This window comes from Acinetobacter sp. YH12099, from assembly GCF_013419195.1.
Classification (GTDB): Bacteria; Pseudomonadota; Gammaproteobacteria; order Pseudomonadales; family Moraxellaceae; genus Acinetobacter; species Acinetobacter towneri.
Window position 1 is genome coordinate 1 of sequence record NZ_VPAP01000018.1, and the last position, 49,093, is coordinate 49,093.

Annotated in this window: 27 protein-coding genes, 1 tRNA gene and 7 pseudogenes; 22 read left to right on the top strand and 13 right to left on the bottom strand. The window is 40.9% G+C overall.

The window, feature by feature from the left end:
- Window positions 1-123 precede the first annotated feature (123 nt).
- Window positions 124-1,323 (bottom strand): annotated as a pseudogene (gmtY, locus tag FTU39_RS10540) (gamma-mobile-trio recombinase GmtY); the annotation flags it as partial.
- Between the two features lie 108 nt (window positions 1,324-1,431).
- Between gmtY and FTU39_RS10545 the strand changes: the two are divergent.
- The 9 genes and pseudogenes from FTU39_RS10545 to FTU39_RS10585 form a co-directional block, all read left to right on the top strand.
- A pseudogene (locus FTU39_RS10545) lies at window positions 1,432-1,788 on the top strand (GreA/GreB family elongation factor); the annotation flags it as partial.
- Window positions 1,789-1,874: 86 nt separating this feature from the next.
- A tRNA-Ser gene (locus FTU39_RS10550) sits at window positions 1,875-1,964 on the top strand.
- A 791-nt stretch (window positions 1,965-2,755) separates the two neighbouring features.
- The gene (locus FTU39_RS10555; protein ID WP_002058491.1) at window positions 2,756-3,016 is read left to right on the top strand and encodes a hypothetical protein; all 261 of its coding nucleotides are present in this window, start codon (window positions 2,756-2,758) and stop codon (window positions 3,014-3,016) included.
- 17 nt (window positions 3,017-3,033) lie between these two features.
- Window positions 3,034-3,615, top strand: coding sequence for a hypothetical protein (locus tag FTU39_RS10560; protein WP_180052149.1), 582 nt, complete (start codon window positions 3,034-3,036; stop codon window positions 3,613-3,615).
- A gap of 11 nt (window positions 3,616-3,626) precedes the next feature.
- Window positions 3,627-4,007, top strand: a complete 381-nt coding sequence (locus FTU39_RS10565) for a hypothetical protein (protein WP_002058070.1) — start codon at window positions 3,627-3,629, stop codon at window positions 4,005-4,007.
- Between the two features lie 139 nt (window positions 4,008-4,146).
- Entirely contained in the window at window positions 4,147-4,446 is a 300-nt protein-coding gene (locus tag FTU39_RS10570; RefSeq protein WP_002126054.1) for a hypothetical protein, read from the top strand.
- 111 nt (window positions 4,447-4,557) lie between these two features.
- The gene (locus FTU39_RS10575) at window positions 4,558-5,595 is read left to right on the top strand and encodes a DUF932 domain-containing protein (protein WP_180052150.1); all 1,038 of its coding nucleotides are present in this window, start codon (window positions 4,558-4,560) and stop codon (window positions 5,593-5,595) included.
- A gap of 85 nt (window positions 5,596-5,680) precedes the next feature.
- Window positions 5,681-6,754: a YqaJ viral recombinase family protein gene (locus FTU39_RS10580; RefSeq protein ID WP_180052151.1), complete on the top strand. Its 1,074-nt coding sequence runs from the start codon at window positions 5,681-5,683 to the stop codon at window positions 6,752-6,754.
- Window positions 6,755-6,892: 138 nt separating this feature from the next.
- Window positions 6,893-7,789: a hydrolase or metal-binding protein gene (locus FTU39_RS10585; RefSeq protein ID WP_180052152.1), complete on the top strand. Its 897-nt coding sequence runs from the start codon at window positions 6,893-6,895 to the stop codon at window positions 7,787-7,789.
- A gap of 103 nt (window positions 7,790-7,892) precedes the next feature.
- On the opposite strand, the gene FTU39_RS10590 is transcribed toward FTU39_RS10585, so the two are convergent.
- Together FTU39_RS10590 and FTU39_RS10595 are read right to left on the bottom strand one after the other, a co-directional pair.
- Window positions 7,893-8,489: a putative adenosine monophosphate-protein transferase Fic gene (locus FTU39_RS10590; protein ID WP_180052153.1), complete on the bottom strand. Its 597-nt coding sequence runs from the start codon at window positions 8,487-8,489 to the stop codon at window positions 7,893-7,895.
- A gap of 12 nt (window positions 8,490-8,501) precedes the next feature.
- Window positions 8,502-8,672, bottom strand: coding sequence for a YhfG family protein (locus tag FTU39_RS10595; protein ID WP_000935322.1), 171 nt, complete (start codon window positions 8,670-8,672; stop codon window positions 8,502-8,504).
- A gap of 300 nt (window positions 8,673-8,972) precedes the next feature.
- Here FTU39_RS10595 and FTU39_RS10600 point away from each other — a divergent pair, with 300 nt between their 5' ends.
- The 5 genes and pseudogenes from FTU39_RS10600 to FTU39_RS10615 form a co-directional block, all read left to right on the top strand.
- Window positions 8,973-11,258, top strand: a complete 2,286-nt coding sequence (locus tag FTU39_RS10600; RefSeq protein WP_180052154.1) for a class I SAM-dependent DNA methyltransferase — start codon at window positions 8,973-8,975, stop codon at window positions 11,256-11,258.
- Entirely contained in the window at window positions 11,258-12,634 is a 1,377-nt protein-coding gene (locus tag FTU39_RS10605) for a restriction endonuclease subunit S (protein WP_180052155.1), read from the top strand. Before FTU39_RS10600 ends, FTU39_RS10605 begins: the two co-directional genes overlap by 1 nt.
- Window positions 12,631-15,882, top strand: a complete 3,252-nt coding sequence (locus FTU39_RS10610; protein WP_180052156.1) for a type I restriction endonuclease subunit R — start codon at window positions 12,631-12,633, stop codon at window positions 15,880-15,882. Before FTU39_RS10605 ends, FTU39_RS10610 begins: the two co-directional genes overlap by 4 nt.
- Window positions 15,883-15,927: 45 nt before the next feature.
- Window positions 15,928-16,032, top strand: a pseudogene (locus FTU39_RS13965) (reverse transcriptase); the annotation flags it as partial.
- A 75-nt stretch (window positions 16,033-16,107) separates the two neighbouring features.
- Window positions 16,108-16,587 (top strand): annotated as a pseudogene (locus FTU39_RS10615) (IS3 family transposase); the annotation flags it as partial.
- A 1,024-nt stretch (window positions 16,588-17,611) separates the two neighbouring features.
- On the opposite strand, the gene FTU39_RS10620 reads toward FTU39_RS10615, so the two are convergent.
- From FTU39_RS10620 to istA, 6 genes and pseudogenes are all read right to left on the bottom strand, one after another.
- A complete protein-coding gene (locus FTU39_RS10620) occupies window positions 17,612-18,196 on the bottom strand; it encodes a hypothetical protein (protein ID WP_180052157.1) in 585 nt (194 codons plus the stop codon).
- Window positions 18,193-18,426, bottom strand: a complete 234-nt coding sequence (locus FTU39_RS10625; protein WP_180052158.1) for a hypothetical protein — start codon at window positions 18,424-18,426, stop codon at window positions 18,193-18,195. The genes FTU39_RS10620 and FTU39_RS10625 overlap by 4 nt, the downstream gene beginning before the upstream one ends.
- 481 nt (window positions 18,427-18,907) lie before the next feature.
- Window positions 18,908-19,141 (bottom strand): hypothetical protein, encoded by a 234-nt coding sequence (locus FTU39_RS10630; RefSeq protein ID WP_004677522.1) that lies wholly within the window; start codon window positions 19,139-19,141, stop codon window positions 18,908-18,910.
- A 16-nt stretch (window positions 19,142-19,157) separates the two neighbouring features.
- Window positions 19,158-20,453 carry a glycohydrolase toxin TNT-related protein gene (locus FTU39_RS13860; protein WP_306670398.1) on the bottom strand — a complete coding sequence of 432 codons (1,296 nt, stop codon included), beginning with the start codon at window positions 20,451-20,453 and terminating at the stop codon, window positions 19,158-19,160.
- 759 nt (window positions 20,454-21,212) lie between these two features.
- Window positions 21,213-21,521 (bottom strand): annotated as a pseudogene (gene istB, locus FTU39_RS10640) (IS21-like element ISAba8 family helper ATPase IstB); the annotation flags it as partial.
- A complete protein-coding gene (istA, locus tag FTU39_RS10645) occupies window positions 21,521-22,540 on the bottom strand; it encodes an IS21 family transposase (protein WP_180052159.1) in 1,020 nt (339 codons plus the stop codon). The gene istA and the pseudogene istB, both read right to left, overlap by 1 nt.
- A gap of 64 nt (window positions 22,541-22,604) precedes the next feature.
- Between istA and FTU39_RS10650 the strand changes: the two are divergent.
- A pseudogene (locus FTU39_RS10650) lies at window positions 22,605-22,732 on the top strand (type I restriction enzyme endonuclease domain-containing protein); the annotation flags it as partial.
- A gap of 116 nt (window positions 22,733-22,848) precedes the next feature.
- On the opposite strand, the gene FTU39_RS10655 reads toward FTU39_RS10650, so the two are convergent.
- The 4 genes from FTU39_RS10655 to FTU39_RS10670 all read right to left on the bottom strand — a co-directional run bounded on the left by FTU39_RS10655 (window position 22,849) and on the right by FTU39_RS10670 (window position 26,776).
- Window positions 22,849-23,928, bottom strand: a complete 1,080-nt coding sequence (locus FTU39_RS10655) for a hypothetical protein (protein WP_049590874.1) — start codon at window positions 23,926-23,928, stop codon at window positions 22,849-22,851.
- Between the two features lie 27 nt (window positions 23,929-23,955).
- Window positions 23,956-25,134 (bottom strand): inovirus-type Gp2 protein, encoded by a 1,179-nt coding sequence (locus FTU39_RS10660; protein ID WP_180052161.1) that lies wholly within the window; start codon window positions 25,132-25,134, stop codon window positions 23,956-23,958.
- A gap of 303 nt (window positions 25,135-25,437) precedes the next feature.
- On the bottom strand, window positions 25,438-25,671 hold the full coding sequence (locus FTU39_RS10665; protein WP_180052162.1) for an AlpA family transcriptional regulator: 234 nt from the start codon (window positions 25,669-25,671) through the stop codon (window positions 25,438-25,440).
- Between the two features lie 61 nt (window positions 25,672-25,732).
- The gene (locus FTU39_RS10670; protein WP_180052163.1) at window positions 25,733-26,776 is read right to left on the bottom strand and encodes a hypothetical protein; all 1,044 of its coding nucleotides are present in this window, start codon (window positions 26,774-26,776) and stop codon (window positions 25,733-25,735) included.
- Between the two features lie 433 nt (window positions 26,777-27,209).
- Here FTU39_RS10670 and FTU39_RS10675 point away from each other — a divergent pair.
- From FTU39_RS10675 to FTU39_RS10705, 7 genes and pseudogenes are all read left to right on the top strand, one after another.
- A pseudogene (locus FTU39_RS10675) lies at window positions 27,210-28,113 on the top strand (DUF932 domain-containing protein); the annotation flags it as partial.
- A 552-nt stretch (window positions 28,114-28,665) separates the two neighbouring features.
- The gene (locus FTU39_RS10680; RefSeq protein WP_180052164.1) at window positions 28,666-31,341 is read left to right on the top strand and encodes a DUF11 domain-containing protein; all 2,676 of its coding nucleotides are present in this window, start codon (window positions 28,666-28,668) and stop codon (window positions 31,339-31,341) included.
- Window positions 31,342-31,360: 19 nt separating this feature from the next.
- Window positions 31,361-34,006: an isopeptide-forming domain-containing fimbrial protein gene (locus FTU39_RS10685; RefSeq protein ID WP_180052165.1), complete on the top strand. Its 2,646-nt coding sequence runs from the start codon at window positions 31,361-31,363 to the stop codon at window positions 34,004-34,006.
- Window positions 33,993-38,927 (top strand): SdrD B-like domain-containing protein, encoded by a 4,935-nt coding sequence (locus FTU39_RS13865; RefSeq protein ID WP_257224479.1) that lies wholly within the window; start codon window positions 33,993-33,995, stop codon window positions 38,925-38,927. The genes FTU39_RS10685 and FTU39_RS13865 overlap by 14 nt, the downstream gene beginning before the upstream one ends.
- 228 nt (window positions 38,928-39,155) lie before the next feature.
- Window positions 39,156-39,650 (top strand): hypothetical protein, encoded by a 495-nt coding sequence (locus FTU39_RS10695; RefSeq protein WP_004842529.1) that lies wholly within the window; start codon window positions 39,156-39,158, stop codon window positions 39,648-39,650.
- Between the two features lie 29 nt (window positions 39,651-39,679).
- Window positions 39,680-42,412: a DUF11 domain-containing protein gene (locus FTU39_RS10700; protein WP_180052166.1), complete on the top strand. Its 2,733-nt coding sequence runs from the start codon at window positions 39,680-39,682 to the stop codon at window positions 42,410-42,412.
- A gap of 119 nt (window positions 42,413-42,531) precedes the next feature.
- The gene (locus tag FTU39_RS10705; RefSeq protein WP_180052167.1) at window positions 42,532-48,624 is read left to right on the top strand and encodes an SdrD B-like domain-containing protein; all 6,093 of its coding nucleotides are present in this window, start codon (window positions 42,532-42,534) and stop codon (window positions 48,622-48,624) included.
- The last annotated feature ends 469 nt before the right edge of the window (window positions 48,625-49,093 follow it).

A 49,093-nucleotide genomic window follows, 5' to 3' on the forward strand; every position in this document is an offset into this window, starting at 1 on the left:
TGGCAGTACTTTTATAATCATGAACGACCTCATATGTCAGTAAATGGTTGTCCACCTATTTTTAAACAATAACAAGGCTTTAGATTTTCTACCCATTAATTCAATTAAAAATGGGGGTATTACCAAACCAGCTTGGCGTGCGCGAAATCCATAGGCATGTCGATGACCATGTTCAGTTGTACCAAGACTTTTTTTACAGGTGAGACCTATTCGCTCAACTGCCTTTTTATGTAGTCGTTGGAAATTTTTTATGGTTTCAGGTTCACCCAACGTATTTGTGAATGCAAAAGGGTGTGGGTTGCTTTTTGATGGTTCTACGCGTTGATATTTGAGATAGTTTGCCCAGATTAATAAAAACTCTTTAGCTTTTTCTGGAGGATTAAAAACGACTTCAAAGTAGCCTAATTTTGAAGTCAGTAGTGGTGTTTTCCATCCAGCATACAATCTTTCAGAAAACAGATAATTATTCCGAGGTTTATAAGAGGTTTTGGCTAATAAATATTCTCGTCGGTTTTTGAAATAAGGATCTGGAGAGGTACCTAATTCAGGATGATACACACGAACTAGGGCTTCTTTAGGCTTGTTAGGGTTTAAGGTAATATCTGAAGTGTAAATATGAAAAATTTCACTTTTTCTTAGACCACCATAATTCATTAACATAGTGATAGCTTGGGATTTGTAATCAATTACCCCGTTCTTTTCAAAACCTAGATATAAAAGTCTTTCAATTTGATCTTCTGGGAAACGTACAGCATATTCAAAATCAATTAAATCTTCTCTATAACTTCCAACTAACCGCACTTTTTGTAGAGAAAGATCTTTCTTGGTTAAGTGATTCAGAAAAACATTTGCTTGCTTATGGTAATAAGCACACCAATTCAGACGTTCTTCATAATTTGTTGCTTTACGAAATGGATTTACTCTATTCGTTGCATGTTCATCTTGAAGAGCTAAAAAATCTGTGTAATGCGTGATATGGAATAGTAAATTATTTGTATCTCGAACTGTTCTTGGTCTCCAATAAAGTTCAAGTGGGTCAGTATTATTGGGAGAATGTATAGTGCCTGTGATTAACGCCTCAGTGAAGGCTTTTAGGACTTTTGTGGCACTATCAAGGTTTGGAGTAGCATTAATATATTCCAATAAAAGTTTAAGCGCGTAACAAGATCTTTCTTTCCATGCTTCACTTTTTGAATTGAACCATGCCAAATAACGTAAATGAGAAATAATGATTCCTTTCTCAGTCAAGATACATGGTAAGACCAAAGTAGTTTGTGTGGAGCAATCTTTGTAATTTACATAAATTTTCTTAACATAAGCCATATACTATTTAGTATGAAGTTTAGGATGTTTAACATTCAAAGTATCAGTAATTGATCAATTGTCAAACTAATTTATTAGGTAATAGTATTTTATATGGTGGGGTTATAATACCAATATAACAAACAGCTTTTGCGTAAAATTGACCGTCGGGTACGTTATTTGGGCAAGCGTTTAGAAGAGCTGCGTATTGTCGATTTTGCACCAGAACAAGAGGGTAAAGTATATTTTGGCGCATGGGTCGAAATTGAAAATGAACAAGGCGAGCAAAAGACCTTGAGAATTGTGGGCGTGGATGAAATTTATGATCATCATCCACAACATATTTCGATTGATTCACCTATGGCTAGAGCTTTGTTGTCTAAACAGGTAGATGATGAGGTGGAAGTGCAGACGCCGTTAGGCAAAAAGAGCTGGTTTATTAATTCGATACGCTATGAAAAGCCTGAAATTGCAGAAAATGACTGATTTTTGATTTTATTTTGAACATTTGGATCATAATTTTTAGAAAATATTTGCCAAGCTGAATTTTTCTTTATATGATAGCCGCCATTGGAAGCGTGGCAGAGCGGTTTAATGCACCGGTCTTGAAAACCGACGAGGGTGTGAGTCCTCCGTGAGTTCGAATCTCACCGCTTCCGCCAAATATCTAAATAAGCCCTTGTTTTTACAAGGGCTTATTTTTTGTCTGTGATTTTACCCCACAACCTACCCCTCATCAAATTTCGGATTGGATTGATTTCTTTTGGTAGTATTTGGAAGATTAAGGAATATAGTTTAATAAGGTGTATTTAAATCTAACTATATTCTTATTCAAGCATTTTTTAATTATAAATATTTTCACTCCCCATTTACTTAGCTTGCTTGACGCTCTACAGCGTGCAGATTATCCTTAACCTGCTGACCTACATCGTCAGCGGGTTTTGACAGACTCTTACCTAAGAACATCAAAAAAGTAATTTTTTGGTGGCGAACTCGTTCGTCCCTCCTGCGTTGCGGTAGGACGGGGGAGGGACGCCTTCGGGCGTGCTGATTCTTAGGTTCAGTCTGTCAACCCTTTCTCGTTCTGCCACCATCAATTGACAGTGGTTGTGGTAGAGCTCTAATACCTAAGGAGTACGCCATGCGCTTACATCAAGACCGTCTTTTATATTTCTCTTTTTTCATGTTTGTGCTGTTGGGTGATTAGACCTGATGCCGTGCAGTCAATGCATAGCTGTGTCCATGACTTTCTAAGAATAAAACTTTTTTAAGTACATATTACCGATATGAAGATGAATCTCTCATGCTGTTTTGAGGGGCATAGATTTGTGTGCTTTATCGTCTATAACACTTCAAAAAAACATAGATATTCATTCCAACATTTATGACATGGGGAACACTGCGTCTGATTAAGACTAAGACCAGTGATGCCTATAAAAAAGAGAAAATGATGATGTTTAAAACTTTCCTAAAAACGACCCTGATTTCATCACTACTTGCAGGCGCATCATTGGCGCAGGCAGGCTGGTTTGCACAAGCCAGTGAATCCTACCTTGTTCAAGCACGTCATACAGGCGGTGGGGTTTATCAATGTCTTTATAAAACCAATCCTGGCAACCGTGGTTGGCGTAATTTCACGGTGAACTTTCAAGGTGGTTGTCCACGCTTTGTTCACTTTAATGCGCAGAATGGTCAAGTCACTGTGCCCAACTAAAAATGGGGAGCATTCAAATGACCCAAAAAACCATATTGGGCTTGGCGGCAATCTTAGCCCTGACCTTGATCAGCATCGCAGGCTTATACTTCTTTAGCCCTAAACACCCAACTGAAAAAACGGTTCAAGCCAACACTTCTGAGGTCAGCTCTGCACAACCTTTAGAATCTGCCAATTCAGAAGCAGTATCCACTGAGATTGCAGCAGCAGAAGTGGATGGGATTGATGTCAAAGAATTGACCACGGGAAGAAAAAGTCTAAGTCTATCAGATCATGAACCTGAATTGCTGAGTTTTGAGTTTGATCAAAACCTTAAGGCTGTGGATACCTTACTGTCGATGCTGCCTTATGATGAACTGCCTGAATTTGAGCAGGACAATATAGACAAGTATCAACGCTATATCTTTGCCAAAGCCGCAAAAGATACAGGCAAATCAGTGCAAGACTTTAGCTTGCAAGAACATGGCGCACTGGAGTCGGAGCAAGCGGGTAATCGCTACTACGTTTATAAATTTGATAACGGCACAGACTGTGAAATCCATTTGGCTAGCATTGATTTAAATACAGGCGATTATGGCGTGAGCTATAACTACTGCTAAGGATGAACTAGATGAAGCAACTTTTAAAACCCTTACTCTTCGCAGTGACTACAACGACAGGCATCATGTTGAGTGGCTGTAATGCAGGTCTTGATCCAAACACGTTTACGGTCGAACTCGATGTAATTGATACCAGTAACTGGTATGCCCAAAATCAATCCGCTACGGTATTGACCATCCGTTCCAATATTGCAGAGCCTATCGATGTCAGCCATGTTTCTGTCAATCATGGACAATGTCGTTATGAAGGCTATCGTCGATCATTGGAATATCCGCAGCATTTTAAGATGGGGCAACGTTTAAGACTAAAATTAACAGACTGTAGCTACAGTAATGTGGTGCAGGTTGATGTCGAAACAGATAAAGGCACTGCAAGCTATAGCTTTCAATAACCGTCTTGCATTCTAAATGTTAAAACACAGCATTTAAATTTAGATGAAACACCAAATCAAACCGTGTCCTCAATGGGCACGGTTTTTTTTATGTCCTCAATTCGCTCTTCGCACTGAATTCATTTCGCAAGGAATACCCATGTCTTTTATTCGATGTCCCTACTGTCAGTCTACCCAGGTCAGACAAACCGATTCAGGCAATGCGCATGCCAATTATTTTGAGCAACTACAACGTTGTATCTCACCAACACAGATGGCGATGTTTGGCATGCAGGTCGCTCGCAAGTCAGGCTTTTCACCGCTCTTCGGTGCAGCTGTTGGGGTAGTGGTGGGTGGCGTACTGGTGGTGGTGAGTCAGTATGCCTTTGAAAAATACTACAGCAATGCCGAGCAGTATCTCTGTTTGGATTGTCAACAAGCGTTTGCATGGGTGCCGTAATCGCATCTCTGACTTTACATGGTTACATCTTTGAATAGATGGATTGTTTAAACCCTTACAGCACATTTCTGCATCTTTACATCTTTCACTTTTATTTGAGGAATAATCAAAATGGCACATCAACTTGAACAAATGGCGTATGTCGGTCAAACCCCATGGCATGGTCTAGGCAATCAACTTAGCCAAAACCAACCGATTGAAGTCTGGGCCAAGCAAGCAGGTATGGATTGGCGTATTGAATCATCCAATGTCAGCTACATGGCTAAAAATGATCGTGGACAAAGCATCATTATGCCCTATGAGGAACAGCGGGTATTGTACCGTTCAGATACTCATGCGCCTTTATCGGTGGTGAGTCAGCGTTATCAAGAAGTCCAACCGATGGAAATTCTGGAGTTCTACCGTGACCTGACCGAACAATCGGGGTTTGAGTTGGAAACTGCGGGTGTCTTAAAAGGTGGGAAAAAGTTCTGGGCCTTGGCACGTACAGGCCAAACAGCAGAATTGAAAGGTGGGGATGTCAGCAATGGCTATATTCTGCTAGCAACCGCATGTGACGGCACTTTAGCCACCACAGCACAATTCACCAATATCCGTGTGGTGTGTAACAACACTTTAGCCATTGCCTTGCGTGGACAGAGTTCCAATGCAGGCGTGGTCAAAGTACCGCACAGTACCAAGTTTGATGCCGACAAGGTTAAAGATCAACTCGGTATTTCAGTGAAAACATGGTACGACCACATGTATGAAATGAAACAACTTACCCAACGTAAAGTCACTCAGAAAGAAGCAGCAGCTTATTTTGATGCGGTATTTAACAACAATAGCCTAAGTGCGATGGAACAGGAGGATAACATCATTCAGTACTACCGTAATGTCGCGTCCCAAGCCAATCCACAGCCCAATAAAACTGAACCGAATGGACGTGCCATGACCAAAGTCATGAATATGTTTAACGGTCAGGGACGTGGGGCAGACTTATCTTCAGCCAAAGACACCGCCTATGGACTGCTTTGTGCGATCACAGAATTTGTCGACCATGAACGTCGAGCGATGAGTACCGATCACCGCCTTGATTCTGCATGGTTTGGTGCAGGCGCAGCATTGAAACAACGTGGATTGGAGCAAGCTTTATATCTTGCAGCCTAAATTTTATCTCGTATCCCTCTTTGCCACATCTTCGGATGTGGCTTTTTTTATGCCGTTTTAAAATCAATGATAGAAGGATAAACCCATGAATCAGATTATAAACCCAACAGTAACGTCTCAATCTCAGTATTTACCAACTGTAGCCAATGACAAGCTTAAACAAAGTCAATCAGGTTCAAAACGTAGCTTAAATGCCAAACGTCTGATCAACACCAAACAACTGGACTATCAGGCATGGCTTGAAGTGCGTAAACAGGGAATAGGCAGCAGTGATGCCGCAGCTGCCTGTGGCTTGAATCCCTATATATCGATGCTGGAACTGTGGATGATTAAAACTGGTCGAACTCAGCAGAACGTTGATGATGACAGCTCAGGCGTTGCACCATTGTATTGGGGCAAACAGTTAGAGCCACTGGTTGCTGAGTATTACAGCTTGCATACCAATAATAAAGTGAGACGAGTCAATGCCGTGCTTCAGCATCCTGATCCTGATAAACACTTTATGTTAGCCAATCTGGATTACACGGTGGTCGGTAGTGAGGACGTTCAGATCCTGGAATGCAAAACCGCAGGTGAGCATGGAGCAAAATTGTGGCGAGATGGTGTGCCTTTATACGTGCTGTGTCAGGTGCAACACCAACTTGCGGTAACAGGCAAACAGGCTGCACATGTCTGTGTTCTGATCTGTGGGCATGAAACCAAAATCTTCAAAGTGACACGGTCTGAATCAGTGATTCAACACATCATTCAGGCAGAGCGTTATTTCTGGGAATGTGTGGAAACGGATACTCCGCCATCAGTCGATGCCAGTGAATCCGCAGCCAAAGCTTTACAGCAGCTCTATCCTGAACATACCCCACTGAGCTGTGTTGATCTAACGGAGGTGAAACTTGCTAATGAACTGTTTGATCAGCTGATAAAGGAAAAACAGCAGATTGAACAACACCAAAGCCAGTTTGATCTACTCAAACACCGAGTTCAGGCACTGATGCAGGAACATGAACGTGCCGTATTTCAGCAAGGTTCAGTGACATGGAAGAAGAGCAAGGACAGTGTCAGCTTAGACATCAAGTCCTTACTTCAGCACCAACCTGAACTCATTCAACAGTACCCATTGCAGAAAGCAGGCAGTCGTCGTTTCAACATTTATCAAGATTAGCTCAAAGCTTAGAGCCAATCACTCAGTAAGAAGAAACCTGAAATCCCGTGCAGCCCCGCATGGGATTTTTTATGCCGATTTTATTTTAAGCACACAGGGCAACACATCTAAACATATCAACGACAGAGGAATTTCAACATGATTAAAGGTCTAGCCATTACACCGCCAATTCTTGGGCGGATCAGTATTGGCCGTGTAATAGAAAAGAATGGCAAGCGTCTGCCAGAGAAAGACGATCAGTTCACCATTACAAGTCAAATACAGGGTAAGGACGGTTGGATTAAACACCCCTTGGATGAGCAATTGCGTAGTCAAGCACCGAATCAAAAGTTACGTAGCATCCCTGTACGTATGATCTTCAATGACCCTGAATTGAACTTACGTGCCGAGTACAGCTTGTTTGACCGACAGACAGGTCGCCCGATTTGTGTGGGGAATGGTCAAACCTGCCAACGTATGACATCACAAGGTGTAGAGCAACATCCTTGTCCATCCCCCGATTTATGCCCACTTGGACAAGGCGGACATTGCAAGCCTTATGCACGCCTGCATGTCAATTTAGGCGAAGCCGATGAGTTTGGGACTTTTATTTTCAGAACCACTGGTTTTAACAGCATTTGCACTTTGGCAGCACGTTTGAATTACTACCATGCAGCATCAGGTGGTTTGTTGTCGTGTTTACCATTGCAACTCACGTTAAGGGGAAAAAGTACCACCCAAAGCTATCGTCAGCCCGTGTATTACGTAGATTTAACGTTACGGGAAGGCGTGGATTTACAAACCGCGATTCAGACAGCCAAGGAGATTGACCAACAGGGGAAGCAGGCAGGGTTTGATCAGGCGGCATTAGATCAGATTGCACGGCAGGGTTTTGCCAATGCCAAGTTTGAGGTGCATGCAGAGGAGGGGGTGGAATTGCTGGAGGAATTTTATCCACACAGTGACAGTGCTGTAGATACAGAGCATTCAGCGCAATTGAGCTATGTGCAGGAGATTCAGCAGGGGTTGCAGCAGAGTGTTAGAGCTGTGAATTGAGCACAGTTGAATTATCTAGTCAGCTTGGTAAGTCAATTAATGGATTCTGAACAAGTTGGCTAGTCACTAATTGAAGGGAGCTTCGGCTCCCTTAATTTTTTTGTTATTCAGGAGTGATAATGCAGGCTTCAAAAATAGCGATCAGTCCATCTAGCCGGCAGTTGAATCCATCAATATTGGCCTGAATCCAAACTTCTTTATTGTCAATTTTATCCCATTGTACGCCATAGCCGCAGTGGGCGAGTAAATGCTCAAAGAAAATACGCTGAGTGCGTCCATTGCCTTCACGAAATGGGTGAATCACGTTGACTTCACAATAAAAATCGGCGATTTTTTGGATAAGTACTGGTTTGGCTAAACCTTGAAAATAGTGCTGCTGCTCAAGTTGCTTGAAGAGCTTATTGGCTTCAATTTCAATACGCGGGAAGGTACAAAAGCGGGTATCGCCTTTGGCAATATCCACTTGTCTTAGTTCACCTGCCCAGACATACAGGTCTGAAAAGAGCTGAAAGTGAATGGATTGCAGGTATTTGAGATCGTAAGGTGGCTCCGCATACTCAATTCGTGTGCTGGCATACTCAGTCAACTCCAGTTCTGCCTGTTGCAGAATTTTAGCATCCTGAATGTTCAGTTTGTTTTTGAGGACGTCCGAGTCGGGGTAACAGTAAATGCTGTCACCCATTTCACCATATTTATCCATAAGGAAGCCTGATCACGATTCCGAGGTCTGTGAGAATTTCTTATATTTCTGTAGAATCTGAGCTTTACTTAATGCCGGTGCGGTTGAGGACGGGTTAATGCCTTCCAGCTTTAAACTGGCTTGATAATTCTGCAAGCGCGTAGCTTGGATATATTTTTTTTTCTGTTCGAGAGTGTTTAGCATTTCGGAATTTCCTTGAACAAAGGTAATGTAAGCCTAGTTTAGCAGATGGGCTTATAAATAGGCACGGCTTTCAAAAGCAGGGTTGTAGCGTTATGGTGGATGAACCTTCTATGAGAAAAATCTGAAACCAGACGACAAAATTTGTCGCTTAACTGTCATGTAATAAATGAATAATCAACAATCTGCTTTTAAATAATATAATATTATCCAACAGTTAAAAAATTATCAGTATTATCTCTAGCAACCGAAGTGTCGCCAGATACTGATCACTGATAAGAATTCAGGAATTGATTCACCACTATGACCAACAATAACTTTTCTCAAATCGCTTCTTTCATCTGGTCGGTTGCTGACCTGCTGCGTGGTGACTTCAAACAATCGCAATATGGCCGCATCATTCTGCCATTTACCTTGTTGCGTCGTCTGGAGTGTGTACTGGAAGAAAGCAAGGCAGCGGTACTGGTGGAACATGAAAAAGTCTCCAAGCTGAATCTGCCAGAAGAAGCTCAAGAAAAGTTATTGCTGCGTGCCACCAACGGTCTAGCCTTCTTTAACACCTCCCCAATGGATCTCAGCAAAATGGGGCAGAGTGACATCAAGGCCAACTTAAGCACTTATGTGCAAAGTTTCTCTAAAGATGCCCGTGAGATTTTTGAATACTTTAACTTCATCGAATTTGCAGGCTTACTCGATGATGCCAACCTTTTGTATAAAGTCGTGCAAAAGTTTGCCACCACGGATCTGAGTCCAAAGAGCGTATCCAACCATGACATGGGCTTGGTGTTTGAAGAACTGATCCGTCGTTTTGCTGAAGGTTCTAATGAAACCGCAGGGGAACACTTTACCCCGCGTGACATCGTGCGTCTGACCACGGCACTGGTGTTTATGGAAGATGATGACGTCCTGACTAAAGACGGCATTATCCGTACCATTTACGACCCGACTGCGGGAACAGGCGGCTTCCTGTCTTCAGGCATGGAATATCTGCATGAGCTGAACCCGAATGCGGTGATGCGTGCCTTTGGTCAGGAACTCAATCCAGAATCCTACGCCATCTGTAAAGCCGACATGCTGATCAAAGGCCAGGATGTCAGCCGGATTAAACTGGGTAACACCCTATCCAATGACCAGCTTGCTGTGGATCAGTTTGACTACATGCTGTCGAATCCACCCTTTGGCGTGGACTGGAAAAAGATCGAACAGGACATCAAGGACGAGCATGAACACAAGGGCTTTGATGGCCGTTTCGGTGCAGGCTTGCCACGGGTATCGGATGGTTCACTATTATTCCTGATGCACCTGATCAGCAAGATGCGTGATGCCAGTAGTAGCGAGAGTGGCAGCCGCATCGGGATTATCCTGAATGGTTCACCTTTATTTACCGGTAGTGCAGGCAGTGGTGAAAGCGAGATCCGTCGCTACATTTTAGAAGCTGACTTGCTGGAAGCAATCATTGCTTTACCGAATGACATGTTCTACAACACCGGGATTGCCACCTATATCTGGGTACTCAGCAATAAAAAAGCCGCTGAACGTAAAGGCAAGGTACAGCTGATTAATGCCTCAAACCTCAGTACCAAAATGCGTAAGTCGCTGGGTTCAAAACGTAACTATCTGACTGAAGCTGAAATTGCCACCATTACCCAAAATTACGGTGACTTTGTGGCGGTGGACACCTTGGCGCAGGATGGCGAAACCGAACAGCAAAAACCATTCGCCAGCAAGATTTTTGATAGTCATGAATTTGGCTACCGTCGCGTAACCATTGAACGTCCATTACGTTTATCGACACAGATCACGGATAGCGCGATTGCTGCATTACGTTTTGCGCCAAAACCGTTTAATGCCGTGATGCAAAGTATCGATGCGCAATTGGGCACAGCCTTTGGTACAGTGTGGACAGCAGAAACTTATGGTCAGTTGCAGGACGTTGCGCTTGAAGTTCGTGCCCTGATTAAAGCCGAGTTCCCTGAGCTAAAAGAAAAAGACATTAAAGAGGTACTGGACAGCAAAATCTGGCTATTCCAGAAAGCCTTGATGGAAAAAGCCCAAGTGTTACAGAACGTGATTGGCACTGAGCAGTTTGATGACTTTAACCAGTTTGATGAAGTCTTGAAGAAAGCCCTCAAGCAAACCGACATCAAGCTGGATGCCAAAGAGAAGAAACAACTGTTAGACGCCATTACCTGGAAGAATCCTGAAGCGGAACCGGTGATTAATAAAGTCGTGAAACAGGCAGAAAACCCACTGTATGGCCAGTTCAGCTATCAGGGTAAAGTTGTTGAGTTTGTGCAGGATGGTGACTTGCGTGATGCGGAGAACATTGCACTGAATCCAAAAGTCAGCACTACAGAGCTGATAGAAGATTACTTTAAACGTGAAGTCCAACCGCATGTACCTGATGCCTGGATCAATGCCGACAAGCGTGATGAAAAGGATTGCGAGATTGGCATTGTCGGTTATGAAATTCCGTTTAACCGTCATTTCTACGTATACCAACCACCACGTGATTTAGCTGAGATTGATGCGGATTTAGATGCGGTGAGCCGTGAAATTATGGAACTTCTACAAGAGGTGCATTCTTAATGGCGAAGTATCAGAAATATGTTGAATATAAAGATTCAGGTGTTAGATGGCTTGGAGCTGTGCCTAGTCATTGGATTATTGCAGGTTTCAAAAAGTATTTAGAATCTACGGTAGATTATCGTGGAAAGACCCCTGAAAAGATGGATGAAGGGGTTTTTCTCGTCACTGCAAGAAATATCAAAAATGGAATTATTGACTATTCTTTATCTCAAGAATACGTAGCTTTTAAAGATTATGATGAAATTATGAGTAGAGGGATACCTGTACTCGGTGATGTTCTTTTTACGACTGAAGCTCCGTTAGGCGAAGTGGCTCAAATTGATAATGTGAACATTGCTTTAGCTCAAAGAATTATTAAGTTTAGAGGTAAGAAAGATATTTTAGATAATACTTACCTAAAATATTTTATTTTGTCTCAAGAGTTTCAAGATAGCTTAATGACTTTTGCCACAGGCTCGACAGCCCTAGGTATTAAAGCAGAGCGTATAGGATATTTACAGCAGTGTATTCCACCTATTCACGAACAAACTCAAATCGCTAATTTCCTCCACCACGAAACCACCAAAATCGATCACCTGATTGAAAAACAACAACAACTGATTGAACTGCTCAAAGAAAAACGCCAGGCGGTGATTAGCCATGCCGTGACTAAAGGTTTAAACCCCAATGTCCCGATGAAAGATTCGGGTGTGGAATGGTTAGGGGAAGTGCCGGAGCATTGGAAGATTATGAAATTAGGAATAGCTGTCTTTATGCAAGAAGGTCCAGGGTTACGGACATGGCAATTCACTGATAGTGGTACCAGAGTTATATGTGTAACAAATATTACAGAAGATGGTATTAATTTTTCGAAGCTAGAGAAATTTATTTCTACTTCTGAATATATACAAAGTTACCAGCATTTTACTGTGAAAAAAGGAGATGTCTTATTATCTAGTTCAGGTAACTCATGGGGGAAAATAGCTACGTATGATGATGATGAATTGGTCATTTTAAATACAAGTACTATTAGACTTAATGAACTGCCGATCAAAATCATTGATCAAAATTACATAAGACATATCTTATCTTCAATTTCTACAAGAGAGCAATTAGGCTTAATGATGACAGGCTCTTGTCAACCGAATTTTGGACCAAGTCATTTGAAAGAAGTAAAAGTGATGGTTCCTCCAATTCATGAACAAACTAAAATTATAAATGCAATACAAGAAATCATTGTTAAGTTTGACAATTTGATCAATAAAGCTGACAAACAAATATCTTTAATGCAAGAACGCCGAACTGCTCTCATCTCCGCCGCTGTCACGGGTAAAATAGACGTGCGCAATTGGCAAGCCCCAACAGTTGCTGAGGCAGACACGGAGTTCAGCGCATGAGTCTAGACGCTACCCGTGAAAGCATTTTCCAGAACGACATCATTCAACAGATGCTGGCACAAGGTTGGCAACTCGGTACGCCACAAGGCTACAACCGTGAAACCGCCTTGTATGAGCGGGACGTTTTGGACTTTGTACAGCAGACGCAAAGCCAGGATTGGCAAAAGTTTCAGCGCATCTTTCCGCAAGATACCGAACGGCTTTTTCTAGAAGCCGTGGTTGCCCAGCTGAAAAAAGCCGACATCAATGCCACTGATGAACAGTCACGTAGCTTTGGCACTTTAGGTGTGCTGCGTCACGGAGTGAAAACCCGCAGCGCACGATTTTTCCTCTGTCAATTTAAACCAGAACATGCGCTGAATCCCGATACCTTAGCCAATTACAAAAAGAACATCTGCCGCATTGTGCCAGAGTTGGTCTATAGCCCCTATGCCACCGCTGCCGAGTTACAGGACATGGGCAAACAGGCCAAGAAATGGCGTATTGACTTGGTATTGTTTATCAACGGCTTTCCGGTGGCAACACTGGAACTCAAGTCCGAGTTTAAACAGGCGGTGCAGAATGCCATGTTGCAGTACAAACGCACCCGCTTGCCGAAAGATCCAGAAACCAACAAGCCTGAACCCTTGCTGATGTTTAAGCGTGGCGCATTGGTACACTTTGCCGTGAGTCAATACGAAGTCTATATGGCGACCCAGCTGGCCGGAGAAGATACTTTCTTCCTGCCATTCAATAAAGGCACGCATGACGGTGGCGCAGGCAATGATGTGCCAGAAGACCAGAATCAGTACGCCACCGCCTATCTGTGGAATGAAGTTCTCACACCGGACAATTTGCTGAATATCATTGGACGTTTTGTCCATCTGCAAATTGAAGAAAAAGAAGACTGGGAAGGCCGCAAGTACAAAAAAGAACTGCTGATCTTCCCACGTTACCACCAGTGGAATGTGGTCACCAAACTGATCAATGCCGCCTTAGAGGAGGGCACTGGACAGAAATATCTGATTCAGCACAGTGCAGGTTCAGGTAAGTCCAACTCGATTGCCTGGACAGCGCATCAGCTGTCGACCCTGTACGATCAACACAATCAGAAACTATTTGATTCGGTGATTGTGGTCACTGACCGTACTATTCTGGATGCCCAGTTACAGGACACCATCTACCAGTTTGAACATGCCGATGGCGTGGTCGGACGCATCAATAATAAAGAAGGCGATGGCTCCAAATCGGAAAAACTGGCCAAGGCACTGGAAACCTCACAGCCGATTATCATTGTGACCATCCAGACTTTCCCCTTTGTGCTGCGTGCGATTGAAAACAGTACCAATCTGAAACAGCGACGTTATGCGGTGATTGCCGATGAAGCGCATTCTTCACAAAGCGGCTCTACGGCACGACAACTCAAAGAAGTGTTGATGCTGGAAGAGCGCGAAGAGGATGCTGAACTGTCTTCGGAAGATATTCTGGATGCGGTGGTGGCTGCACGTAAGGGCAGTAATAACCTCAGTTACTATGCCTTTACCGCGACACCGAAAGACAAGACCCTGCAACTGTTTGGCCGTGTGCCCAATCCTGAGCTACCACCCTCCAAGCAGAACAAGCCAGAAGCTTTCCATGTCTACTCCATGCGTCAAGCCATTGAAGAAGGCTTTATTCTGGATGTGCTAAAAAACTACACCAACTATAAAGTGGTGTATAAGCTCAAACAGAAAATTGAAGAAGCCGACAAACAGGTCGATGCCAAAAAAGCCAAGATCAGACTGAATCAGTGGGTACGCCTGCATGACCACAACATTTCCCAGAAAGTGAAAGTCATTGTCGAACATTTTAAAAATAACGTGATGGGCTTATTGGGTGGGCAGGCCAAAGCCATGGTGGTGACCAGTTCACGTAAAGAAGCGGTGCGTTACAAGCTGGCCTTTGACAAATACGTGACGGATCAGGGCTATAAGTCCATTCAGGCTATGGTCGCTTTCTCGGGTGAGGTTGAGTTTAATGACAAGGATACCGACAGCAGTGGTTTAGTCGGGCAGACCTTTAATGAACGCAACATGAACCCGGGGCTAAAAGGACGGGAAATGCGCAAGGCCTTTGATAGTGATGACTATCAGGTGATGCTGGTGGCCAACAAGTTCCAGACTGGCTTTGACCAACCGAAACTGTGTGCCATGTACGTGGACAAGAAACTTGGCGGTGTGGAATGCGTACAGACCTTATCACGCCTGAACCGCACCTATCCAGGCAAAGCGGAATCTGGCACCTTTGTATTGGATTTCTTTAACGATCCTGAAGACATTCTTGGGGCCTTCCAGCCTTACTACCAAACCGCAGAATTAGCCGATGTTTCCAATCCGGATCAGATCTTTGACTTGTTTGAAAAGCTGAAAGCCAGCAAGATTTTCTTGTGGACGGAAGTCGAGCAGTTTGTCGAAGCCTTCTTTACCAAGAACAAATCCAATGCTGCGATCAGTAATATCTGCAAACCCGCGGTTGAACGCTGGCAGAAACGTTATAGTCAGGCCATCGAAGCCTATAACACCACCAGAGACATGCTGGAACGCTGCAAGAAAACCAATGATGCGGTGCTGATTGCCAATGCCGACAATGCCTTTAAAGAGGCCAAGCTTGAAAAAGACAAGCTGGAAATCTTTAAAAAAGACTTGGGAAGCTTTACCCGTTTTTACGAGTTTATGTCACAGATCGTGGACTACGATGACAAAGAACTGGAGAAGCTCAGTCTGTATGCGCGTAACCTGCGTCCATTGCTGCGTGAAACCGCAACGAAAGACGATGAGGTAGATCTAAGTAATGTCAGTATGAGCCATTACCGCTTGTCCAAGATTCGTCAGCAAGACATCAAGCTGAAAGAAGATGCCGAAGATTTTAAGCTAGAACCGGGCAATGACCTCGGTGCAGCCAAGCCACGTGACAAGAAAGAAGAGTTCCTGTCACAGATTATAGAGCGTCTGAATGATGTCTTTATCACTGATAACCTAACCGATAAAGACATGCTCAACTATGCCTATACGGTACGTGACAAGCTGGCGGAAAATGAGATTGTGATGAAGCAGATCGCCAACAATACCCGTGAACAGGCCATGCTGGGTGATTTCCCGAAAGCGATGGATGATGCCATTCTTGGTAGCAGTGCGGCACATCAGGAACAGATGATGCAGTTGCTGTCTGATCCGGCGAAGGCCAGCATATTTGCGAGAGTGATCTTTGATATGTTGAGCAGTCCAAGATGACCGCTAAATTAACAAAGGGGGGGCAGTTTTTAAATGCCGTTAGGGGCCCGTCATAAAAGACGGGCTAGATATGCCTTAGGGCGACTTGCGCGTGATTTTCCAAATGCCTTTGTGCACTGGAAAATGGGATGTTTACCATCGGTTGGATAATGGGAGCCGGATGAGCTGAGAGGTTCATGTCCGGTTCTGCGAGGGGCTAAGGGTGAATTCCCTTGGTCTACTCACCCGTATATTCAAACTCATTCAGGCTGGGTCTATACCGCCTTTATTATTGATGTGTTCTCACGAGCAATTGTTGGCTGGAAAGTATCTACACGAATGAATACAGATATGGTGCTCGATGCATTAGAGCAAGCATTGCACGATCGAGGCATGCCAAAGAATGTGATTCATCATTCCGACAGAGGTGTGCAATATCTTTCCATTCGTTATACCCATCGTTTAGAAGCAGCAAATTTACGAGCATCAGTCGGTACGACTGGTGATTCATACGATAATGCTTTGGCTGAAACGGTGAATGGCTTATACAAAACAGAGGTGATTGAATATTTAAAAGCAGATTGGCAAGGTTTAGCGGATGTAAAACTTGCGACATTAAATTGGGTGGATTAGTTTAATAAAAAGCGTGTAGACAGTGCATTAGCTTATGTATCGCTTTTTGAGTTTGAAGCAATATACCATAATAAGATTAACCCGTTAGGTTAGGTGGCCTAACTTAAATAAAAAAGTCTCCGATAAACTTGGTACGGTTCAGTTTATCACCACCTACTTATATAGTTTCTGATAATTCTCCCCCATAACTTTTTGGCTGGATCATATTCTATTATATACACGTAGTCATATTTACAACTAACTTTGATTAATGTTATTCCTGTGTCTGGACTAATAAATGCATCAGACAGCCCTATAACTTTATGTTCTTCAATATTTGGAGGGGTAACTAAGTGGTTGAGTGTAGCATTCGGGTTATAGACAGCATAGGTTTCGAATTCAGAACTCCTTATTTCTTTTAGTGTGTTACTTGGAATTAAAAGTAAATCATAGTTAATATCTATTAAAAATAATGGCTTATAATTATAAATATCGATACTAAGATATTTTTTTTCATATTCCCAAGATATTTTACAATTTCCAAGATCACCACCAAAATTTTAAAAATCTATATATTGAGATGTTTCTTGATTAAACTGAAAGAAGTAATATCCATATTTATCTTTTTGTGGATTGGAGACATAGTTAACAATATTGCCATTTGGATCAATACCTTTAAGATTTTTAAATCTAGTCATTTTAAATTTTTCCTTGAACCTGGAACTAATTGAAGAAAGTTTTCCATGTTTGTATCGTACTTACTTATTAAAAATTCCCATTGTTTTGCCCCACCATTAAAAGATTGTCCTGTCTGCTGAGACCTTAAAGGACCGACCCAACCTTCACGAACAGGAATGGGGCTCTTTACTTCAAAAGTAACAATATCACAGCATTTATCATTTGATTTAAATTCAGGAAGTAAACTAAGTTTTTGTCTCGCTTCTTCTACACTATTGAATTGGCTAGGTGTAGCCCATCCTCACTTAAACAAACTGTCTCCGATATAGTCGGTACGGTTCACTCCTTACTTTTCAAGTAGTCCTGTTATTTTCTCAAGCTATCCTTTGGATAGTAACTCATTTATACATAACTTGTTATATTTCAATAATTTATATATGATTTGAAAGTATAAAATACTTCAACCAGCATGACCACTGTGCCCAACAATATCTCCCCATTCTTGACGAAGTGCATCGTATTTTCGGTATAGTACCCAATCATAAATATAATAATATTGACCAACTAAACTATTCAGTTCTTCATCAAAATCCATAGTTGCTGGAATATCTTCTACAGGAAAAGATCCTATTTGTGTCATGTCATCAGTTGTAGAAGGAACTAAAGGTTTATAGGGGATTTTCAATTCATTCTCAAGTCGGCAATATACAACTTCTGGGTTCTTCAATTTGTGATTAATCGTTCCATCTAGGTTAAAGAAATAAGTAGTATGGGTGAGTTTTTCATCTAATATAAACCAGCTACACACAATTAGATTGCTAATTGGATCAACAAAAAAATACATACTACTAGTTGGGAAAAGGATTTGATGCTCTTTCCCTTTATAACTCCATGTTAAGATGTAACATGATGAATATGACCAATCATTTTGATCATAAAGTTCTGATATATAATCATACTTTTTATTTTCATATGTAAAACTATTATTTACATTATAAAAATTCCGATCAGAACTATCTTGAATATTAAAAATTATTGATCTCATTTAAATTTACTCACTATCACTTTGTTTTTATCAAAATATTTTAACCAATTGTTATCGCTCATACTCATTAAAAATTCAAATTGTTTTGCACCACCATTATAGTTTTCACCAGTTTGTTTAGACGTTAATGGTCCTGCCCAACCGCTACGAACAGGTATAGGATTTGTGACTGTAAGTTCGAGTACATCACAACATTTAGCAGTTTCTTTAAACTCAGGTAACAATGCCAATGATTTTCTTGCTTCATCTAAAGAACCAAATTGTTGAGGTGTAGCCCAGCCGCCTATTGATTGGGGACTATTGGATGCACCTTTATTCTACTAACATATAAACTTTTTCTCCTGGATTTAACCATGTATCTAAAACAGATTTATTGGCTGCCCATGGTGGGAAGAACGGACGCCCACTTTTTTGTATTGGCTGTTTTAGAAAGATTAAGATAAATTAAATAAATCATTTATTCATCATCGGGGACAAAAAAACCATATACTCCATTTGATAGTTCTCCAGCTAAAAAAACTATTTTGGCCTTATTAGGTAAAACAGCATCGTACACATTTAAAGAATATTTTTGACTTGCTGAATCAAGCCATACTTCTTCACATTGATTAATACCATCTTTATTTTTTCCATTCTAATTTCCATCAATCATAACCTTTATAATAGGTTGGTTAATTTTCAAACGAACTTTGTAGGAATTTAAATTTCATATTATTCATCAATAAAAAAAACATAAACATTATTTGTGACCTCCTGAAATGCGAATTTAACTTTCTTTTTATTAATGTTTGTATAGTAAATATCGAATAAATATTTTTCTCCTAGTCTTGGTTCTAATAGGATTTGTGGTTCATTAGATTCTACCCAGTCAACTTTCCATAAATCTATATCTTGATAAATTACTGGTTGTGAACCATAACATGCTTGCAAAAACTTAAAAGTCATATGTTTTATTCCAAAACTATTTAATAGGCCCAGCTACGATTTCTAGATAACCTTGTTTGATAAGTGTTTCGACATTGGTCTTGCTAAAATATTGAATACCTCCACCTTTCATACCAAACCATGGTGCAATTTTACCAGACTCTACTGGTAATGGTTTAAGAACTCTATATACATAATAGATATCATCTAATGATGTTGGAGGTAATGATCTCATTTCATAGGGGGTGCCATACACTCCTAAAAACCTACCTCTAGGACTACCAAATCTATCTAATACGGTTCCAACAGGTAAAGTTATATCTTTGGCTGAACCCTTAACAGCTCCATTTGGATATAGTGACTGTGGAGGCCAAACTACTTTACTTGGATCAGACATATTTTTTATAACGCTATCAGGATACTTAACATTATTTGTATCTGGTCTCTTGACTGTAAGTTTAAGTATGCTAGTTGGTACTTTTGATATTTGCCTCTTTCCGTAATTGAAAACAGTCTTAAGACCTGTTGCTATACGTTCAATCCCTCCAGTAGCTCTGATACCCCATGTACCTGTTAATCCACCTACAATTTCGCCTGTACTGGTGACTAAAGAGCGGGCTAATCTATCTGCTGCTTTATTAAGGGCATTAACATTTTTTGCACATTTAGCATCATTATTCAAATTAACGAACATTTTATAAAGATCTATAATTCCAGATCCTAATGTATAGATTGAATAACCAATCAATGCGAGATCTGCAAGCCATCCTGCAGGAGTTGCTTGGGCTACTGCCCAAACTCCCAATATGATTCCCATTGTTGCTAAATTTGCTGGTTGGACCATTTCCAGTAATGCATTACCTATGATACTAGGTAATTGAGGAACTGCTCTTAGAATAATGTCCTGTACTTTCTGATTAAATGAGGCATTTTTAACTTGATTATCTGTAACTAAATTAGGAGCCAACCCCAACGGATCATTCATTGAATGAGGCTGTCCCAAAGCAAAAGCATACAGATCAGGGCCAACGGCTAAACCTAATGGGTCGGGTGTAATGTACTTTTCATTCTTGGCATCAAAATAACGATTGGTGTTGTAATGTAAATTGGTTTCAGCATCAAAGTACTGATTAGAACCTCGTAAATTAAACTTAATAAAACCAAGTCGACCATGATTATAGGCAAGGGGAGAAGCATATAAGTTGTCACTGAGTTCAGCTTGCCAAACCACTTTACGTTGGGCGTTGGTGAGAGAAATAGGCGCCTGACGATGGTCGACATGGATATAATACAGCTCATTATTGGCAATCATGCCAACAGGCGTTTGATTCATCCAGATATAGGATTTTTCAATATCACCCTGATCATCAGCTTCAGCTAGTAGTTGGCTGCCATCATAAAAATAATAAGTGGTCTTTGTGCCTTTCCCTGTGGTTGATGCTACCGTCTTCTGAATACGCTGACCAAACAGGTTATATTTATACTCAGCTAGGGTGTGTTTATTTAACTGAATATCGTTGATAAAATAATCGCTGACAGTTTGATGTTCATTGAGTTTGAGATATTGCACTTTAACTAGGCGATCAATACTGTCATAACTAAAAAATAGAACTTTATCGTCCTCAATTGCCCAACGCTTACGACCAAGCTGATCATATTGACTACCATATTTAGCAGTCACTTTAAAACTATGGTTGAAATTTTGGGAAGAAGATGCAGTGACAGGTAAAAGTTGGGTTTCTGATTGTTTTCTAAATAGATCGAGTTGAAGCAAACGATCTGAAAATCCTGGACTAAATTGTTGTCGTGCTTGAGAACCCACTTCAGTTTTGTAACGATAATTGACTTTATTTGGGGAAGATTCCTGATTGAGATAATCTAGAGAAGTTTCACCTGTATAGACGTTACCCGAACTGATAATACGCCCTTGCTTATCTAATATTTCATGATGTTCTAGACCATTACCAAACTGATAGCCATAATTCACCGATGTATCGGTTGTACTATTTAGATTCTCAATAACAGACTGAGAAACAATGCCTAACGGACCACGTTTAAGTTGAATCGACTCCAATAGACCAGCACGAGCCTCGTTTTCTGCTCTAGCAATAAAGCTCAGATTGAACAGTTCAATCACCTGTGATTTAGGGGCCCCTAGGGCATAATTAAAATCATAGTCTTCCAGGGTTTTGACTTGAGGCAGGCCTGAGAGTTTCATCAGGACCTGCTGGCTGCGCTGTTGCCTGGCAGCATATTCATGCGTCAAGATAGCTTCAACAAAGTCGGCATAACTTCCATCTTGACCTAATGTTTGTTGTGCATGATGTGACCATTGTGATGCGATGGCAGGCAGATTGAGCTTTTGGCAAAGTTGCTCTATACGGTCGTATTGCAGATTCATCAGGAAACTCCCAGCAACTGGTCATATACTGATAAGGGATGCTGCAAACTCTCGTAGGGCATGACATGCTGTGCTGCTGCAACAGGTACAGTGCTGAAACCTGTATCTGATAGCGGTAATGGCGTAAATTTTTGCTGCTCCTGTTGCAGTCGAACAGCCGGTTTTTCTTGCGTGGTGGCATGAATCCGCTGATTGGCGGTTTCATGCAGCCACCGGCCAATGTGGGCATTGGCGACATCAACATCTAACAGTAAACCCGAAGTCTTCAGGCTTGCTTTCAATGGCACAATAAAGCTTGATTTGAGGTATCCATTAAAGCGTTCAACTTTGCCTTTGGTCTGTGCACGGTAGGGCTTACATACGCGAGGACGAAAGCTGTATTTCTTGGCGCAGTCGAGCAGTTTGGGATTCCATTTATGCTGCCCCTCCTGATAGGCATCCCGTTCAATCATGATCGTTTTAGCGTTATCAAACAGGATTTCCTGAGGTACTCCTGCAAAGAACTGAAATGCATTTTCTAGACCATCGATCCATGCATCGGTACGTTCATGATCATAAAATTTCACGAAAGTCGCTCTGGAATACCCTAATGTTGCGACAAAGGCTTTTAAAGTCGTGTTGTTGCGTCGAATTGTCGTGAAATCCACCTGCATTTGTTGGCCAGGTTGGGTTTCAAAACGAATGATCGGTTCTGGTTTAGCAACTGGTTTTAATGTTGCAAGATATTCCCTCAAGATCCTGATCTTTCCTGGATATCCCAACCTTAAAATTTCCTGGTAGAGCACAACAGCAGGAATCCATTCAGGATGAGCTGCGTTTACACGTTGGAGTAAATAGGGTTTGTATGGATCAAGAATACTTGTTCTAGGTTGTGTACGCCGATACTGAGGTGTTTCCTTCTGCCGTAAATATTTACGTACGGTATTTCGGGACACCCCCAGTTCACGACTAATGGCTTTAATAGATTTACCTTGCTGATGAAGTATTTGGATTGTCACTGCTTGCTCCAAAGTTAACATGTTGAGCAGTCCAAAATGACCGCTATATTAACCAAGGGGGTCAGTTTTTAAATGCCGCTAACATGCTCAGCTGAAGATATTAGTCGTCCTACTTTGCAGCGCTGGAAGTATCCACCTGATAAATCAGCCGAAGCAATTGAGTTGGTGATGAAGCAGGCTGAGACCTTGTCAAATGCTTGGACAAGTGCTTAACTAATAATTCGATATTAAAACCACTTAGTAATAAATTATATTGAATAATATTAATTGGTTAGTTAGAGAGCATAAATCCAACGAGCTGTCTGCTCGTTGGATTTATTTAGCTTATATCAACCGTATAGGTGTTCAATTCGCACAGTAGCTCTATCCCCATCTACACGCATCCAATAGTCAGTGCCGTAAAGATGTGCCTTTAAACGATTTAACCTTGGAGCAATGCCAGACTGATTGATGTCGTAAAAGTTTAAATGCTGCCCTTGGAACATTGGAGCTATACCAGCATTCATTGATGGCACGTCACCATAAGAAATACTGTGAGTAATCGTATTTTCAAAAAATGGACTGAGAGATTGAAATAATTGAGAATCTGCCCAATCATCTATATCTGTAAATTCTTTTTTCACAAAGAAAATCAGTCTTTTACTTATATCACCAACAATATCGATCTCATTTTTAGACAGAATGCCAATCACATCGTTTGAATCTTTGTTCAGCCAGACCGCTTTTATGATTGGCTTTACAAGATCAGCCAACATTTCATTCTCTGTTTGATCCTTGAATTGTTCATCGCCGAATTGAGGCATTCTCCCTGAAGCTGTTTTTAATTGAACAACAATAGAGTGAACTTCGAATCTTGGAGATTCGTCGATTATTGTATCGATAAAGCGATTGATATCCCCTTGAGATTTTACATACATGGCTCGCCAAGAGTTAAATATGGTGGTGCTGTTTCGCGTACCACATCGAACCTTAAAGTCTGAAAAACAGGTATCTACAGCTTTTTCATAGTATTCACGATTTATAAACTGACCACTGGAAAGTTGGTGTGCAGTCAAGGTTTCAGCCATGAGTTTGATCAAAGGATTGACCGTCATATTCCTAAAGCGTCCATTCACAAAGGGATTAAAGGTGTAATCGTGTATAACTGGTATCACTAATTGCCCCAACTTGGTGAGGTATAAATCAGGAAACCCAGTTGGCATCCCAGTGGGTTGATGCGTAAATATTTTTAGGTTCTTTGCTGAACGTATTTTTTTTGCCATGGTGTTATACATTGAAAGTGCAACTGGCTGTATATGCGGTGGATAATTTGTAAATCCTCGATTTCCAGCTTTGGTCACATGATTCAGCATTTCCAGAGAATCAAATTGTTCTTGGGCAGTTAAAATATCACGGGCATGGATTGGCATGAATGTCTCCCATATCATAAACATGATTTAAAAATTTAAATTGAGTTGTTGAGCGTATTTACGTGGACGACCAGCATTTGATGTTTTTTTGGGCGCTTCACCGAGTTGGAATCCTCGTGCGCCTTTCATGTTGGTAAAGTCAAACAGTTGTGAGGTTTTGCAGATGTAATCAAAGGTTTTATAAAGATATCCGAGCTTTGTAGTATCTGCATAATGAACCATGCCAATTGCACATTGACGATAAGAATCCTTCTTCATGTTGCAGATATAGCTTGTACCTTGGCCCTGTGTAACTTTGTTCCATAATTTCCCAATACTTTGGGCGAGGGTAATATCCTCTAAATTTTTATCTCCGTTGAACAGGAAATAACAGTGAACATGAAACCCCGTGCGGACGGTATATTCGAAGCGTAAGATATAACCCACCACCATTTTCATGACTGGATTATTCCGTTTGTTATTCAGTAGTTTTTTTACACATGCCTTGATGTGGACTAGATCATGCTTGGAATGAATTTCTTTCAGGCTATAAGCATTTTTCAGTAAAGTCTGTTGATCTCGCATAAGGGATAAATCCATTCGCACGACCAACAACCTAGAGTAGACTTTCAGTAATTGTCGAATGTATCCAACGCAAACCATTTTCATCTTTTTACAATGATTATTTTGATCGCTGACTTTTTTTTTGACTTTGGGATCATTCATATACGACTTAATCAATTCTACAAAGTGTAGTAAGTCATCAACAAACGGCTGAATAACTTCAAGATGATGTGATGACCCAATGCCTTGAGTTGCCAGTTCATTGAATTCATCTTGAGTAAGTTGAGATCGAGCATGATCAAACGCAAGACAGGCCATACCAGGCTCTATCTCTGGAGGTGTATATGCATGAAGCAGTTCAAAGAAACTTTGCATTAAAGGTTCAATGGGTTTTGCAAATTTACGAAAAAAACGATCAGTTAAACCGTGCTGTTTTACAGTTAATATCTTAACAATAGGGGTTTTACACTTCAGAACAGCTTGCACAAACTCAATTTTCTGCAATATCGGCATAACGATATTGTCTAGATGATGGATGACAACTCTCTGGTTTTCACCGTGATTCAGTACTGTGTGTTGATGATCAAACTTCGCTTGCTCTAGAAGCTCATGATCAAACATCGTAAACAGTCCAGCTGTATTGGATAATTTGGGTTTAGTCATGTCTAAGCCTTGAATTAAATGGAATTGACTTAAAAACACAACGATTAAGTAAAGCTTTCCCTTGGACACTGTGCTAAGGCAGTGTCCATGCGGGAATATCATTCGGCTAAGTGATAGATGTTTTCAGTACTTGTATTTATATGAACATTGATCCAATCATTCAAACTGTATTAAATACATTTAAATAATTGAATAGTATATAAATGATATAAATACCGTAATCCAAACCTATAGCGAATCCGAAGAGCTAAACTCAAAAGTTGCGCGAATCGTGCATGTTTTCGAGAAACTGCTTGTACAAAATTAGCTCACCGAAGCAGCTCGATTTCGGCTGGACATTTTGTTTCTAATCCATTCCTCAACTTCGCTGAGTAACCAACGTGAAGCTCTATTTAGCTTGATTGGTTTTGGAAAATCAGGGTCGTAACGTTTCGAGCGCGGGTTTAGCCGGTCATAAATGGATGACCGAGATAAACCAATCAGTTTGATAAGCTCATGAAGTCTAAGCATTCGGATAGTAGCGATTGATGTGTTCATTTTTACTCCTTGTAGATTAGTTTTGGACTAATCAAGGAAAAAAATAAAACATTAGAGATCATCAAAAGTTCGTCAACGGGGGAAATGATAAAGATATGCTAGGATTTTTTTGAACTATGCATTTTTCCTTGAGTTTTACTTTCAGGTCGGGCCTTTCATTTAGGTAAGCCTTGCTTCTTTCAAAAGGGCCATCTGGATTATTAAAAGTTTCTAGTTCATTTTTTAAAGTTTTAATTCTACTTTCAATATTCTCTTTCCTCTCATTAAATGATTCAAACTGTGCTTGAAAATCAGTAAGATTCTGCGATGAATAGAATGACGTAGATGAAATAGGTTTGCCTTGCTTAAGTAACGATATTTGTTCAGCAACAGATAAAGGTATAATGGCTTTGCGATGTTTGAATATTGAGCATTCTTTATGTTTGTTTACCATAATTTTTAATAAATCTTCTAAATGATTGATCTCATCTTGGATAGATTGAGAAATTATTGCAGTCACTTTCAAATCTAAGTCTTTGTATACTTCCTTTAAACTACTAAATTTTCGGCCTCTATAATTCTGAATATAACTTTCCACAAAGTTGTAAAAGGGTTGTTTGCGTATGCGCTGAAAATTATATTTTTTGAAGGAATTAGAGACCCCTTGTTCTAAAAAGTCCCTTAAAATAGGGGGGAGATTTTTCTGATTCATGCAATCTGCATGTGATGAATAAGCAGTTCGAATGGCTTTAAGCTCAGTTTGAATATTTTCTAAAGCATTAGCTTGTAGTGAAGCTCTAAATTTACGAATAGCTTGAAGTACTTCGTGATAATGTTTGGGGCGATATTCGAAATCAAGCTTTGCAACTTGATCATTCCCATCCTGATCTGGAAAAAATGCCTTAACAGGTTTGTTACAAAGTCTTTTTATTTTATCTTCTTCCAACTCTTGGAAATAACCTTCATCAATCAAGGTATATATTGCCTTCCTTAAATCTTCTTCATTAGATGCCATGAGGATAGATTTATGGAAACTCAAAAATGGAGACGAGCGGATTTTGTCAAAAATAAATTTTTCTAGTGCATTCACTATCAGTATTTGTTCTTGTAGTTGAGAACTTGGCATAAATACTCCTTAAGTAACCCCTTAACTTCTGTACAGACTTAGCCATTTTTATGTACAGACTTAATAATTAATACATTTCTTATCAGCATCTTACAAGATGATTCAGGAAATAATGAATTCATGTAAAAAGGTATTAAATTTGATTGCTTCAGTAGTTGAAATTAAGCGACACTAAGTCTTTGAAATAAATATATCTTTACTTGTCTAAAAATATTGAATTTAATTTTTTAGGAAGACATTGGATGCGTTTGGATAAAATAACATGCATCAGTACTTTAGAGAGGGCTTCAATGAATTAGGTGAGTAATTTTTGTTGAATAGCAATAAGCTGGCGGGTCAAACCTATGCAGGTTGATAGACGTTATTTTTGCTATAAATAAAAATTGAGGTTCTTAAAATATTGAATTGTGTAACAAATCCTCCAATGCAGCTATATGATGCCCAGAATGAATGCTGGCAAAGCATTATTATGCCTTATGAAAAATATATGTTTTATATCGCTCCGATACCCATGCGCTTTTATTTATGTTCAGCCGGAGCTATCAGGAAGTCTACCGATGGGAATACTTAACTTCTTATTCTGATTTAACAAAGCAGTCTTGCTTTCAACTGGAAATAGCCAGTGTGCTTAAAGGATACATGAAATTCTGGGCTTTAGCACGTATTGAACAGGCTTCTGCTTTAAAAGAAAAAAGTCAGCAATGGCTATATCTTGCTGGCAGCGGGCTGTGATGGAACCCTTGCGACTACGGCGCAATTCATCTCCATCCGTGTGGTGTGTAATAACACCTTGGCGATTGCCCTAAATGGACAGGACAGTAGTGCCGGTGTAGTTAAAGTCCCGCAACACCCACTTTGATACCCAAAAGATTAAACAGCAGCTGGGCGTATCTCTGCGTGCATGGGATGAACACATGTATGAAATGAAACAGCTGAGTCAGCGTAAAGTGACCCAGACCGAAGCTGTGGCTTATTTTGATGCCGAGTTCAACAAAATACACGCCTCAGTCCAACGGAACAGGATGAAGGCATTATTCAGTTCTCTACCCTAATGTGGTCAATAAGTCGCCAAGAAAAGACAAGGCTGAACTAAATGGATACACGATGTTTAAAGTCCTTATCATGTTTAACGGGCAGGGTCACGGAGCTAAATTCAGCCAATCCAAAGACACAGCATATATATTTTGTTGTGATCAATTACAGAGTTTGACGATCATTAATGTCGTGCGATGAGTCAGGATCACCGCTTGGATTCCGCTTGGTTTGGTGCGGGGGCAGACTTAAAGCAATGTGGACTAGAACAAGCTTTATATTTCATTGTCTACCGTACAAGCTAGCGCTCAAATTAGCGTACATGCGGATTAATCCCTATTTCAAAACCCTTCTATTCATTTAACTGCATTCAAAGCTGTGTCTTTGGACACAGCTTTTTTATGTCTGTCTTACTTTGTGGGCATGAAACATGAATCTTTAAAGTGTGCGTTCTAGTCAGTGATTCAACATAAGGATTTTGTGAAGAATATTCAATAAGGTTTGCATGGTAGTGTGAGACTGTGAATTAAAAAATGATAATGAGGAAATCAATAAAAAGAATATGTATTGAGCATTGAGTCTAGGGCTTAAAAACTTCGAAAATTCTTTCTGAAAGTTATCGCATCTCAGCAAAAGACTGGGCTTGAGATTTAATTTAATCACTAGAATTTACAATATAAAAATGGTTAAAAATAAACTTTTGAAGAGGAATAATAAAAAAACGTATATCAATAAGTTATATTTTTTAAAAATGTTATTTATTTGGTGTTTTCTTGTGTTTTTTGTGATTTTTTTGTAGTATTGTTTTTAATCATTGTAAAAAATTTATAATTATCGCGTGCTTGCAAGGGTCAGAAATGATAAACCTCTTAAAAAAAAGTGCTGTTCTACGAACAACATTAGTTGCTTTGATTGGTTTATTTATTGGGTTGTATAGTGCTTTAGTTTTTGCTCAGCCTAAAGCCGGAAGTAGCATCACCAATATTGCGAGTGGTGATTTTTATGATGAGCAGGGCAACCTACAAACAATTAACTCCAATCCTGTTATCCTGACAGTTCAGCCCATTTACTCATTGAGTCTACAAAGCAATCAGCAAAATATTGGTACAATTGGCAGTAAACTCAATTTCCCTCATGTACTCACCAATACAGGAAATATCGCAGATAACTATAAGGTTGTTCTGACACAACTCACAAATGATCAATTTGATCTGGAAAATATCGCAGTTTATGTAGATCGGGATCAAAATGGTGAACCTGATGACAATAATAATTTACTCAATAATGCAATCTTGCACTTAGAGGCAGATGAGTCAGTTGCTTTGGTGGTGGTCGGCAGTATTCCTAAAAATGTTGTCGCAGGTAATGTGGCAAACTTTAGTTTAACTTCAACCAGTCAACTTGATCCAGGTAATGTGTCTGCCACTGTCTCAGATGTTGCAAAAGTGGTTGATGATGCGGTCATTCAGGTCACAAAATCTCAAAATATCAGTACAGGTAAAACAGGCACAGAAGTTACCTATACATTTACCTATAGCAATACAGGGACTGCATCAGGTCAGTTGCTGGTTCATGATACCTTGCCAAGTAATGTTGCATATCAGGCAGGAACTGCGATTTGGAGTAATGGCACGGCTACACTGACAGATATAGATAATGACAATGAAGCAGGAAGTACTGCTGAATCAGTCATGAACTATAAATATGTAAATGGTGAGGTGGAGTTTAAACTGACAGGGATTGCCGCATTAAGCAAGGGCGCGGTGAGCTTTAAGGTGAAAGTCAATCAGAATGCAGCGGAAAAGATCAATAACACTGCGAACTATAAACAGTATAAAAACAATACAACTACTTTATTGAAAGACACCAACACCAACACCGTTATCTTTAATGTAGAGCAAACCTTAGGGGTGATACTGAATAACTCTTCTGCTGGAAATGCTGATGGAGGCACGAATGACTTGCTCACCAAAGCAAACACATTTACTGGGGCAGCCAAAGAAGTTCAGTTTGAAAATTATGTCTGGAATACGGGGCAGGCAACAGATAGCTATAATCTTACAATTGATAAAAGTATAAATGTGCCAAGTTGTGCGATAACACGTTTATATCACTCTGATGGAAAAACTTTGCTCACCGATAGTAATGCTGACGGTGTGGTAGATACAGGTTCGATGGCAGCAGGCGCATCGAAAAAAATTGTGCTTGGTGTTTATTTCCCTGCAAATTGTGTTACAGCGACTAATGAAATACTAGATTTTGATGTTAAGGCAACTTCAGTTACAGATACAGCAATTACCAATAGTACTCGTAATCGATTAAACAATACCAATACCGCAGGTTCTAGTGACTTGTACAATAATGATAGTTCAGGAACTGGTATAGGTGCTGTTACATCACCTGGTGGACAGGCATGGGTAAATAAATCAGCAGTTAGGGGTGGAACAGCCGTATTTCCTTTGGTTGTAGAGAATAAGAGTACGGTAACGAATAGCTATAATTTATATGCTTCGGCTGCTGAAATTGATGTCAATAGTATTAATACCAGTTTGCCTGCCCAGTGGACAGTGAAATTCTATGATACGAGTAATGATTGCCAAACCCTAGGGAATGTAATCAGCAGTACTGGCAATGTAGCAGCAGGTGCAACCAAAAAATATTGTGCTGTGGTCAGTGTTCCCACTCATACAGACTTGGCCAATCTTCCTATTTGGTTTGCGATAAAATCACCAATGAATGCACAGGCGGATAGTATTAAGGACCAAGTTGATATTATTCAGAGACAAATGACACTGGCAAATGATCGGCAGGGTCGGGTCAATATTGGTGGGACAGTTGTCTATCTACATACCTTAAAGAATACAGGGACTGTGGTTGAGGGGAATGCAGTAGGCCAGATCACGTTTAGTGTTATTCCGCAAAACCCAAATGATACCTTTACTTATACTTTGTATCATGATGCCAATAATAATGGCGTGATTGATGCGACTGATCCAATGATTAATGATTTATCCATCATTACAGGTGGTTTAGCGCCGCAAGCTTCAATTCAACTTCTCTTAAAAGTCCAGGCACCAACAACGGCAACCAATGGTATGTCTAGTGTGGCGAATATTGTGGTGAAAGCAAACAATACCATTCAGGGGCTGACCTTGGATGATTTACAAAACACTGACTTGACCACGGTAGATCCAACCCAGTTACGTTTGACCAAAGAGCAGGCGAAAGATGAAAACTGTGCCTTAACTTTAGCTACGGTAAGCAGTGCAACCTACGGAAGCACACCACTTCAAGTAAAACCAAATCAATGTGTGAGCTATCGTTTAACCATTAAAAATGAGGGCGCCACCCCAGCTAGTAATATTGTGATTAATGATATTGTGCCTGCTTACAGCCAATTACGTAGTGGTTTACCACCATCTATTAGTCAAGGGACAATCGCTGTAAATAACGATCAAATTGCAGGCAGTGTGGGATCGCTTACACCACAAGGTCAGGCTTCCATGTACTTTTCTATTCGGGTAAGCCCATAAACAGAGCGGATATTAGAGCATGAAGATGATCAATACACTAAATAATAACCGCCCAAAACTGTTTAATTGGGTCTTGACCTTGCTGTGCGTGTTGATGGTCCAGCAATCGGCCTGGGCTGCAACCAACTCGATCATCAGTAACATGGCAGTTGGTGAATATAGCGAAGAGGGCTCAACGGTTGTACAGGTGGCGCGTTCAAATCTTGTCCAAACCACGATTTTGCCTGTGTACTCATTAAATTTGGTGGCAGCCAATAACAAAACAGTAGTGGCGGGACAGACAGTTTATTTTAACCATATCTTAACCAACACCAGTAATGAGACAGATCAATATACTTTCGCTGTAAGCAATAATCCCACTGGTGATGATTTTGATTTTGTGAATAGTAGCCTGATGGTTTATCTGGATGCCAATAATGATGGTATTCCCGATGGATCAGCGATTACAGGTTATACATTGGGTGCAGGTCAGTCCGTTGGACTAATTGTTGCAGCAAGCATACCGAATGCGATTACCACAGGAAAAGTTGCAAATTTAACTTTGATGGTGACATCTGCGAATGGCGCGAGTGGAACAAATAGCAATGTTGACAAGGCAACTGTAACTGACCAGTCAACTCTGGTGGTGCGTAAAAAATTCTCTCAAATCACTGCTGCAAATGGTGATGTGGTCACCATACGTCTGGATTATCAAAATCCAACAAACACAATTGTACCAACGGCAACCTTGACTGACACGTTAGGAAGCAATTTAACCTATGAAGTAAATACTGGTAAATGGAATGGCGTAACTGTATATGATGCAGTGGGGGGAACAGCCGATCCAACAGGAATTAATTATAGTGTCACCTCGAATGTTGTTACCGCAACCCTAACCAATATTCCAGCGAATACGATTGGCTATATCGAATTTAATGTAAAAATTAATAAAAGCATTGCAGGGAAAATTGAGAACGTCATTAATGTAACAGGGCCAACGACAGACACAAGTAATACAGCAGTTGTAAATGTTGCTCCAGTCTATGCTGTCAAAATGAATGGTAGTGCAAGCAACGTCAGTGATAATACCAATATCATTACGGCCAGTGCGGTTCCCCAGGGTGATGAACTTAAATTTACCAACTATGTCTGGAATATAGGGAATACCACAGATCGTTTTAACCTCACTTTAACTAACAGTACATTTCCAGCAGGTAGTCAAATTGAGTTGTATCGTGCGGATGGTGTGACACCATTATTAGACAGTAATGGTGATGGTATTCCTGATACGGGATTATTGGCAGCCAATACCAATATCCCTGTTGTGGTAAAAGTTCGTTTCCCAAGTAGTTATACGGTAACCACAAATACAGTTTTTGAAGTTACACCACAAGCACAGTCTGTGGGTGATGGTGGTAAAACCAGCACGATTAAGGATCAGGGCACTTTAACTCCTGTTTCACAATTGGTGGATTTAACCAATGCTGATAATACGGGGCTGGGTAATGGTGCGGTTGATAATAGTGGCGCTGCATGGAAAACCATAACAGTAAAATCCAGTGATAATGCTGTGACTGGCGGACAGGTAATTTTTCCATTAACAGTGAAACATACAGGTGTTGGAACAGAGTATTTGCTCAGTGCAAATGCCAGCAGTGATTTTTCTAGCCTGACTTTACCCGCAGGCGTAAACCGTGTGCGTTTTTATGCATCCACAAATGGTACAAACTGTAGTGGGTTGGGTAATGAAATTGGTAAGACGATTTATTTAAATAATGCGGAAACCCAACTGGTCTGTGCGGTTGTTGAAGTGGATAAAGTCAATAAAGACGTGACTGTACCAATTTATTTCCGTGTGATCTCAACCAGCTTTGTTGGTACGGATAACCCTGCTCAGGACATGATTAAAAATGCTGTAACGATTCAAAGTGTCAATTCCGTACCCCAATTGGAATTTACACCAGATTTACATGCTCAGGTCGCACCATTGGGCACAGTGGTCTATCGTCATTTACTGACCAACCCTGCTGCTACAGACTTTACGGGGAGCTATGGTTTTATCATCAACAATAGTGAGTCTAGCTTTAACAGTGTACTATTTCTGGATGTCGATGGGGATGGCAAGTTCAGCAGTGGGGATTTAAATATTCGTACATTGGCGGACTTACCAGGTGGCAAAGTGGCAGCTCATGAGCAAATTCAACTCTTATTACAAGTCACGAATGTTGTAAATAACAATGTCAATCAGACCAATACAACAGTTGTGAACTTAACAGATAGTAGCAATCAGGTTGTTGCTTCTATTAAAGATGTGACCACAGTCAAGCAGTCACAATTAACCCTGACAAAATTGCAGGCACGAGATTTGGGTTGTGATGGTACAGCTGATGAAACATACACAACAAATACTTTAACTATTGGTAAGCAAAGCAATGGTCAAGGTCAATGTGTTTTGTATAAGGTGATTTTAACCAATACAAGTGCTACTGCTATGAGTACTGCATTTACCTTTAGAGACATGACGCCTGCCTATACAGTTTTATCTCAATCGCCTATCTGCACATCATGTAGTGGTATAACGGCTCCCACAGTTGGTAATGCTGGCGCGGTTTCAGGAACATTAAATAGTGTGGCGGCAAATCAAAGTTACGAATTCAGTTTCGGGGTGCGCTATGTGGGGCAGTAATTCAATGGAAAAATTCAAGATGATGAAACTGGCTAATCATGCTGTTCTAAAACTTTTGATTTTGTTTTTTTCACTGGTCGGTAGCATCAGTATTGCTCAGGCTGCTTATCAGCGTAGTTATTTAAATTTTGATTTTGAGAGTAACTCATTAGGTACATCATGCTATGTGCAGGTCGATGCCTCAAGTGTTCCAGGTTGGAATACTACCCATAGAAGTATGCAAGGGAGTGGTGGCTGTGGTAGTACAAGTAATCAATTTGGAAAATTGATTGAGTTATGGTCGCATGGATACAGTGGCTATCCTGCAAGGCAGGGGAATGTATTTGCTGAATTAAATGCTGAGGAATACTCAGAAATGCAGCAAAATATCTGTTTAATTCAAGGTGAACCAATTTCATGGAAACTTAGCCATAATGCGCGTCGTAATAATACTACTGATGTAGATAAAATGTCTTTACGTGCTGGTGCGCAAACAATTGTGAGTGTGGCAACAACTAGAAATGGTAATGGTTCAATTTTAAGTTGTGCTTCGGGTAGTTGTAATGTGTCATCTGGAGTAGTGACTTATAATGGTAATAAATTTTGGGCAGATTACAGCGGAACATTTAATTACACAGGCACAACAGGTCCAACGGTTTTGGGTTTTAAGGCAGATACAGGTTCATCTGGTTCGCTTGGTAATTTTTTGGATGCAATTCAAATTTCGGTAAAGCCTATTATTGAGTTTGCTTCAGCCAGTTATGAAATTCCTGAAAACGGCATCCCTCAGGATATTAAAGTGATTGTGGTTGGGATTATTCCTGCGGGTGGTTTAACCCTGACCTTTAATGTCAATGATGGGACACCTCCTAAAAATGCTGAAATTAATCTGGATTACAAAATCAACGGCAGTACCAATAAAACCTTTACAAAAACCATTCCAGCAGGTGATTATGGGATGGGTACACCTTATACAATCAGTATCCCAGTAGAAATTATTGATGATAAGGTTGCTGAACCAGATGAACAATTTACTGTCACTATTCAAAGGGATGACAATAATTTTTACTTATATTCCTCTTCTGTTTGTGGGTCGTCAGGGAATGGTACGACTACTTATACCATTATAGATGATGATGCACCAACGCAGATGAATGTTGCAATTAGCAAAAGTCAAAAAACAGATTCTGGAACATTTAGCAGTGATCCTTTAACTGTATCAACTAGCACTACCATGCAATATCAATTGGTGATGACCAATTTGGGTGAAAATCCAATTGACCCCACTGCATTGGCAACATTTACTGATACGCTACCGAGTAATCTAACTAATTTGTCTATTGCATCCCAGACTGCATCATCTGGTGCAACCTGTCAGGCAAGCCGTTCAGGTAATGTGGTAAGTGGTACTTTTAGTGGGCCTAAAAATTCCACCTGTACCGTGATTATTCAGGCAACTACACCATCTACAGGGGCTATACTGACCAATACTGCAACTGCAAGTGTACCTGTTGGTAATGTGAATAACCCGAATACAGATATTGATCCATCTAATAATAGTAGTACTGTACAAACCACAGTTGCTGCAGCTACCCTAATTTTAAATAAGGCAACCACCAGCGGTATAGGAACATTTAGCTATTCATTAACCAATACCTTACAAAGTTCGGCAACTGTAGATATTGATATGCCAGGAAGCCCAATCCAGATTGATAGTGATACCACTAAATCAGGGATACAACCTTTTATTATCAGCAATACGAATAATAATGTCGTGATCACGGAGACCATGCCTACAGGACAAACATGGGAGCTTTCAACAGCAGTCTGTAAAAATGCAGATAATACAACGCTGGGCAGGACTTCCACCTCAGGAAATATATTAACCATTGATCGGCGTGATATCTTAGCAGGAGCTGTCATTACTTGTAATCTCATGAATACAAGGTTACCTACTGTTAAAGTGCAAAAAATATCATATGGAGGAATAGGAACATTTTCATTTACCAAGACGAATCTGACTGGAACTCTCAATAATATAACTACTTCTACTACAGGCATTGCGACTCCCACCAACCCAACGGCATTACCTGTGACCGCGAAAGGAACGAATGTTACCATCACAGAAAGTTCACCACCAGCTAACTATGTCTTAACAGAAGCCAGTTGTAGAGATGACAATAGTCTTGTAACAGGGAATACAGGGAATTTTGGTAATTTGGTCAATTCAAGTAGAGTGCTCATCATTCCATCTACCTATTTAATTACAGGTGGAGCAGATATCACTTGTACTTTTGTGAATAGACTTAATCCGCAGACTGATTTAAATATTACCAAAACCAATAATGAGACAGCATTATTAAGAGGACAAAGTACTTCTTATTTAGTGCGTGTTACTAATAAAGGAAGCATTCCTGTGATGGGTGCGACGTTGGCTGATGCGGCTGGCACCAATCAAACAAAAAGCAGTGTAACCTGTAGTAATGCAAACAATAATCAATGTACGCCAGGTTCTACTCCTACAACTACTCAAATTGAGAGTGGCTATGCGTTACCACGACTTGATACAGATGACTTTTATGAAGTCATTGTGACTGCGACTATATCATCAAGCAATATTTCGACTACCAATAATACTGCATCAGTCACAGCGCCTTCGGGAGTGACTAACTCAGGAGCAAGTTGTACTGCTACTAGCTCAGGTGGTATTGTACGTAGTTTCAATCCGACTACACGAGTATGTAGTGTTACAGATACTGATTCTGTGTCTGCTGGTAACAGAACTTTAACTGTTCGAAAAACATGGGCGAATGCTAAGCAATTTGATAAGGCAACCATTACCGCAGATACAACTACTGGTTTGGTTACACTTGAGACAATAGCAACAGGAGTAGCAAGTCAAACGGATAGTTCCAGTATTTTAGTCGCCAATAATACCAGTGTGACCTTAAAAGAAGTGATCGATATCGGCGATGGTAATTATACAGTCGCAGCGCCTAGTTGTTCTGCGGGCAGTAGTTCTTTGACAGTGACAGATAATAATAACGGTACTTATAATCTGGCACTTCCATCTAGCGGCACAACAGCGATTACCTGTACTTATACCAATACGCGTAAAACAGCAACTTTAAAACTGACCAAGACATGGACAAATGCAAAAAATGGTGATGTGGTTGCCATTCCAGCGACTTTGGGTTTAAGCACGAACACCACGAAGTTTAAGAGTACTGCTCCAACCCAAACTGATTCCAATACTGTTACGGTCTATGTGGGTGATACGGTTACATTCAGCGCAGAAATAGGTTTAGGTGATTACGCATCTGGTGATCCAAATTATGATGCGGCTGTGACTATGAACAAGGATAACTATAATGCAAGCTTAAGTTGTACTGCGAATGGTGGTGCAACGGCAAATAGCTTGTCTGGAACCAATGCTAAACAAAGTAATACTTTAACCATTGGTGCAGGTGATACAGGTAAGTTGATTACCTGTATATATAATAACAGCCGTATTCCACAGCAAATTAAATTGGTGAAAGAATGGAGAAATGCAACCATTAATCATCAAATTAAAGTAACAGCAACTGGTGGAACCAATAACCCAAGCGTAACTTCAATTTCATCAGGAAATAATACTGATGAGGGAGGAATCGTAACGGTCTATTCGGGAGATGTCATCACCTTACCAACTGAAACCTTTATAAATGGTAGTGCAAGCCAATACACCATTAGCACACAATGCAATGGTGGTAGTCCTTTAACTGATGGCATAGTCAATCGTACCATTACGATTAGTAACAACACCATCACCACAATATGTACCTATACCAATACTAGGACAGTGGCACAAACCATTATTTTTGGTCGGGTATTCAACGATAATAGTGGTACAACTGGTGATGTAAGCAAGGCATATAATGGTGTTCAGGATACTGGGGAAAGTGGGATTGCCAATAATACAGTACGTTTAACCAACTGTAGTTCAACAATTTTGGCAACCACCTCTACTGATGCAAATGGTGATTATAAGTTCAATATTGATCAAAGCCAGTTACCTACTTCATTTTGTATTGTACAAACCAATTTGCCTGAATATACCTCTGTGAGTGGAGCAAGTCCAACAGGAACGTACAGTCGCAATACGGATATAATTACGGTACCAAAAACCACAGCCACAAGTTATCCAGACAATAATTTTGGGGATGCCAATCTCAATGTACTTTTAACCGAAGATGGGCAGCATACCATTACCGCAGGGGAAGTCACCGATTATCCCCACCGTTTAACCACACAAGCCCCAGTGTACCTGACACAGCTTATTCAGACATATTCAAACTTCAATAATGATCAACCTTGGCAGGCATTGGTTTATCGAGATACGAACTGTAATGGTACGGTGGATGCTGGAGAAGCGGTATTTAATCCAAATAATTTATTATTACAGCCAAGTGTTGATATTTGCCTTGTACAACGTGTATTTGCACCAAGCAATGTATTTGCTGGAGCGCAGCATATTGGCACATTACAGGCAAACTATGCAGTAAGTTCATTAAGTCTAACAGATCAAAAAACCCAACAGCGTCAGGATGTGACACTAATTGGCAGTGCAGGCCTGACATTGACAAAAAAAGTACGTGCAGTAAGCAGTTGTTCATCAACTCCATCTGATTCTTCAGGCTTTTTAGTGAATAACGAAGCCACAAAACAGCAAAATCTGGAGTATGAGATCACCTATAAAAATAATAGTGTGAAGAACCTACAGAATGTCAAAGTAAAAGATAGTTTACCAACTGGTACTAATTTTGGCAGTCTAAGTTGCGGCCTAACACCAAGTGGAAATACTTGTAATGCAACACGTTCTGGAGAAGTTCTTGAATGGACTTTAACAGGTTTGCTAAAACCATCAGCCACAGGAACTTTAAGATTTTGTGTTAGTCAGTAAACAGAACCTATCACAGATCGGTAGGTTGAAAAACGTGCAAAGGGCTTCGGTGAGGAAAGATGGTATGGAATTTGCTTTGGCTGAAAGTAATACAATATTTTTTGTAAAAGTGTGAAGTAAATCAAACAAATTTGTTGATTATTGATATACTTTTGTAAAAATGGTTAACGTTTTTTTGGATGGTAAATGTACTGTTCAAAAATAAAAGAGAAGACTAGGAATAATTGAATGGCGTATTTGAACAATATGTACAAGAAATGTTTGCTTGGTACTGCGGTTCTTGTTTTGGCTGGAAGTGTATTCGCTGAGCCTAAAACGACAAAAGAGCCCGTTTCAGTAGAACTCAAAACTTTCCTGATCAGTGCAGGCACTGATGGGAAACCAACCTCAAAGCTGGTGACCAAGGTAAAACCCAATGATGTGATTGAGTATCGGGCAACCTATACCAATAACACCACTGCGAAAATCAAGAATCTGGCTGCGACTTTACCGATACCTGTAGAAACACAATTTTTGGCAAAGTCTCAGCCAGAAAATGCTGAAGCAAGTACTGATGGTACACATTTTGCCCCAATGCCTTTAAAACGCAAAGAGAGTAATCAAATGGTGAATGTACCACTGAAAGATTATCGTGCATTGCGTTGGACCATTGCAGAGCTTCCAGCTGGAAAGTCTGTGACGGTTTCTGCTCAAACACGCGTAAATAGTGAAAAAACTAACTAATTGGCATTTTACATATAAGGGGTAAAATAATGTCAAACCGTCTACAACTTACACAACTTGCGGCTTCTATTGCTTTGGTTGCAGGTAGCGCAGCTTTCATTTCATCTGCACATGCCGCCGCGCCAGCAGCAGGTACAAGTATCAGTAACGTTGCATCTGCAACCTATACCGATAGTACGGGTGCAAGTAAGTCTGTAAACTCAAACATTGTAACCACAACAGTTTCACCTGTTGGAAGTATTACTTTGGTTGCAAACCGTACCGCAACTGCCAACCCGAACGCCTTGGTCTCTTTATCACATACCTTAACCAACAATGGTAATAGTAGCGATACCATTACTTTAAGCGTGGCGAATATTGCTAATGCTTCTGGTGCTGCTGGTGATGACTATGACTTTAGTGGCCTTAAAGTCTATCGGGATACCAATAATGATGGTACACCTGATGGGGCACCAATTCTCATTGGTGCTGCAACGGGTACAATAACTCTGGCAGCAGGTCAGTCGATTAACCTGATTGTTGAGGGTACCACAGATGCAACAGCCGCTGCGGGTGCAGAGGGTCAATGGACGTTAACTGCGACCAGTGGTCAGACTGATGTTGTGACTGGTGGAGCACTCAGTGCCAGCAATATTGATACCGTGACCATTATCAATGGTGCTGTCATTAGCTTGACGAAATCGGCCAGTGTCAGCTTGATTGATGCAACCAAGTCTGATGCTGAACGTGAAGTGACCTATACCTTGGTGTATAGAAACACGGGCAACAGTACAGCAACCAATGTTCTGGTGACTGATAAACTAGATTCTAGATTAGAATATGTGCCAGGTACTGCCAAGCTGATGAATGTTAGTCAAACAGATGCCGTTGATGATACGGCTGGTCCTGGTTTTGTTGATAACTATAAGATTGTTGGCGATACTTTAACCTTAAAGATTCCATCTTTAGCACCAAATACCACAGGTACATTGACCTTTAAAGCACGTGTGGTGCAAAACACTGATCCAGCCTTGATTAGAAACACTGCGGAAGTTGATCCTGGTACAGGAACCAAGACACCATCTAACGACAACTATGTTGAAGTTGCAAAGATTTTCAAAGGTACCATTAACGATAGTGATAGCAATAACTATGCCGATGGTGCAAACCCTGGTGCTCCTTTAGATAACAAGATTACCATTGCTGATCTACTCCAGGGCCAGGTTGCTGTGTTTGGTACAGCAGCAACTGAAAAGATCGTAATCCATAACACAGGTAATTTCGCCGACGAGTTTAATGTCTCTGCGACCAACATCACTTTACCAAATGGAGCTGGCACTGGTATTGTGACTCTATATAAGGCAGATGGTGTAACGCCATTTACCGAAACAGGTAGTATTGCCAAAGGTGGTACTTATGAGCTGGTGGCAAAAATCACCTTGCCTGCAACTTATTCAGGTAACACACCGCTGACTGCAACTTTATTGGTAAAACCGAAGTCAAACCCAGCTCAGATCGCTGATACTTTGGATTTGATTATTACCAAAGTTACCCCTGCAACTGTGGACTTACATAACGGTAATAACACTGATCAAGATAATGCTACTGGTACAGTCGGTGCTACTGTCGGGACAGGTAAGGATGCCAGTCAATATGCGAATGAAGCATCAGTTCTACCAGGTAACTCGGTAACATTCCCATTAAGTGTAGATAACCTCGGTTCAGTAAGCGATAACTTCAATTTATCGCATAACTTGCCAGCAGGCTGGGATGTGAAGTTCTATCAGGTGGCGAATCCTGCAGAGACAGACCCAGCTAAATGGATAGCAACAGGTTCACCAATTACCAATACTGGCAATATTAACCAGAGTGGTAATACTAAACTGGTTGTTGTTGTAACGCCACCAGCAGGTGCAACAGCAGGTGGTGTAGATGCGAACTTTACTGTGAGATCGGCATCAACCAATTTAACCGATACCTTATCGAATAGAGTGACCGTTCAGGCAGACCGTAAACTGGTTCTAAATCAGGATCGTATTGGTCAGGTTGCACCAGGGGGTACAGTTGTTTATAAACACACTTTAACCAACAATAGTAACTTGGTTGAAGGTGCAACCGCAGCGGGTATACCATTTACTTTAACTAGTTCAAATACTGACTGGGCAGCCAGTTTGTATATCGATGTAAACAATGATGGTTTGATCGATGCGAATGATACGCTAGTCACAGGAACTGCTCTTACATTCCCTGGTAATGCTGGTATTGCCAAGGGTGCTACAGTCAACTTACTCGTTAAGGTTCAGGCACCAGTCAATGCAACTGTGGGTACGCAAAATCCAGTGGTATTGACGTTCTCACCAGTTCAGTATAATGGGCAGAATCATCCAGTACTTACAAACACTGACTTGACCACAGTCACTGCAGGTCAGGTACGTTTGGTGAAAGATCAGTATCTTGCTAACTGTGCAAATGGTACACCAATTAGTGGAACTTATACACAGGCAACAGTAAGTGCGAAGCCAGGTGAGTGTGTACGTTATCGCATTGTGGCAACCAACGAAGGTAATGCGAATGTAACCAATGTAGTGATTAGCGATAATACGCCGTCATATACTACATTGAAAGCAGTTGCAACAGCAGGGACTGAATCTCCAAAAGCAACCAATGCAACACTTGGCGGTATTTCTGCTGATGGTACAACAGGTACAATTTCAGCAACTCAGTCTACTTTGGCACCGAATGCTAGTTCTTCATTAGAGTTCGTAATCAAAGTTGATGAGTAATACTTATTAACATTAATGTAAATCAATAATTAAAGATGTGAACATTTGCCTAGGCAGGTGTTCATCTCAAATAAATTTTTAAGATTTTTTTAGACTATTTTAGTTAAGGGTACGGCGCTGTGCTACAACAGAAGCAATCTAACGCATTCCATAACATGACATTCATGTTATCAACGTTGACAGTATCAATATTGTCAGCGCAGTACGGTTATGCAGCGAATATGCCTGAAGTGGGTAGCTCTATCCAGAATATCGCCTATGCAACTTATGTTGCACCCGATGGTAAACCCCAACAATCAGTTTCAAATACCGTCGAAATCAATGTTTCTGCTCTTTACGCAATTGCTTTAACTACTCCACCAGTTCAGGAAATTGAACCAAGTACCCGTGTTATTTGGGCAAATACCTTAGTTAACAATAGTAATGCGCCTGTCAATGTACAACTAGAAGCGTTAACAATAAATGAACTAAGCAACGTTAAAATTTATGTAGATACCAATAAAAACGGTCAATTCGACACCGATGATCAACAACTGACAACCAATGTTGCCTTGGCGGTAGGCCAGAGCGTTCATTTGTGGGTCGTTGCAACAGCAAGTGCGACATTGACTGAAAGTCAGCAGTTAAATTTACCAATAAAAGCCACACTGGTTGAAGATAATAGTGTAATCGCAACGGCTACAGATAGTGCCATCAGCTATGGCCCACAACTGGTTGCAACCAAAGAGGTTGTCCAGAAAACTTTTGAGCCATCAGCTAATGCCAGCTATGATCTTAACTATACCTTGGCCATCACCAATCAAGGGAAAAAAGCGGCAAGGCCTGTGGATGTGATGATCGATGGTCAGGCACAGAAAATGGTGCTTTTAGTTGATGATCTGCCTGCCAATACAACATTTAAGTCTGCACAGTTAAAAAATACGCAGGCCAAGGTTTTGTATAAGCAAACAGGCAATAACTATACAACGACCTTGCCAGGTGATTTAAGCAAGGTTGACCAATTGGTGGTTGGCTTTCCACAAATAGACACCAATACAACCGAACAGGTTGACCTTACGGTCACAATGAACCGTAACATTGCCAAAACAACGGTTAAAAATACTTATAAAGTTTCGTATGCAACCACAAATAGCCAAAAAGAGGTATTGTCTAACCCTGCCTTAACAGTGGTGGGTGGTATAGCAGCTGTAACCAATAAATCTGGTGATTTCCAAAATGTCTTGACTACGGGCAGCGTGAATAAACCACTTTATCTTGAAGCGCAAAATGCCAGCTGTAATGCGGACCGTTATACTGCGGACAAGGTAAAGATTAAGATTAAATCAACCAAGACAGGTGATCTTGAAGAGGTCATTGGTGTAGAAACTGGCCCGAATACAGGCGTATTTCATTACACGCTACCAACCGCATTTGCGGAAGTTGGGGTTTCTTATGATTCATTATTACAAACAGTCAAACGCGATCAAGTACAAGTTAGCCTGACGGACTGTCTGGATACGCAGGGTAATTCAACCCAGACATTTACCGATATTAGTACTCAGGTACTTATGGATCCATATGGAACAGTGTTTGATGCCAAGACAGGTTTACCTGTGGCAGGGGCAACCATAACCTTATTAGACCAGAATGGCCAGCCAATTGCGGACAATATTGCATACAAACTTGATGAGCAGACTGGAGAACTGGTTACAATTCCAGCTAAGCAGGTCACCAATAGTGAGGGTGAATTTATTTATCCCCTTGTTAAAGCAGGAACCTACAGTTTTGTTGTGGATACAACCACAATTCCTGGAAATACACGTTATAGTTTTGTCAGTGATAAATCTGTTTATCCAAGTTTCCCTGCGGATAAGGCTGTTGATCTGGAATGGTCTTATGCTGGCAAATTCACCTTAAATAATGGTGATCCAGCACTCAATATTGATATTCCAATTGATCCTGATTTGACTGTACCAACCTCGCCGTTATTTGTACAAAAGGTTGCGACCAATAAAAACTCGGAAATCGGTGAGTTTGAAGAATATACCGTGACGGTTGCCAATCGTGGCACGGTGGATTCCAAAGATGTTTCGATTACTGATACCTTGCCTAGAGGCTTTATCTATGTTCAGGGTTCTATGCGTATCGATGGCACCAAGGTTGCTGACCCATTAGGTGGAAAAGGTCCTTATTTGAAACTTGGTTTAGGTACACTGACTCCAAGTAAGGAAGTTAAGGTTCAGTATCGCGTCTATATTGGTCCAAATGCCTTGAATGGTGATGGCATTAACCGTGTTCGGGCAAAAGATGGTCAGGGAATCGAATCAAACGAAGCATCTGCAAAAGTAGAAGTAACTCCTGGCGCAATGATCTCTGATGGCTTTATTGTTGGTAAGATTTTTACTGACTGTAACCGTAATGGGGTACAGGATGCAGGTGAAGTCGGTGTGCCAGGTGTGCGTATTTACCTTGAAGATGGTAGCTATGTGGTGACTGACAGTGAAGGTAAATATGATTTTTATGGGATCAGTGCCAAAACCCACGTTCTAAAGGTTGACCGTACCAGTTTGCCAGTTGATTCTGAGTTGGTGTTAATTGGCAATCGTCAGGCAGGTGATCCAAATAGCCGTTTTGTGGATTTAAAACGTGGTGAACTACATCGTGCCGATTTTGCAATTGCCAATGGTACAGGACAATGTTCGCAAGCCTTATTGCAACAAATCGCAGAACGTAAAAAACGCATTGAACAGGACAACACCAATTTAGAACAGGTGTTACGTTCAGACCTTACCATTGATCCAGTTTTTTCCAAGATTACCGATGTTAAAGGTCAGCCAGCAAGTGGTTGTATCTCGGCACAGGGAATCAGGGCCAATTGTAACCTTGATTTTTCCAAGGAACAGGCTAAGGAACTGAAAGAGGTTACTTTTGAACCAGAAAAATCTGGCGTTGCTTCTTCAGTTGCCTTGCCACTGACTGAAACATTGGCAGCAACTGAGAGTGTGCCAGCCGAATCCACTCAAGCTGCGAAACTGCTTAGTCTGGAAACAGTGCTGGAAAATGCTGCCAATAATCAGCTAGAAATTATCAACTTAAAAGATGGGCAGCTTCTTGGTTATGCCCAAACAGCGGTTCAGGTTAAGGGTGCTGCTGGCACACAACTACAACTGTGGGTAAATGGCACACAGGTTTCTGAGAAACGCATTGGTAAACGTGCAATATTGCCTGACTTACAGGTTGCAGGTCTGGATTTTATCGGTGTCGATCTTGCTGTGGGTAAAAACAGTATTGAAGTTCGTCAAGTCGACATGATGGGTAATGTTCGGGATAGCAAACAGGTCAATGTGATTGTCCCTGACCAAATGGATAAGCTGTTACTTGAGTCAGCCAAAGTACAGCCGCAAGCCAACGGCCGTGATTATTTTAACGTGACCATGAAAATTGTTGACCGTAATGGCACATTGGTTTCTACCAGAACTCCAGTTACGCTCGACAGCTCGATTGGTAAAATTGAGTTGACTGACCTGGACCCGAAACAACCTGGTATTCAGGTGTTTGTTGAGGGCGGTACACTTGTTGTGCCAATAAAGGCGCCAATTGAGGCGGGTGAAGGAACGCTGTCGGTTGAAAGTGGTATTTTTCATAGCAGTACACCAATACGTTTCTTACCTGATTTACGTCCGATCATTGCAGTTGGTTTGGTAGAAGGATCAATTAACTTTAAGAAATTTGACCCGAAACAGTTAAGCAATGTCGGTTCGCAGGATGGGTTTGAGGAAGAACTGCAAGAGATTTCATCATCGGACAATGGCAAAAGCAATGTGACAGGGCGTGCAGCCATGTTCCTGAAAGGGAAAGTCAAGGGTGAATATCTACTGACCCTTGCCTATGATTCTGACAAGGATAAAAACCAGCGTTTGTTCCGTGATATTCGTCCAGATGAATATTATCCAGTTTATGGTGACTCGGCAGCGAAAGGTTTTGATGCACAAACAACCAGTAAGCTGTACGTGCGTGTGGATAAAGGCCGTTCTTATGCCATGTATGGTGATTATGTCACGCGTACCGAAAATGATGAAGGGCTGGCTTTAGGTCAATATAGCCGTTCATTAACAGGTGTTCGTGGGGCTGTCGAAACAGACCGCTATAAAGTAACGGCCTTTGCTGCGCAGACCAATACGCAACAGGTGACCAATGAACAACGTGCCATGGGGATTTCGGGTCCGTATAGCATGGGCAATGTCAATACCGATGATGTGCTTGCCAATAGTGAAAAAGTTGAGGTAGTGACCCGTGACCGCAATAATCCAGGCCTGATCATTTCGCGTAGCACTTTGGCACGTTTTACCGATTATGAAGTGGATACCTTTAGCAACAGCATTTACTTAAAAGATCCTGTACCAAGTGTTGATGCTGACCTGAATCCAGTCTATCTGCGTATTACGGTGGAATCTGATCAGGGTGGGGATGAATACACGGTTGGTGGTGTTACAGGCTCAGTGAAGCTGCTTGATCAGGTGAAAGTGGGTGGGGCTTATGTAAAAAGCAATAATCCACTGACGCAGGACCAGTTGGCCAGTGTCAATACCGTGGTGAAATTTGCCGACAAGGGTAAATTGATTGCTGAGTTTGCCCGTTCTGAAAATATTAATGACGGTTTAAACTCTTTAACACAGATTAACACCACATCAGATGCAACAGGTAAATTGTCTGGAAATGCGGCTCGCGTTGAACTGAACTATGCCTATAAGAATATGGAGCTGAAAACCTACCATAATCAGGCAGATACAGGATTCTATAACACTGCGGCACCAATCACTGCTGGACGTAAGGAAAGTGGTATAAAAGGGCGTGCGCAACTGGGTAAGATCGGTTTGGCAAAACTGGAGGCTATCCGTACTGAAGATTTGCAAAGTGGTGTCAATCAAGGTGTTTCTGCCAGTATTGAACGTGCGATCAGCCGTATTGTAGCAGTTGAGCTGGGCCTGAAATATTATGATGAGTCTGAGAATCCAGCACTGTTGGGGGCTTCACAAACATCGCCGTATCATGGTTTAACCGCACGTACAAAAATCACCACACAGCTTCCTTGGCAGGGTTCAAATGTTTTTGCTGAATATGAGCAGGATGTTTCCGAAGCTGAGCGCCGTATTTTTGCCTTGGGTGCGAATTACCAGATTAATTCAAAACTACGTGCCTATGGTCGCCATGAGTTGGTGTCCAGTATTCAGGGACTGTATGACCTAAATAACAATCAGCGTCGTAATGTTACAGTGTTTGGTCTGGACAGCAAATATAACAATAACGGCACAGCGTTTAGTGAATATCGTGTTCGTGATGGTATCAGCGCTCGTGAAGCTGAAGCTGCAATCGGTTTACGTAACCGTTGGGAACTGGAAAAAGGCTTCTATGCAACCACCAGTTTTGAACAGGTGAAGTCATTGTCAAAAGCAGATACCAATAACCAAAATTCGGATAACACTGCTGCATCTTTAGGTGTGGAATATCTGGCCAATCCAAACTGGAAAGCTGTTGCGAGAATTGAAGCACGTTGGGCTGACCAGTCTGACACCATCCTGAATAATCTGGGTATTGCCTACAAATATTCTGATGACGTGACTTTATTGGCGAAAAATGTAGTTAGCCTGACTGACAGTAAGAATGAGAATAGTGGTGATCGCCTGGTTGATCGTTTCCAGGTGGGTGCTGCCTACCGTGACACTGAGCACAATCGTTTTGATGCGCTGACCAAGGTGGAGTACCGCTATGACAGTAACAAGTCAGATTTAAATAATCCATACCTAAAGCATGTCTATATTTTCTCAAATCACTTGAATTATCATCCAAGTCGCGATATTACCCTTTCAGGCCAATATGCGGTTAAAAATGTGGACACCACGTTCTCTGGTTTGGAGTCAAGTGGTATGACACATATGCTCAGTGGTCGGGCAATGTATGACATCAATGAACGTTGGGATGCGGGTGTTCATACAGGTGGATTGTGGTCTAATATGAGTTCGGGGAAACGTATTCTATTGGGTGCTGAAGTAGGTTATTTAGTTGCTGTGAATTTATGGGTTTCAGGGGGATATAATTTCTCTGGCTATAAAGATGATGATCTTGTAGATAGCGATACTACGCTTCAAGGTGCATATGTGCGTTTTAGATTTAAGTTTGATGAAAATTTATTTGAAAATAGAAATATTACTAGCAATACCAGAGGTGCATTTTAATGAAAAAGCTTTTCAAGTGGAGCTAACGTAGGTTGGCTTTATTTTATTGCACAAATTGGATTTCCAATTTTATAATCCTAATGTTAAAAAATAATCTATGGTACGTTCTCCATTGATGGACATATTCCATTCTTTTTATCTATTCAATTAAAATATATTATTTCACTGTTTAAAATAAAATAGGTTTTTCAACATTTCTCGTAGAGTCATAATTGATGAAATTGAGATGCAAATTCAAAACTATGCAAGTCCATATTCTTTTTAGTTTGTTTATTTGGTGCAAAGCCAAATGAGGACACGCCCTAGATAGTAACCTTTATTTATTATCATATGACTTCTACCGGTAATACCCCCATTTTTAATTGAATTAATGGGTAGAAAATCTAAAGCCTTGTTATTGTTTAAAAATAGGTGGACAACCATTTACTGACATATGAGGTCGTTCATGATTATAAAAGTACTGCCAGTC

Excerpts from the sequence above, each read along its gene's own strand:
- FTU39_RS10555 (WP_002058491.1), top strand. The coding sequence starts at position 2,756 with ATGTTTAAAACTTTCCTAAAAACGACCCTGATTTCATCACTACTTGCA.
- FTU39_RS10560 (WP_180052149.1), top strand. The coding sequence starts at position 3,034 with ATGACCCAAAAAACCATATTGGGCTTGGCGGCAATCTTAGCCCTGACC.
- FTU39_RS10565 (WP_002058070.1), top strand. The coding sequence starts at position 3,627 with ATGAAGCAACTTTTAAAACCCTTACTCTTCGCAGTGACTACAACGACA.
- FTU39_RS10570 (WP_002126054.1), top strand. The coding sequence starts at position 4,147 with ATGTCTTTTATTCGATGTCCCTACTGTCAGTCTACCCAGGTCAGACAA.
- FTU39_RS10575 (WP_180052150.1), top strand. The coding sequence starts at position 4,558 with ATGGCACATCAACTTGAACAAATGGCGTATGTCGGTCAAACCCCATGG.
- FTU39_RS10580 (WP_180052151.1), top strand. The coding sequence starts at position 5,681 with ATGAATCAGATTATAAACCCAACAGTAACGTCTCAATCTCAGTATTTA.
- FTU39_RS10585 (WP_180052152.1), top strand. The coding sequence starts at position 6,893 with ATGATTAAAGGTCTAGCCATTACACCGCCAATTCTTGGGCGGATCAGT.
- FTU39_RS10590 (WP_180052153.1), bottom strand. The coding sequence starts at position 8,489 with ATGGATAAATATGGTGAAATGGGTGACAGCATTTACTGTTACCCCGAC.
- FTU39_RS10595 (WP_000935322.1), bottom strand. The coding sequence starts at position 8,672 with ATGCTAAACACTCTCGAACAGAAAAAAAAATATATCCAAGCTACGCGC.
- FTU39_RS10600 (WP_180052154.1), top strand. The coding sequence starts at position 8,973 with ATGACCAACAATAACTTTTCTCAAATCGCTTCTTTCATCTGGTCGGTT.
- FTU39_RS10605 (WP_180052155.1), top strand. The coding sequence starts at position 11,258 with ATGGCGAAGTATCAGAAATATGTTGAATATAAAGATTCAGGTGTTAGA.
- FTU39_RS10610 (WP_180052156.1), top strand. The coding sequence starts at position 12,631 with ATGAGTCTAGACGCTACCCGTGAAAGCATTTTCCAGAACGACATCATT.
- FTU39_RS10620 (WP_180052157.1), bottom strand. The coding sequence starts at position 18,196 with ATGAGATCAATAATTTTTAATATTCAAGATAGTTCTGATCGGAATTTT.
- FTU39_RS10630 (WP_004677522.1), bottom strand. The coding sequence starts at position 19,141 with ATGACTTTTAAGTTTTTGCAAGCATGTTATGGTTCACAACCAGTAATT.
- FTU39_RS13860 (WP_306670398.1), bottom strand. The coding sequence starts at position 20,453 with ATGAATCAAACGCCTGTTGGCATGATTGCCAATAATGAGCTGTATTAT.
- istA (WP_180052159.1), bottom strand. The coding sequence starts at position 22,540 with ATGTTAACTTTGGAGCAAGCAGTGACAATCCAAATACTTCATCAGCAA.
- FTU39_RS10655 (WP_049590874.1), bottom strand. The coding sequence starts at position 23,928 with ATGCCAATCCATGCCCGTGATATTTTAACTGCCCAAGAACAATTTGAT.
- FTU39_RS10660 (WP_180052161.1), bottom strand. The coding sequence starts at position 25,134 with ATGACTAAACCCAAATTATCCAATACAGCTGGACTGTTTACGATGTTT.
- FTU39_RS10665 (WP_180052162.1), bottom strand. The coding sequence starts at position 25,671 with ATGAACACATCAATCGCTACTATCCGAATGCTTAGACTTCATGAGCTT.
- FTU39_RS10670 (WP_180052163.1), bottom strand. The coding sequence starts at position 26,776 with ATGCCAAGTTCTCAACTACAAGAACAAATACTGATAGTGAATGCACTA.
- FTU39_RS10680 (WP_180052164.1), top strand. The coding sequence starts at position 28,666 with ATGATAAACCTCTTAAAAAAAAGTGCTGTTCTACGAACAACATTAGTT.
- FTU39_RS10685 (WP_180052165.1), top strand. The coding sequence starts at position 31,361 with ATGAAGATGATCAATACACTAAATAATAACCGCCCAAAACTGTTTAAT.
- FTU39_RS13865 (WP_257224479.1), top strand. The coding sequence starts at position 33,993 with ATGTGGGGCAGTAATTCAATGGAAAAATTCAAGATGATGAAACTGGCT.
- FTU39_RS10695 (WP_004842529.1), top strand. The coding sequence starts at position 39,156 with ATGGCGTATTTGAACAATATGTACAAGAAATGTTTGCTTGGTACTGCG.
- FTU39_RS10700 (WP_180052166.1), top strand. The coding sequence starts at position 39,680 with ATGTCAAACCGTCTACAACTTACACAACTTGCGGCTTCTATTGCTTTG.